Consider the following 57,671-nt stretch of genomic DNA (forward strand, 5'->3'; position numbering starts at 1 on the left):
TTCGGTATTAGCTCGCCTTTCAGCGAGTTATCCCCAACTCTATGGCAAATTACCCACGTGTTACGCACCCTTGCGCCACTCCAACCAAACTGTATTGCTACAATTTGATTAGCGTTCGACTTGCATGTCTTATCCACGCCGCCAGCGTTCGTTCTGAGCCAGAATCAAACTCTCCGTTAAAAACGTTAGTTTGTTCCGTCAGGCTGATTAAGCCTGACTATTATTTACAATTTTAAAACTCTCGAAAACATCCAAACTAACTTGAATGCCTTCAAGGGGCTCTAACTTATCGCACAATTCAATTTTCAATGAGCAGCGGGTGTTTGCACACCCAAAATCTTCGTTCTTTTCCCCATCCAGGGGACAAAAAACCCTCAGCGCCGATCATCCATACTGCATCTCGGCATCTGAGATACGTTTTTTATCGTTGAACCAGCCTAACCAGTCCATCCGTCAGCGTCAACAGCTTTTTATCACTTTTCTTTCGCCGTCGCATCACCGCTATTTGCTATCCAAAGAACACTGCCAATCTAATCAACTCCACTCTCCCCTGCAATAGTTTTTTTACAGTTTTTTCACTGTGCTGTCATTTTAGCCCTATTTCCCTTTGTTTAAAGGCATTTGATGATCATCAAATTCATCTCGTTTTGCCCTCAGCTTGCCCAATTCAACTTATCCCATAATGCACTTTCACGCCATTTTTTGGATCTGATATTTAGCATATTGCCCAGGCTTTTCCTGTTCTTCACTACTCGAAAGCCGCAATGGCCAATGCATTTCGTTCAACATCGACGGCAGTTTTAAGGCGTTGGAATGGAGGAACTTGCTCGATGGTGTGCATGTGTTCGAAATTCTCATACTAAAACCCTGAATCAACAGGCATTTTTGGAGCTTTTGAGTTTTGCCCGTGCCCAATTTCACTTTCGCAAATGAGTTTGACTCCGGTTTTCAGACTCCTCAACTAAGGAAACAATGTGTATTTCCTGATTCTTTGGCCATCTACGGGGTTGAGTTTGGTTTTAACCTCATTTATCTCTCTTGCTTGATTCCGAGCATGAGATTTCTGACTTTCCTTTTCAGCACTGGATTTGGCTTGCTCATTATGACAGCGGGCTGCCGAAGCCCGATCAATGCTAAAACATGGACTCGATATCACAACGCGGGTATCCGCGCGGAGGAACGGGAAGATTTTTTACCAGCCAAACAGGAATATTACCGTGCGTATTGGATCGCGCAGTCCGGCAATCTGGGTCCCGCAGCAGAAGCGAAGGCGCTCTATGATTGGGCTCGTGTTACAGGGTATCTAGGGAATTATGAGGAGGCTGAGCTCGGCTTCACAAATACCTTGGGAGTGATCCAAAGAGGAAGAGGAGAAGCCGATAAGTTGCTCTCCCCCACCCTCTGCGAATTAGCTCGTTTATTCCACGACACGCAGCAATTCACGAAAGCCGTGCCCATTTTCAAGCAGGCGCAAAACGTATTGGAGCAGGCTGGCGCACCGGAGATGGATCCCATGGGATTTGCAATCTTTCTCGATGACTATGCGGAATCCCTCAGAGCTGCAGGGCTAAGCTCAGAGGCAACCGCGATTACCGAAAGGTCCAAAGCCATCAGAGAAGCGCATCAAGGAGAAACTCCAAAACGGAAGCCAAGGCGTTATGCTCAATCGCTAGTAAACAGGGAACCGACACGTGCAAATCCTCCTTCCAGCGCGGGGATAAAATTGCTTCCAATAAATACAAAAACAAAGCGGCAGACGCTAGTGGGTGGTTCGAAGACCCGTAACGCCTGCCGCCATCTCAAGAGTCTAACACAGACAAGCGCACATAAGCACTTTTCCTGCCAGAGCAACTTGACTAACTCGAATCATCGATTTTCCCTGAAAAATGAGGGAAATGTTTTTAAGCATACGTAAAACGGATGATACGAATGCGTAGGAATTTCACGCATAACGTACCATTCTCACACATTTCACATAGGAATAGTTATGCACAGCAGATCGTGTAATTCACCAGAAACGTAACTCGGACGCGCGGGAAGTAACTGGTGCTTCAGATGGAAAGCAGATCAGGACTCGACTGGAATGCCCGGAGTTGGGAGAACGAGTTGGTAGAAATCGACGTCGAGCCAGCGATTGAATTTGAACCCAGCCTGGCGAATGGTGCCGGCGTGGGTGAAGCCGAACTTTTTGTGCAGGGCGATGCTGGCAGAATTTGCGGAATCGACGACACCGATTAGAACATGATAATCCTGTGCCTGCGCGGCGGAAATGATCTCCTGCAGCAACCGTTTGCCCAAGCCTTGGCCGCGGAACTTGGCGTCAACATAGATGGAATGTTCAACTGTGTATTTATAGCCAGCAAATCCTCGAAAGGTGCCATAAGTACCGAAGCCCATCAGTTCACCGGCATCGGTGACCAATCCAATGACGGGAAAGTTTCCCTTGGTTTTTAAATCAAACCAGGTCGCCATGTTCTCAAGGGTGCGCGGCTTATAATCGTAGAGCGCAGTGGAGTTGAGAATAGCATCGTTGAAGATGTTAAGGATTGGCTCTGAAAATGAGGCATCGCAGCGAATTACCTGCATAGGCAGGTAGACTAGTTGAAGGCTCGAAGCATGGGAACATTCAAATTGCGGTAACAGTTGCTCAATTAGAGTAGAAGAGTGTATTTATCCAGCAATTCATGAAGTCACAAGTTCAGCGTCTATTTCACCCGAATGGAGTTTTGCGGGCCGAAATTCCCATGCAAAATGGCCGTCCACATGGGTTGAAAAGGCATTGGCATCCAAATGGAGTTCTTGCCGCTGAAATTCCTTTTGAGAATGGACTTCAACACGGTGTAACTCGGGCATGGGCTACGGATGGTAGGCTGCTTGGAGAATACTCCATGGAGCACGGTGTAGGAGTACACAGAGATTGGTACGATAACGGAATCCTTTCCCAAGAACTAGACGCTTACAAGGGATTACCGAATGGCCGACAGAAGTGTTGGGACGAAAACGGTGAGTTCCCTTTAGAGACTTATTATATAATGGGCAAAAAAGTATCCCGAAAGAAGTATCTTGAAGCATGCAAAACGGACCCCAAACTTCCTCAATATCCCGAAGAGAAATCCGCATAATCGGACTTAAACAGGGCTTGTAAAGTTTGCAAACAATTCCCGGTTCCATCATCGAAGTTTGAAGAATTGGAAACCAATGTTGAAAGGCACGGGACATTGTTCCGATGCAGACAATGCGGGGCACTCTTTGAACTCATTGCAGAAGAACGGGGTGTTTGCTTCTCCTCAATCGAAGAACTGAGGAGATATTACGAAAAAGCTCGTGGACCCGAATGACTGCTTTTCGCTTCCAGCCTACATCACAAAACTAGGCGTTGCTTTGACTCGCAGCCCACAAGGTTCAGATGCCTTGGCAAAGGAGATGATGCCTTTTTCGGCGGTGGTGCCTTGGAATGGATCGTTCGTGATAAGCAGGTTAGTATCGATGTCGAGATGATCAGCCAGTTCGGCGAGGTGGGCACCGGCACCAATCAGGACGCTGGATTCAACCATGCAGCCAATCATGCGTTTCAGGCCGGCCTTTTTGGCGGCTTGCAAGGCTTCATAGGCACCGCTGATGCCAGCGGTTTTGACCAGTTTCACATTCACACCATGGAAGCAATCGACACAGAGGGAAACATCGGCGACCGCAAAAAAAGACTCGTCCGCATACAGGGGCAAGGGTGAACGTTCCTTCAGCCAGGCCAGGTCCTTCGGGTTGCTATCGGCCGGCATGGGCTGCTCGACAAACTCGATGTTCTTGTCCTGCGCAAACCACTCTATGTTTTTCAAAGCCTCCTCTTTTGTTTTCCAGCCTTCATTGCCATCGATACGGACGGTTTTGGCAGGGGCGATTGAGCGCAGGATGGCCATTGTTTCCCGATCGTTTTTGTCGCCCACCTTGAGCTTAAGGACGGGATATTGTTCCGCTTCCAAAACCTTTTGCCGGATGATTTCGGGAGCATCAATGCCGATGGTGTAGGAGGTAATGTGTTTATTCTCGGTAAAGCCAAGTCCCAGCAAGTCGTAAATCGGTTTGCGCGCCTTTTTTCCTGCGCCGTCCCACAGCGCAATGTTGACGGCTGCTTTCGCAGCAAAATCGCCCGATGAAAGTTTATCAAGGTAAGCCATGCTGCCAGGCACGTCATCGAAGGAGAGCTGTTTGGGATCAATCTTGGCGAGAAAGGCGGTGACGGTTTCGAGAGTTTCGCCATAGCGACTGGAAGGGGCAGATTCACCAAAACCGAAGGCGCCATCGGAAGAGGTGAGTTTAACAAAAGTAACGATCCGGCTTTTTTTTGCCGAGCTGGCAGCGGTGGCCCACGCGTGGGCAAGGTTCAAGCCGAATTGCGACACTTTGATTTGCATATGAGGACGGATACTAACGAGCTTTACAGCGAAATAAATTCTTTTTCACAGTTTTTTGAAGCGACCTGCATTTGTACCAATCCTCACCCATGGCGAGGGAATCAGAGCGGCAGGGAAACGCTTCAAGAACCTTGGAATCTGATGGATAGAATACCCATCGCGTGTATGCATCCAGCTTATGAAGAAGGCCGGGCCGAGCCTCGAATATTAGAAAAATAACGTCTGAAATAGAGCACCGGCATAAGATTATTTCGAGTGATACTTTTGCTTTTCTTATGTTTCCAATTGACAGGTTCGGCGGTGTTTAAGAGAATCACAATCAAAGTTTGGCCCGGTTTTATTGGATGCAGCCGAAACAAAGTTTTCAAGATCAAGGAGACAGAAAATGACAAAGAACGCAGCACCATTTCTTCCATTCGGACGGGACGCGTTACTGCATGGCATTTGGTCGCAGGTGAGCGACGGGGCGTTGCGACATTCAGAAACAGGAACGTGCAGAGCTGGTGGCATCAGGAAATTACGGAGAAGTGGCAACCAGCGGCAGCTACCGGCAGATAACGGCACTTCACAAAAAATTTTCCTGCATGAAAAATGTTCAACAACAAGGTTACTTGGACAGAATCGCGGCGCTACGCTACAATCTAGCATGATGAAAGGCCCTATGAAAATGGCCTTGGCACGGCTAAATGGTCCGGCAGCTTTATAACGAACACGATTATGCCGCAAGCAATAATGGATCCCGAAGAGGTCCGGCGTTTTGCCGAAGAGTTGAAGCGATTCAATGCCGACCTCCAGACTAAAATGGGTTCGCTGCACGCAAGGTTTGCGTCGCTGGGCGATACCTGGCAGGACCAGGAGCACAACAAATTCTCTGAGGAATTCAAGCAGACGATGAAGGCTTTGAAGAAGTTCATCGATATTTCCAACCAGCACACCCCCTACTTGATGCGGAAAGCGGAACGCATTGAAGAGTATTTAAAGCAACGCTAAATCATGGCAGAGAAGGCCAACATTACCTCGCTGGATGCGATCAAGTCGTTTCGCGAAGCATTGATCATCTACCTGAGCAAGGCGCGTCCAACGGTGGAGGAAGTGAGTTCGGATGTGAAGCGCACGAGGAACTGGATAGAATCGGAGCAACGGATGCTGTGGGAGGGCCAAAGAAAGCGTGTCGCCAAGGAAGTGGAAGAGGCGCAGGCAGCTTTGTTTAGCTCCAAAATGTCAAACTTGCGGGAGCCGAGTGTGGCGGAGCAAATGGCGGTGGTGCATGCAAAGCGGGCCTTGGTGCATGCTGAAGGAAAGTTAAAGCAGATCAAGTATTGGGACCGGGAGTTTCCCAATCAAGCCGAACCACTCGAGAAACAGGTGGATAAACTGCATAGCGTCTTTGCCACGGACATGGCCCAGGCGGTCGTTTACCTGACGCAAATGATCATAACGTTGGAAGAATATGCGGCAATTGCCCCGCCATCCGGGGCGATGGCCGAACCTGGCGCGGACGTGGAGGTGACCGGTGAAAATGCAGAAGCCTCTGCCGGAGCGGCCGGGGTTCCAGCTTCAGAGCCGGAGAGTAAAAGCGCTGCGGAGGGAAAGGATTTATGAGTTTGAGCGGAAACGGAGTCCGATTGGCAACCTTGACCACGCAACTGCGGGTGAAGTGGGATGACACCAAGGAATCCTGGAGGGATGCCAAAAGCATAGAGTTCGAGAAGAAATATTTGGATGAACTGCAGCAGAGTGTGGAGCGGGCGGTGATGATCATCGAAAAATTAGATAAACTTGTAACGAAAGTCAGACGCGACTGTGAGTAGCAAATTTGAAGTAAAAAACATGGTCGAACTGCTCGAAGAATTGAAGAGCACAGTTCGCGATTTCGGCACCCGGGAAGAGCGGGTCAACCACGATCTGACGGTCAAACTGGCCAAGGAGCGCCGGTGGAACGAGGAGGCGCTCCAAGCGCAGGCTTCACAGTTAGCCGAAGATTTGGCGAGTGAGGATGCCAAGTACCGGGCCGCGAAGGAGGCCAGTGAAACCCGCTACGAGCAGCGCAAAGGACGCATTTCCCGGGCGCATCGCTCCAGCAAGGATCATGCGATGTCGGCCACGGAAAATGAGACCGGGTCCAGAAAATATGTGCTTCAAAAAAAGTTGATGCAATTGGAGCGCGATCACGATGACGGCCTGGATCAGACCAAAAAGAATTTTGAAGAATTTAGCAACAACCTCGCGCAAGAGTTGGCCAGCCTGGACGAGTTGGAGAAAACTGCCCGGAATTCCTTTAGCGGTTATCGGGGATTTGTGCGCCTTCTCCTGCGCGCGCAGAAAAACATCAAGGTTGATCAGAACCGGGATGAGCATCAGTTGCTTGATGAAATGCGGACGTTACTTGGCAAAGCGAATACCGACCTCAAGCGGTTCGGCGGATTCATCCTGCCATTGCTGTTCCGTTTTCTACCCGTCTGGCTGCTACTGATAGCTTCTTTGGCACCAGCGTTGTTGCAGCATTTCGGAGTAATCCATATCTCTCAAACGGAAGGAATTGGTTATACAGCAGGAGCGATAGTGCTGGTGTTGGTGCTTTATTTCATGGGGAAGCAAAGGGCCAAACCACTGGCTGCCACAATTGCCAATGCGCTTGGCAGGGCCAGAACGCTGCACAGTGTGTGCCTGGAAAAATCTGAAAACACTTATTCGCAGGAAATGTCCCGCGTCGAGACGGAATTCAAGGAAGGAAGAGGCGCGGTGGACAAGGAGTATAAAAGTGCGATCAGGGAAGACGAGCGACTGCGAGTCTCTCGTGCCCAGGAGGTGGACCAGCGAAAACTGGAGGCTTCTGCGCGGAACATGGCCTTGCGCCGGATGAATCTCGAGCGACTTGAGCGCGCACATCAAGCAACCGGCGAACGATTAAACAACGAGGCAGAAGCTGCAAAGAAAAAATTGGCTGCTTCACTGGTCGAAAAAGAAACCAGACACAATGCCGAGCATTGTGCTCACTGGGAGAATTTGGAATCGGAATGGAAGACGAAGGTTCAGCCCATCTATGATGCGATTGGTGCCGCGAACAAATTGGCCGAAAAGGTTTCTCCGCCATGGAGCCCTAAGGTCGTGGAAACCTGGACACCTCCAATTGAATTTTCACAAGCCGCGGAATTTGCACACTTTGAGGTAGAGGTGGAAAAACTTGCGGAAGTTACCCCCAAAGACACCCGTTTGGCCCTACCTGGACCGGCACGTTTTTCCGCCCCCCTCTTTCTCACTTACCCAAATCACGGCTCAATTCTCTTCGAGACAAGTGAGTCGGGACGCGATGACATTATTGGAGCACTCAACAACATTACCTTACGCCTGTTGTCGAATGCTCCAGCAGGAAAGGCGAATTTCACCATCATTGACCCGGTTGGTTTGGGCAAAAACTTTTCCGGCCTGATGCATTTGGCGGATTACGAGGATCGCATCATCAATAACCGCATCTGGACTCAGCCAGCTCAAATTGAGGAAAAGCTGGCCGAGCTGAATGAGCACATGGAAAAGATCATTCAGATGTATTTACGCAATGAGTATGAAACTATTGCGGAATACAATGCTCAGGCTGGCAACATGGCGGAGAAATACCATTTCCTCGTGATCGCGGATTTTCCGGTAAATTTTGGTGAGATTGCGATCAAACGATTGCTCAGCATTGCTGCCAGCGGGGCTCGTTGCGGAGTGTACACGTTGATCCATTGGGATCAACGGCAACCCGCGCCACACAATTTTGTCGCGGACGAACTACGAAAGCACAGCACCTGCATCACTCGCCGCGCCAATGATTGTGTTCTGCAGAACAGGAGCATTCCGGGAGCAAAGCTGGTTCTCGATGCGCCGCCAGCGACTGAGCTCGCCACTGATTTGATTCATAAAATCGGCAAGAGCAGCAAGGATTCCAGCCGTATTGAAGTGCCGTTTTCCCAAGTTGCTCCTTCAGAAACTGAGATCTGGAGCGAAGATACCACCTCTGAATTACAAGTGCCCATCGGCCGGACCGGAGCTACCAAGCTGCAATACCTCGCCATCGGTAAAGGCACACGTCAACATGCGCTGGTTGCCGGCAAAACCGGATCAGGCAAGTCCACGCTGTTCCATGTCATCATCACCAACCTTGCCTTGTGGTGCAGTCCCGACCAGGTGGAGTTTTATCTCATCGACTTTAAAAAGGGTGTTGAGTTCAAATGCTATGCGGCAAACCGATTGCCACACGCACGAGTGGTCGCGATTGAGAGTGATCGGGAATTTGGATTGAGCGTGCTGCAGCGGGTTGATGATGAGTTGCGGCGACGTGGCGATCTTTTCCGAAAACTCGGAGCACAGGATATTGCGGGTTATAAAAAAGCCGGCGGCACTGAGCCGATGCCTCGCTCGCTCTTGATGATTGACGAGTTCCAGGAACTTTTCGTGGAGGAAGACAGGGTTTCACAATCGGCATCCGTTCTGCTTGATCGCATTGTTCGCCAGGGCCGTGCTTTTGGCATTCATGTGATACTTGGATCGCAAACGCTGGGTGGCGCCTATACTGTGGCGCGCACAACGTTGGGGCAGATGGTCATTCGCATCGCGCTGCAATGTAACGAAGCCGATGCTTATCTCATCATGGATGACAGTAATCCAGCACCGCGCCTGCTTTCCCGCCCGGGCGAAGGCATTTACAACGACGCGGCTGGAGCCCTGGAAGGCAACAGCCCCTTCCAGGCGGTTTGGATATCCGATGATGACCGGGATCATCATTTGGAAAGGGTGCGGGAACGGGCTGATCGCAGCAACAAGCGTTATCCAGACCCAATTGTCTTTGAGGGCAACACTCCAGGCAGTGTGCGCGAGAACCCGTTATTACGAGACCTGCTCGAAGCCGAAAACATCACCCGCACCCGCACCGCCCGCATCTGGTTGGGTTCACCGAATGCCATCAAAGGGCCCACCGAAGTGGTATTCGAAAAACAGAGTGGAAATAATCTGCTCATTGTAGGGCAGCGCGAGGAAGCAACCTTGTCGATTCTTTCAGTCGGCTTGGTGGCGCTGGCGGCACAGTATCCGGCTGGAGCGGTGCGAATCTTTGTGTTTAGTGGCAATCCACCTGAGTCGCCAGAACGTGAGTTTCTGGAACGTATCATTCAGGCCATCCCGCACAAAATCACTCTGGTCAAAAATACCGAGGTTGCACAAATCATGAACGAGCTCGCGACCGATATGAAGAAACGGGCGGAGGATGAGCAGTCGGCACACGGACCGGACACTTTCCTGATTTTTCACGACTTGCAGAAATTCACCAAGCTCCGTTATGAAGAGGATTTCAGTTTTTCCGCGAGCGAGGAAACTACTGCAAATCCAAGCATGCAATTGAACAACATTGTTTCTGAAGGCAGCAGCCTTGGATTCCATGTAATCGCCTCTTGTGACTCTTACAACAATGTGAATCGCTTCTTCAGTCGCAAGGCTTTGACCGGATTCGAAATGCGTGTGCTTTTCCAAATGAGCGCAAACGACTCCGCCAGCCTGATAGACTCACCCAAGGCGAGCACGCTGGGATTGCATCGCGCCCTTTACTACAACGAGCAGCAAGGCTACATGGAAGTATTTCGTCCTTACGCACTTCCCGACAACGGCTGGATTGAAGATGCAGGAACTAAACTGGGAAAAATTCTCAAACTCAAATAGTCTGGGCGCTTCACAACCTGCTAACTTTCCCTGGAACGAACTGCCAAACCCGGCAGCGCGCACGGCGCCATGTTCGCTGTTGAGAATCCGAATCGCCTAATCATTCAAGCTGTTTGAGCGGGCTCGAAAGCCCGCTCAAAAGACAGAAGAAATGTCGGCTATGCTAATTTTACCTTTAGCTTTTGATTCTTAATGCGACTGCGGTTGAGTTTGGAAATGATACTGTTGGCGTGTTCTGAAGCAACGTCCACAAATAGATGCCGCTCGCGAACGTCGACGGTGCCAACTACTTTGGCAGGCAACCCGGTTTCTCCAAGAATGGCTCCGACCACATCCCCTGCCCCAACCCCCATTTCCCCACCTACGCTCATATAAAGGCGGGTAAAATCATCCGGGGTTCGACGGCTATGTTTGGGTGCTGGAGCAGCTTTTTGAAATACCTTCTCCCGACGCTCGGCAAAAGGAAACTGCTGTGCCGGCTTTGGACGAGACGGTTCACTCGGTGGCACAGGAGCGGGTTTTGCTTCTGTTGCAGCGGGTGCAGATGCAGGTGCCTGCTCCTTACGATGCTCGGGCTTGGCGATAATCGGCTTACGTTCCACCTTTGGCAGTGGGGCGCTATGCCGCACCGGCTCCGGCCTGGCTTCCCTTGAAAAATCCGGCCTTCGAGGACGTTCTTCCCGACGCTCAGAAAAACGAGAAGGACGGTCCGCTCGCCCATCATGTCGGTCATCTCTTCTTTCACGAAAGGTTGGGCGTTCCGGTCGTTCGCGCTCTTCTTCGCGTTGAGTCTTCGCAGGCGCCGCCTCTCCAGCCTGCAACTGGTGAATCAGTGCGGAAGCGATATCGGTCGAATTGAAGCCTTCCTCCAGCAGAATGGAAACCAAATGATCCTGTTTCTTGTATTCCCCGCCCTGCAACAACCCTCGGAGCTTGTCCAGGAATACATTTGCGCGCGCCGTTTCCACCTCATCGGCAGTCGGTATTTTCGCGCGTTGAATTTTCATTTTCGTAAATCGCTCAATATGCTGAATCTGAAACAACTCACGCCCGGCAACAAACGAGATGGCCCGCCCACTCCGCCCTGCTCTGCCTGTGCGGCCGATGCGATGCACATAATCCTCAGCATCGTACGGCAGATCGTAGTTGAACACCACCTGCACATCGTCGACATCAATGCCGCGTGCCGCCACGTCGGTGGCAACCAGAAATTCCAAACCGGATTTGCGAAATTTATTCATTACCCGATCGCGCATGGCCTGGCTCATATCGCCATGCAGCCTGTCTGCGGAGTAACCCTGCGCATTCAAATGATCCACCAGATCGTCCACCATGCGTTTGGTGTTGCAGAAAACAATTCCCAACTTCAGATCGTGGATATCAATCAAACGTGTAAGCAACTCAACCTTGAACCGGCGATCCACCTCATAAAAGAACTGCTCCACCGTAGGCACCGTCATGGCCTTTTGCTCGATGCGCACGGATTGCGGATCACGGGCATATTTTTGAATCAATTCCTGGATGGGCCGCGGCATGGTGGCGGAAAAAAACACCGTTTGCCGTTCGGTTGGCACCGCCTGGAGAATAAACTCAATATCTTCCCGAAAACCCATGTCCAACATAACGTCGGCTTCATCCAGAATTACCATTTTAACCTGGTCCAGCCTTAACGTGCCCCGACGCATATGGTCCATGACCCTGCCTGGCGTGCCGATGACGATCTGGGCGCCCTGCCTCAAGCCCATGAACTGGCGCTCATAAGATTGGCCACCATAAATTGGTAATGCATGAATGCCCCGCTTGAAAATGGAAAGCTTATGGACTTCCTCGGAAACCTGGACCGCCAACTCGCGTGTTGGGCATAAAATCAATATCTGAACCGACCGATTCTGCGGGTCGACCTTTTCGATGGCGGGCACGGCGAACGCCGCAGTCTTGCCCGATCCGGTCTGTGACTGACCAACCACATCGCGCCCCTGCAACAGCACAGGAATTGCCTCAGCTTGAATCGGTGAAGCCTGCTCAAATCCCATCTTATCAATCGCTTTCTGCAATTCAGCAGAAAGCCCCAGTTCAGAAAATAATTTCGTCGTCATTCGTTGTCGCCAGTAGCGACAATCATAACATACTCGAGAGAATCCCTTTAAGGGAGAGATTTATTTATGGCCCGGCCCGGCCGGAAGCCGCCATCAGTTTCCGGGTGACTGCTGCGTGCCACTCCCCGGTAAACATGCCCGTAACAAAGTGCACCCACTTATAGCTGGAGAACCGCCCAGGAGATCAATCCCCTACCTTAACGCCGTCGCGTGCTGAACCATCCACTTTATGTCGCGACTGTTGGGTGCCGGATACGAGTTAACTGTAACCTTTTTCACCGGCACACAGGTGGTGCCTTCCAACCATCGATGCACATCAGCATGACCATCGGCGAAGCTAAAGCCGCATGCCGCATTATGATAACTGGCAGGGAGATCAACCCAGTTATTCGGATCTGTGGGATTGGTTATCAACCAGCCGTCGTTGATGCTGTCAGGGTGCTCGTCAACAAACACAAACAAATCCGCCGGATTCGGATTGGTGATATCTGCCATTTTATTATAAGCCCTGTAGGTAGGATACCAGACCGAACTGTCTCTAGGTCCTGTTTTGACTGAATCATAGGCTCCACCTTCCAGAAAACCATTCATTGAATTGCTGCGAACACGAGGCAACTGGGTGGTGCCAATTTTACAGGTATAAACGTCGGCCGGACATTTATAAATTCCTGTTGATTTATTGCAGTATGGTCCAAGTTTCGATTCCCTGAGCAGGATCACGTTGGTGTTATCAAGGTTGTTCACTGTAAAATCCTGCCAACCATCGACCCACCCTTTCGCCGTTAGGCCATTGGGGTTGGGAGGCAGATTGCCATTAAAATCATCAGTGTACATGATCCAGGCAAGCGTCATTTGCTTCATGTTGGCAAGGCATCGGATGCCCTGGCCTTTCTCCTTGGCCTTGGCCAATGCAGGCAGGAGCAGCCCGGCTAGAATCGCAATGATCGCTATCACCACGAGCAATTCTATGAGCGTAAACCCCTTTCTACCAAGCCTGCTTGACTCCTTTTCCATACTCCGGATTCGACACCGAACAACATTTTCTCGCACCTGCTTATTCTTGATTATGTGCATAACGACATGGTTAGAGGTTAATTTCTCCGAATTAAGGCTGAGACTGCCAGGCTGTGCGCCAAAGTTGCATCTGTAGGCTTGGATTTATTGCGTTGGTCAGATTCGTAGACGAGCCTGCCATGGTATTTGTGGATATGGTATTCCACGTGGTCAAATCGGTTGAATACTGTAGAGAGTAGCGGACACCTGCCTGTCCTTGCAATTGAAAAACAAACGAGCCCGATTGAGCGGGTTGCGGAAGGACGATCAGCTTGGGCGCTGTCGGGGCCAGCGTGAAAAGTGTCAGCGAGTAAGGCGGGAATGTGAAATTAAAATTGGTTCCGGCAGATGAGAAATTGGTTCGTGCCAAATCCTGCGAGACAGTGCCGGACTGTGCAGCGTTATCCTGAGGAATCCCATACGAGGTTATGGTTGCAGCCGAAGAAGGATTAAACCCGTTGACCATAATTTGAGCCGGAAAGGAACCGACCGGATCTTTGTTAATTACCAGCAGGGTTAACGCACCACTCGCCCGGCGAACCGCATAGGCGGCAAGCAACGAATAATCACTCGCTGCATTCAGCACAGTATCTCCTGGGCGGGCAAAATATTGCATCGTTTTTGCAGCGTAAAACGGAGGATATCTATTGGTGAGATTACCAATCATCCCGAGATCCCCATATAATCTCCAACCGTAGAGCACAGGATCCATGCTGCCTTTGGTATCGTTGCCGTTGCGCAAATCCCACCAGACCAACGAGTTTAACTCGGTTTTCATCAGCTGACCAAGGCTGTCAGCATAATAAAGTGCGTTAACCAAACTCACCGATTGTTTGCCTTGGTCGCCGGAATTGCTGTTGTTTTCCGTGCAAACCAATTCAATGTTCGTGCCGGAAGTCCCAAAGTAATCATTGATTTGCTGCCGCAAGTCCGCGGCATCAGCCGCCCACCCCACAGAGTCTTGTAACAAGGTTGGATCACTCTCCTGACCGGTATATTCCGGATACCTATGATGAACTACGAAATCAGGAGTCACATTCAAACTCTTCAAGGTTGCGAGTAAAACCGGTGTCCAACCATAATTCGTCTGGCCTGTCCGGGGATTGTACGCGGAGTGGGTGGCGTTGCCATTAACGTAACTCGCTTCGCCGGGAGCGGCCACCACACCGACCTTTATTGTCGGATCAACCGCCTTCATTTGCTGGATATAACTCTTGGCCCGCGTCGCATACGTAAAAGCATCGTTAGGACTTGAATTGCTATCAGTCTCCCAGGTTCCGTATACTTCGTTGCCAACTTCCCAGTACTTAAACCCGTAATGATTCGTGACATTGGCGCTACGCACCCAATTCGCTGCCTCGGTGGGCGTGCCAGTCCCGTAGTTCACCGTGATAAAAACATTGGCCCCAAGATTGGTGGCGATGTGAACAAAGTTGATAAACGAAGTTGCCCAGGACCAGGTATTCGTCAGAGATTTTCCAGTGGCCCAATGATATTCGTCTGAAAGTGAACCACCGGGAAAACGCAGGGTCAGGCAACCCATCTCCCTCAACAAAGATAGGGTTTCCGGCGTATCGAAATTGCCATCCCAAATGGCCGTGTTCAGTCCAAACAACCGTGGATCCACACTGCGCACGGCTTGATTGGCGTTGACGCTGATGTGGGTCAGCACTGGTGCTGCCTTGGCGACAAATTGAATATCATCTACAAAGAAATCATTCGTGTTGCTTCCCCCTTTATGCTGAATCCAGAATCCGGTGCAGTTGGGTTTGTTGGCAATTCCCAAGGCTGTAAGCGGGATGCTTAGCTGTTGCCATGAGTTGGTCGGCAAGGTGGGAAGGTTGGTTGGACTCTGTGCAGTATCACCGAGAATTCCTGATATTTGCAGGGGTTGCCCCCCGCTCGCACCTCCATTAATCCAAAAAGAGAGATTGGTATAAAGCGCAGTATTGAAATCCCCATGGTGGATATAGAGCGCCTGCCCACCCATGGCGCTTACCCGGATGGAATTATTGCCAGAGTGAACGGGTGCGGTATTTGTCAGGTTTCTTGCAGCCCAACTCCAGTCCTGAAAACCATTAACCAGATGATCGGTATAAACGGGCAAATTTGCCTGAGAGCGTGCTGGTTGTGAGGACGTCACGCCCAGCAGAACCATCCAGGTTAATCGGTTGAACCATTTTGATAACTGCATCCAGCTCATCAGTAAAAGCACTATCTTTCAGACGCCAAAAAAAGGGGTACCGCAATATATCGGCACCCCTTGAATCGCCCATTAGCCGCCTTCTTATTGGGGAGGCTTCAACAAGCGGAAGAATCCGTTTGTTCCAGGCAGGCTTGAAGTTGTTGAAGTTGGGATCAAAACGTTCTTTCTTCCGCTAAATGCAGACGCCGTCAATCCCGGGTCAGACCATGAATTTGAATCGGCAGGATCGCCACTAATCTGTAAACCGAATCCGCCATCCGGCAGTGTCCAGCTTACCCAGTAAGCAGAATCGAGTGGCACTACCGTCACGCCCGCACTATTGCCAGCACTCAACCCCCATATCGAAGTATCCAACGGAGCAGTTGTGAAGCTGTCATCTGCCGGTGTTGCTACGCCGCTGATGCTCACGTTTGAAAAGACAACCGGTTGGCCGATGTTGGCAGTTACGTTTGGCTGCATGCCGAAGACGGCATACAGAGGGTCGGCAAAGTACGCGGCCGAAGCTGCCGGCATGACGAAGTTCGTGCTACCTCCCCCAGGCACCGTGATGGTGACGTTGGTGTCGTTATTGAACGTCACACTCCATTTGCCCAGAATGGTTGGAGCACTTATGACCGCCAAGGTGTTGCTGCCGAAGATCTGACCCTGCCAACGGTCGGCATTATTCGGCCCACCATCCACATTCGTCTTGTACATGAAGGTGGCGCCCGCTGTCCCGTCACCATGATTTTGGATTTGAACGAAAATCACATTCGTTGCGTTCCAATCGATTGAGGAATCGCCGGGGCCATTAGGAATTGCATTCCCTGGTGCGAGGAAGATGTGGGTTTGCAAATTGGGATATGAACTGCTCGGATAATTGGTAATTGTAATGGAATAGGATACTGGATTGGGCGCACCAATCCACGAAACAGGATTAACTGCGTGAATACCCTGCCGGATAGTGTTACCGTCTGAGGCAGAGCTGACCAGTTGAAGTCCCGTCGTTGTCACCTTGGTCAATTTCAGACTGGGAGGCGGTGGCGGCGGTCCCTGCTTCGCCTCCAACTTGAGATTGTCTATCCAAAACGTGAATGTGTTGGGAAGATGACCATCCACCCATTGTTTGAAATCAATTCCGACAGTCTTGGAAATATCCCCGATGCTGGAGTCGATGGGTTGAACAATATGCGCCCACCCGTTGGTGGCACTTGAAGGAATGGTAACTGAGCCCAAAGTAATTGTCCCCCAGCCTTGTTGCATCAAGATCACATCAAAACTGCCATAATTTGCGCCACCCGAACCCGCCCAGGTTCCGGAACTGGGATCGACATGAATATCGAAAGTCACGTTGGTATACTGAGCACCGTCGACTACCACCCCTCCATCCCAAGCCCGGCTGTTTTGGAGGGTGCCAAAGGTCATCATCTGTTCTTGAAGCGCCCCGGTGTAAGGGATCGAATACTTCATCGATCCAGAAGTCGCACTATTGGAACGGTCCACGGTCCCGTCCCACGTCGGAGTAAAGTCATTGCCCCACCATCTTATCCAGGAGGCGGTACTCGTGCTGTCGTCGAATGAGTTGAGGTAATCCGTCGCCGTCTGGGCCATACTGGCCGTGCTCGCCAAAAGCAAGCCGGCAATGCCCAGTAGGGCTGAGTGTAGGTATCTTTTATTTTTCATAGTAAGCTCTCTTTCGGCCTGATCCGGGCCTTTGCTAACCGGCTGTTACACTCGCAAGGATGGCACGAGCCACTTTTCTCCGAGGGACTAAACCGGGGTATTGCTAGTAGGCTATACGGAACCTTTGAATTGTCATGTCACCAGTTTTCATGACAAACGTCACTGTTCTCCAAAATTCAATTTCCACGAGTATTCGGCGCTTTTCATTCCTCCTGCTTGATAAAAGTAATCCCCTTCAGAGCCTCCCATCCAAACAGGGTTCAACTCTGTGCAAAAACATCGCGCAAACAATTTTTGCATATAAAAAGGTAGTTAATGGGGAGCATATCAGAAGCCAGGTGACGATTGGCAACCTAAAAAGCATCCACCATCAAAAATTTCCCTACCATGCTGGAGACCCGCTAATGCCTTGAATCCTTCCGCAAAATCCTGCACAACATGAGACCAGTTTTAGCCGTTTTATTATGACAAAAGAAAAAGAAGCAACGAAACCGACCAAAGGAACCGAAGCCCAGCTTCTGGATCTCCTCAAGCGTGTCCTTCCCAAAGCCACTCACGATGCCGAACTGGCTGGCAAAATCTATTCCGCCATCGAAAGCGAACTCAAATCCAAAGCCCGCGCCATCGCGTTCGACAAATTCTGCAAAAAAGTCGAACTCCCCGACCTCGACCCCAAGACCGTCAAGGAAGTCACCGAGCAATTCCAGCAATCCTTCGGCGATGGCGACATCACCGTTAAGCCCGACAAAAAGGAAAAAACTCTTGCCGTCGAAGTCTCCATGCCCGATGGCACCCAATTCACCAGCGAAATCAAAGTCGGCCCCGTCGACAAGGACGCCAGCGACGAACAGGAAATCACCCTCAAGTTCATCCCCTTCCCCGTTGCCATGCCGGGCGATCCCGAATTGGTCTGGATGCTCGCCAAGCGGGAAAATATGACCAACGAAGAAGCCGGGATCGCCATCGCCAAGCTCGAAGGAGAGTTTTGGCAGACCAAAACCGGACAGAAGCTCATTAAAGACCGCGTCGAACGCTGCTTCCCGGAATTCATTGCCCGCGTCCCGGGCGGCATGCTCACGGAGCTCGGCCTCAAACGCCACTACAAGACTCCCGAACCCATCAAGGTCCTGCGCAGTTCAGGCAAGCACTAGAAAAAAGGATTTAAAGGTTCAAGCACAGCCGGACTGTAGCCCTGTTGCAGTCCGGCTTTTGCTTGCAAGTTCATCAGCGCACTGGTGGCGGACACCACCCAAACGGTTGAACAGTATGTTATTATTTTTATAAGATGTCGAAAATTAGTGCTGGTCTTTTGATGTACCGTACCCTGGAGGGCAGACTTGAAGTTCTGCTTGTCCATCCAGGCGGCCCCTTTTGGCGCAACAAGGATGCAGGAGCCTGGTCCATTCCCAAAGGTGAAACTGATCCGGGTGAAGATTCCCTTTTGGCAGCAAAACGCGAATTTCAGGAAGAAACAGGAACAAAACCTCAAGGAACGTTTATCTCTTTGGGGAACACCACTCTAAAATCCGGCAAGATTGTGCATGCCTGGACTTTTGAAGGAAACTGCGACCCCGCCGCCATCAAGAGTAACACAGTAAAAATAGAGTGGCCTCCAAAGTCTGGAAAGCTTCAAGAGTTTCCTGAGGTAGACAAGGCCGCCTTCTGGTCAGTCGCCGAGGCAAGGGTTAAAATCAATCCAGCCCAAATAAAATTCCTGGAAAGACTCGAAGTGATCGCCAACAAGGCCTCATGGAAAACGTCTGTTTGAGTGCGGAGGGAAATTTTTCAGCTGACACGAGGGATTTCGGTCGCGGGCAGGAAGGAAACGGTCAAAAATTGCATCAAATGCCAAAATAAAATAACCATGTTCCGAAGTCGGAGTAAGTGAGTTCTACCTGAGGTAACCACACTGGCAGTCTATCAAGTAAGCCGAGCCATATCAGCGAGTTCCGCACTCAGGTTCGATTTACAAACGGGTCCACCAAGTTTCGCAAGTATCATGCGATTTATTTGACTGGGGAATTCCCTCCCCAGTTCACTGAGGGCAATACCCACTGGAAGGATCTTTGTAGCAGTCGTAGCGTTCCGGCCAAGGAATGTCTCACCAAGAAAACAATTCCGGAAATGCGTACGCGCTTGCTCCGATGCAGCAAGGAATGCTGTTCAATAGCCTGCTCTCAGAACACTCGGGGGTGGATATTGAGCAAATCGTGTTTGAACTGCACGAAGTTCTCGAGATTCTACCATTTGTAGATGCCTGGAGAGAGGTCATCCGACGCCATGAGGCGCTCCGCACCAGTTTCCATTGGGAAGAGCTCAAAACGCCTTTGCAGGTGGTGCATGAGGAAGTCCCTTTTCCTTTCGAACACAAAGATTGGCAGAACATACCGAAGGAGGAGCAAACTTTCCGGCTTGAAGCCTTAATTAGTTCCGAACGATGCCGTGGTTTTGATCCAGGGAGGCCGCCGTTGATGCGGCTGGTGTTGTGCCGATCAGGCCGGAGTCTGTTTCATCTGATATGGACATTCAGCCATGCCTTGCTCGATGGACGGTCTTTTACGCTGGTGATCAAGGAGGTTTTTGCGATTTATGAAATGCTGCGGCAAGGTCGGGAGCCGACATTGGCTTCAGTGCGGCCCTATCGCGAATACATTGAATGGTTGGAACAACAAGAGCTTTCAAAGAGCGAAGACTACTGGCGGTCACAACTCCAAGGCTTTACAGCGACGACTCCACTGGTGATAGACCAGATGAACAGTGGCATTGGTGCAAGCGGGACGGACTACAAAGAACACTGGCTGCGGATTTCCGAGCCGTTGACAACCGAGCTGCTCCAATTCGCTGCACAACAGAATGTAACGCTGAACACTTTGGTTCAAGGAGCTTGGGCATTGCTGCTCGGCCGGTACAGCGGCGAAACAGATATTATGTTCGGAGTCACGCGCGCAGGCAGGAAGTCCACTATCGAGGGAGCCGACTCCATGATCGGGCTGTTTATAAATACAGTGCCTGTCCGGGTGCGACTGGCACCGGAAACCAACTTGAGTTCATGGCTTCAGGAATTGCGAGGGCAACAAATCAGGATTCGGGAACATGAACGCACCCCGTTGATTCAAATTCAGCAGTGGAGTGAACTGCCGGGCAATGCTCCCCTCTTTGAAAGCCTCGTTGTGTTCGAGCGCGCGACTTTGGATTCCGTGTTGCGCGCTCAGGATGGTGCCTGGTTGAACCGGCATTTCCGTGTGATCGATCAAACCAGTTTTCCACTCACGCTCTTTGCCTACGGAGAACCAGAGCTGTTGTTCAAAATTTCCTATAACCAACGACGCCTCGAGCCTAAGGCAGTGGCACGAATGGGAACTCATCTGGAAACCCTGCTGGGGAGCATGGCGGCTGATCCCCGCCAAAAGCTTGGCACCGTGCGCTTACTATCAAAAGGTGAACGCCAGCAGGTGCTGGTGGAATGGAATCGCACCGAGCAGGATTATCCCACCAACTGCTGTCTGCACGAAGCCATTGAAGCCCAGGCTCAGGCGACTCCGGACGCGATAGCCATGGTATGTGGAGACGAGCAATTGACTTACCGTGAGCTGGATATGCGCGCCAACCAATTGGCACAATGCCTGCAAAGCTTCAAGGTTGGCCCGGAGGTGCTCGTCGGGGTTTGCATGGAGGTGTCCTTGGACATGGTGACGGCTTTGCTGGGCGTGCTCAAGGCAGGAGGGGCCTACGTGCCGCTCGACCCGGATTACCCGAAGGATCGCCTGACATTCATGCTGGAGGATGCACGATCACCGGTTCTCCTTACGCAGCAGAAATTCGCAGATATGTTTCCAGGCACCCAGGCTAGTGTCGTGTACTTGGACAATGGCAGGGTTGAGCCTGCAGTTGGCAATTCACACTGCACCGAAGCCCCAAGCAACAAAGTGATGTCCGATAATCTGGCCTACGTCCTCTACACGTCAGGTTCCACGGGGCAGCCCAAGGGTGTCATGGTCACCCATCGTAATATTCTGAATTTCTTTGCCGGGATGGACCAGCATTTAAAGAAGGAGTCCGGCGTGTGGCTGGCTGTGACGAGCATCTCATTTGATATCTCAGTGCTCGAACTATTTTGGACACTCGCGCGTGGTTTCAAAGTTGTTCTGCAAAAACGCGATGAAAACCTGGTGACAGCGATAGCCCGGCAGATCGCCCGGCACAACGTCACCCACTTCCAGTGTACTCCTTCCATGGCAGAGATGCTGGCGAGGGATCCAGACGCAAGGCAGGCGCTTCGTTCTCTGCGGCACTTGCTGTTGGGCGGGGAGGCCCTTTCGTCGGAACTCGTGAAGCAGCTACACATCTCCGGAGAAATTTCGAACATGTATGGTCCGACCGAGACGACGGTTTGGTCCACCACCCACAAGGTGAACAGGGAGGAAAGCCGCATTCCGATAGGGCGCCCACTTGCCAACACGGAAATCTACATTCTGGATCAGCAATTGCAACCGGTGCCAATCGGGGTTCCGGGAGAACTATTCATCGGCGGCGCAGGCGTGGTGCGGGGGTATTTCGAGCGGAATGAACTGAGCGCAGAAAAGTTTATTCCAAATCCATTCAAGCCCGAATCAGCCGCACGCCTTTTCAAAACCGGAGATCGGGCCCGTTATCTGGCTGACGGCACCATCGAATTTCTGGGGCGACTGGATCATCAAGTGAAGCTGCGAGGCTTCCGCATCGAACCGGGTGAAGTTGAATCGACACTGCGCCAGCATCCAGGAGTCCGGGAATGTGTTGTCGTGGTTCGTGAATTCGCTCCGCGCGATAACCGTTTGGTGGCCTACGTCGTGCCGGTGGCAGAGTCAGCCCTTACGACCCGCAGCCTGCGGGAGCTGTTAAAACAAAGGCTGCCCGATTACATGATTCCCTCCGCCTTCGTGCTGTTGGATGCTTTTCCACTGACACCAAACGGGAAAATAAATCGTCGGGCCCTGCCAACTCCGGAACATGAGTTGCAACCAGAGGCTATCGTTGTACCACCGCGTTCCGCCACCGAAAAAAAGCTGGTGGACATCTGGAGTGACGTGCTCGGTCGGAAGGAAATCGGCATCCATGACAATTTCTTTGAACAAGGCGGGCACTCGCTGCTGGCCATGCAGGTCGTGTCACAAGTGCGCGCCGCGTTGGATAAACATTTTTCCATCGTGCAGTTGTACCAACATCCCACCATCCACGCGCTGGCCAAATGTTTGATCAGTCAGCCGGCGACACGTGCAGTCCGGAAAATTGGCACTGACCCGATCAGGTCACAGAAACAAGTTCGATGGCTCCGCAGGGGCATGCAGCTCCGGTCGCCAGCCCAACAAGCGGAACATGCTCAATCTCGCAGAGGCAACGAAGACCTAAATGCCCTCTCAGACCGCCCCGTCCCGAAGGCGAGGCAAGCGTCGCCGCCTCCGAGTCGGCCCGATTGAAGAGCTAATGCAACCAGATTATAAAATGAATACAAACTTTCCCGACATGGAGAGTAGTCTCCACAATTCGGATCAAGTCCCCACCAATTATAAGATCGCGGTTATCGGCATGGCCGGGCGTTTCCCCGGGGCTAAGAATGTGGACACGTTTTGGCACAACCTGCGGAATGGTGTTGAGTCGATTAAATTTTTTACAGATGAGGAACTAACGCGGGCCGGGGTACCGTCGGCCTTGCTAAAGAATCCCGATTTTGTGAAAGCCTACCCGGCTTTGGATGAGATGGAGTCTTTCGATGCAGGATTTTTCGGGCTCAGCCCGCGAGATGCCTCCATCATGGATCCACAGCATCGTCAGTTCCTGGAATGCGCCTGGGAGGCGTTGGAACATGCCGGCTGCGATCCGGAAACCTATCCCGGGACCATCGGTGTGTTCGCCGGCAGCGGCCGGGTTTCGTATCTCACCTATCATTTGCTGCCCAATAGCGCATTGATGGAATCTGTGGGAGAATTTCTCCTGCGGCACACTGGCAACGACAAGGATTTCCTGGCCACTCGGGTATCGTATGAATTCAACCTTAAAGGGCCCAGCCTCAACGTGCAAACGGCTTGTTCCACATCGCTGGTGGCGATTCATTTGGCCTGTCAAAGCCTGCTCATGGGGGAATGCGACACAGCGCTTGCGGGTGGTGTGACCATTCTTTTGCCGCAGGACCAAGGTTATGTCTATCGGGAAGGGGAAGTTCTTTCACCAGATGGGCATTGCCGCGCATTTTCCGCGGATGCAAAAGGCACCGTGTTCGGCAACGGGGCCGGAGTGGTGGTCTTGAAGCGACTGGAAGACGCAATGCGCGATGGTGATTCCATCATGGCCATCATTCGCGGATCGGCGATAAATAACGATGGCTCCATGAAGGGTGGATATCTTGCACCTAGTGTGAGTGGACAGGCTGAGGTAGTCGCTGCGGCCATGGCTGTGGCTGGCGTGGATGCAGAAAGCATCTCGTACGTTGAAATGCATGGGACCGGCACACCTGTTGGGGATCCGATTGAAGTGACGGCGCTCACGCAAGCCTTTCGCAAATCCACCGACAAGACACAATTTTGTGGCATCGGCTCGGTGAAAACCAACATTGGTCATGTGGATACAGCCGCCGGGACGGCCAGCTTCATCAAGACAGTGTTGGCGCTGCGAAACCGGCAAATACCAGCCAACCTGCATTTCGAGGCACCTAATACGGAGATCGACTTCGTCAACAGTCCCTTCTTCGTGAATAGCAAACTAACCGATTGGAAAGCGGGTGAAACGCCCCGCCGGGCAGGGGTCAATTCACTCGGCATCGGCGGCACGAATGCCCACCTGATTCTCGAGGAGGCACCGGAAGCATTGCCATCGGGATCATCCCGGCCGCAGCAACTGTTGGTGCTCTCAGCCAAAACCGACACGGCTCTGGAGAACGCCACGAAAAATCTCATCGGATATTTGAAAGAAAACCCGCAACTGAAGCTGGCCGACGTGGCCTTCACCCTGCAAACCGGCCGGAAACGATTCAACCATCGGCGACTGGTGGTCAGCGAAAACGTCGAAGATGCCATCAAAGCTTTGGAAGAGGCTGACCCGAAACGCGTCTTCACCAGCACAACAGAACACAAAGGGCGCCCTGTGGCCTTTATGTTCACCGGACAAGGGGCGCAGTATGTGAACATGGGGCGGGAACTCTACGAACTTGAACCCGCCTTCCGGGAGACTGTGGATCGTTGTTCGAAATTACTTCAGGCACACCTCGGCCAGGATTTACGGACGATTCTCTTTCCCAGCCCCGAACTGGCCGACTGGGCATCCACTCAAATTCACCAGACCGCCATAACCCAACCCGCCTTGTTTGTCATCGAATATGCGTTGGCGATGCTCTGGATGCAGTGGGGCCTGCAGCCTCAGGCGATGATTGGGCATAGCATTGGTGAGTATGTCGCAGCCTGTCTCGCAAAAGTGTTTTCCCTGGAGGATGCATTGACGCTGGTGGCCGCTCGTGGCCGACTCATGCAGGAGCAACCTGGCGGAGCCATGATAGCAGTGCCACTCTCGGAAGCCCGGTTACTCCCTTACCTTAATGAAAGGATTTCGCTGGCTGCGATAAATGGTCCGGAGCTCTGCGTCCTTTCGGGTCCCTTCGAAGCGATTAAATCAGTTGAAAAGCAACTGGAGGAAAAAGATATCGCTGTCCACCGGTTGCACACCTCGCACGCATTTCACTCGGCCATGATGGAACCGATGCTGAAACCATTCGCAGAGAAAATCCGCAAAATTCGATTGCAGCTGCCACAGATCCCGTTTCTGTCCAACGTGACTGGCACCTGGATTACCGAAGAGGAAGCCACAGATCCCGGATATTGGCTGAGACATGCCCGAGAGGCCGTACGCTTTTCTGAAGGCCTCCAGACACTTTTGCAAGAATCGGACCAAGTCCTGGTGGAAGTTGGACCGGGGCGCACATTGAGCCGTTTGACGATGCGGCATCCGGCCAAAAACATAGATCAAATAGTCCTTACTTCGTTGCGCCATCCGGAGGATCAGCATTCAGACCTCACTTTTCTGTTGCAATCTCTGGGGCGCGCATGGGCGGCGGGAGTGAATGTGGACTGGACCGGCTTTTACGCCCGGGAACGCCGGAGCCGCGTTTGCCTGCCAACCTACCCGTTCGAACATCAACGCTACTGGATTGAGCGCGGTGAACTGTCATTCGCGTCAGAGGCAGGCCGAAATGGGTTGTCCAAAAAAACCGATCTGACGGATTGGTTCTATCAGCCATCATGGAAACGATCTCCATTGCCGCTTCCAACCGGAGCGGCAGCCACCAAAAAATGCTGCTGGCTCATTTTTGAAGATCAATCCGGACTTGGAACACGATTCCGCCAGCAGCTGGAAGCATCAGCCAAGGAGTCCATGGCCGAGCAGGTCAAAGCTTCGGAGGTAGTCTCAGTCCGCATAGGCGGACGATTCTGGAAAATGAGCGATAACTTGTTCATTATTGATCCGCACAAACCAGCGGACTATTGGCGATTGCTCAAGGAACTTACTGAGGCGGGTCGTGTTCCAGAAAGGATTGTGCACCTCTGGAATGCAAGCCCGGATGAGGACAATTCAGCACAACCTGTGCTGAACCAGCGAACCAGTAATTACAGCTTTCACAGTCTATTGTTCCTGGCACAGGCCATCGGACAGGTCGGCTGGACTCACCCAATGCAACTCGCAATTATTTCACAGGGCATGCAAGCATTGGCTGGTGAGTCAGTTCGCCAACCCGCCAAGGCACTCTTGTTGGGACCATGCAAAGTGATTCCGCGCGAATTTCCCAACCTCCTATGTCGCAGCATTGATGTCATGCTCCCTGAGCCAGGCTCGCAGGAGGAACAGAGGCTGCTGCGCCAGATTGAGCTTGAGTTCGATGCCGTCCCTGAAGATCGAGTCGTGGCTTATCGCGGGTCCGGACGCTGGGTGCAGACCTATGAGGCAGTGCGGCTCGAAGGTGTAACTGAGAAAACCAGCACAAGTCAGGCTGCTCCATCAGCAGAACAGGTGGTGCGCCCAATTTCCATTCCTGCGATCAGATCCGGCGGCGTTTACCTCATTACTGGAGGGCTCGGTGGATTGGGGCTGGAAATGGCTGGCCACCTGGCCAAAAAAGCTCCGGTCAAGTTGGTCTTGGTTGGGCGGACTGGATTACCGCGGCGCGAAGATTGGGAAAGCACTCTTACCTCCACAGATCCTGGTTCCAAAGTCCACCGCACTATCAAACAATTGCAAGCACTCGAGGCAAGTGGTGCCGAAGTGATGGTCGCTGCCGCAGATGTTTCCAAACGGGAAGAGATGCAGCCAGTGCTCGAAAAAGTCTGGCAAAGATTCGGTGCCATTCACGGAGTGATTCATGCCGCTGGCGTTCTGAACGATTGCCTTATCCAAATGAAGACACCGGACGGAGCTGAACGCGTTTTCGCTCCGAAAGTCACCGCAACCCTGTTGTTGGAAGAATTGCTGGCGAATACGAAGCTCGATTTCCTGTTGCTCTGTTCTTCTGTGAGCGCGCTGGCTGGCGTGCCTGGGCAAGTGGATTACTGTGCAGCCAATGCGTTCCTCGATGCGTTCGCCCAATGGAAAACAGCGAAGGACGGCACCTGGACCGTGGCGATTAATTGGGGCGCGTGGCAGGAGGTCGGCATGGCGGCGGAACTGGCCGCCCGGGCAAACTCGGACCAATCGCTTCCCGATGGGCTGTCGCGGCATCCCTTGCTCGCCGGCCATGTCACATCGAACCCGGAGCAACCTGAAGAAAAGGTGTTCTCAAATGAGTTGTCAATCCAGCGTTACTGGGTTTTGAGCGAACACAAATTCCAGGGAGGCGAAGCCGTAATACCCGGCACCACTTATCTTGAAATGGCCCGGGCAGCATTCCAAAAATATAATGAAGGCGGACCGGTTGAGCTGCGTGATGTGCTCTTTATTGCTCCGCTCGAGATCAGACCTTCCGAGACAAAACCCGTGCGGCTGCGGCTAAAGCAAGGCAACGATGCTTCTGAATTCGTGATCGAAAGCCGCCGCGGAATGGATTGGCAGGAACATGCCCGCGGTGCCGTCGCCCAGTTCGATCCGGGAAAGCCTCACCGAGTTTCATTGCCGGACATTTTGAGCCAGTGCAACCGGGAGGAGAAAATTTTTACAGGTCCCAGACCAGAAACCCGCGAGGACCGTTACTTCTTTTTAGGCCAGCGTTGGAACAGTCTCAAACGAATCCATTTCGGCACCGATCAGGCCGTGGCGTACATGGAATTGCCTGAGCAATTCCTGGCCGATCTGAACGTATTCAAAATGCATCCCGCCATGCTGGATTGGGCCACCTCCTTCGCGCTACATCTGGTTGAAGGTTACGAACAGAGCGAGCTGATGTACATTCCATTCTCGTACAAACGGCTGCGCCTGCATGCGCCGCTGCCCGGGCGCATTTACAGTCACGCCCGTTGTCTTGAGCCTTCAAACAGTGCCATGCCCACATTCCATCTTACGATCACGGACCCGGATGGTGTGGTGATCGTGGAAGTCGAGGAATTCTCGATGAAAGGAATCCAACCAATGGACCATGACAAAAGGAGAGCCAACCTTGAGCGATCCGCTGGTGCTCCAGCGCTCCAGTTCGATCTGTCAGAAGCCATCTCGCCCGCAGAAGGTCTGGCTGCACTGGATCGGATTCTCTATCAACCAGGTCTTCCGCAAGTAATAGTTTCGCCGCAAGACCTGACTGCATGGTTGAAACAGTTCAACCAGAGTTCTGAGCCGTCCGGTTCGTCTGAGAAACCGGACACAGCGGTATCTGCAACTGCCAATCGCCAGGCCCGCCCTAATCTTGCAACTGCTTATCTTGCGCCACGCGACGGACTGGAACAAGCACTCGTCAAGGTTTGGGAAGAAGCTTTGGGCCTGGAAGGCATTGGCATTGAGGACAACTTCTTTGAACTGGGCGGCCATTCGCTGCTGCTCACACAGACAATCACGCGCATGCGCAAGCTCCTGCCAGTGGAGATTTCGGTGCGCAAACTCTTCGCCCGGCCATCGATTGCGGCAATCGTGGACGAAATCGCCAAAGCTCCAACGCTTGCACCATCAGATCAAGCACCCAGCTTGGTCGCTGTGCCGCGCGAAACTCTTCGGGCGCGTTCGACTCAAAAGCAGGCAAAACCACTGGAATCATTATGACAATATCGACACTCGACAGTACCAGTCCGGAAGACGTTACGCCCCACCCTGAGACCGGAGGCGAGGTGTATGTTGCTCCCCCTTCATTTTCGCAGCAGCGCCTATGGATGATGCACCAACTGGATCCGGCCAGTCCGGTCTATGTCCTCCCGGCAGCATTTCGTATCACCGGAAAAATCGACGTCAACGCACTCGAAGGAGCTTTGAATGAAATCCTCCGCCGACATGAAGTTCTGCGCACCACCTTCTCCTTCGAGAATGGCGAACTGATGCAAATCATTGCGCCCTCAATGGAATTGCACCTGAAGAAGATGGACTTGCAGCAGATTCCAGAAACAGAATTGGAAGGAGAGATTGTCCGTTTGATTCATGTCGAAATGCGTCGTCCATTCAACCTGGCGGAAGGCCCTTTGGTGCGCGCAGCTTTGATGAAGTTATCCGCCGAACAGCATGTGCTCGTGCTCAACTTAAATCACATGGTCGCTGACGGAATGTCCTGCGGCCTGATGGGCCGGGAACTGGAGAAACTCTATGCCGCATTTACAAAGGGCCAATTGTCACCACTGCCGCCGTTGCCGTTGCAATACGCCGACTACACGATCTGGGAACGACGATGCATGCAAGGAGAATTGCTGAAATCGCAACTTGCCTATTGGAAAGAACAACTCGGAGGCGCGCCGCCGGTCTTGGAAATCCCAGCCGACCGACCGCGTCCCGCCCGACAAACTTTTAACGGTGCCTTGTTGCCAATCGAGCTTTCTCTGTCCGCTACCAATGCACTGAAAGCTTTGAGCCGACGAGAACAAGCTTCGTTATTCATGACGCTCCTTGCAGCTTACAAGGTCTTGCTATTTCGCTACACCGGGCAGGCGGATATGCTCGTTGGCGCACCCGTCGCCAATCGTGGCCAGGAAGAACTGGAGCCTATGATTGGATTCTTTGTGAACCTGCTGATCTTCAGAACTTCGTTGTCTCCCAATCAGAGTTTTCGCAACTGCTTGCAACAAGTGCGCGATGTCACCTCCGCCGCCTACGTACACAAAGACCTGCCATTCGAAAAACTCGTCGAAGAACTGCGCCCTGAGCGAGACCCAAGTTACCATCCCTTGTTCCAGGTGATGTTTGCTTTGCATGCCGCCCCCATCGATCTCGATCTGATCGATCTGAAATGCGAAACCATCCCGGTCGACAACGGCGCCGCCAAGTTCGATCTCTATTTTGAACTTTGGGAAGCCGACGGCTGTGTCCGTGGCCGCATTGAATACAACACCGATTTGTTCGATCAATCCAGAATCGTGAGGATGGCAGGACATTTCAAAGCATTGCTGGAAGGCATCGTCGCCAACCCGGACCAACTCATTTCGGAACTTCCACTTTTGACCGAACCCGAGCGTCGTCAGGTCCTGTTGGAATGGAACAACACCGGGCGCGCATTTTCCCAAGATCAATGTGTTCATGAATTGTTCGAAGCTCAAGTGGCGCGGACCCCACAGACAGTCGCGCTGACTTGCGGCCAGCAAAGTTTGAGTTATGCTGAATTGAACTCCCGTGCCGATCGACTCGCAGAGCAACTGCTCACCTGGGGCGTGCGACCTGAAACCCTCGTCGGCGTTTGTCTTGAGCGTTCGCCGGTTCTGCTGACCGCCCTGCTTGCCATTCTGAAAGCTGGCGGTGCCTATGTTCCTTTGGATCCCGACTACCCGAAGGACCGCCTCCAGTTCGTGCTGCAGGATGCACACGCTCCACTGCTCCTGACCCAAAAAGAATTTGCCGATCACTTTGCTCTGCCCGACATGCAGGTGGTTTGTCTGGATAAAGAAAGCAGTGAAGTGCTCCAAGGACCAGAGCCGGAGATTCAATCCAATGACCCCAATTCCCAAACCCGTCCCTCTCTGAACCAGCTCGCCTATGTGCTTTACACCTCCGGTTCCACCGGCCGGCCCAAGGGCGTGCTCATCGAACACCGGAGTGTGGTGAACCTCCTTGGCTGGGCCCACGAGCTCTACACCCGCGAGGAACTGGCGGGAGTGCTGGCATCCACCTCCGTTTGCTTTGACCTGTCGGTCTTTGAATTCTTTGTCCCCTTGAGCTGCGGCGGCAGGGTGATCCTGGCGGAGAACGCGCTGGAACTGCCCCAACTCCCGGCCTCAGGCGAGGTGACCCTCCTCAACACCGTCCCCTCGGCCATGGCTGAACTCTTGCGCACGCGCGGTCTGCCCGCTTCCGTGCGGGTCGTCAACCTGGCCGGGGAACCCCTCTCCCCACAGCTGGTGGATGAGCTTTACCGCACCCAGCCCTGCGTCCGGAAGGTGTATGACCTTTATGGCCCGACCGAGGACACGGTCTATACGACCTGTGCCCTGCGCCGGCCCGGCGCCCCCGCCACCATCGGGCGGCCCCTGGCCAATAAACAGGTTTATATTCTCAATGAGCAACAAGAGCCCGTCCCGGTCGGAGTGCCGGGCGAGCTCTTCATCGGGGGCTCGGGTCTGGCCCGGGGCTATCTCCACCAGGCGCAACTCACGAGTGAAAAATTTATTCCCCATCCCTTCAGTGCCGATCCGTCGGCCCGGCTCTACCGCACCGGTGACCTGGCCGCCTATCTGCCTGATGGAAATATTGAGTTCATCGGTCGGACAGATCATCAAGTGAAGCTGCGCGGATTCCGCATTGAATTTGGTGAAATCGAAGCCGTGCTGACGCAGCATTCCGCCATCAGGGAAGCCGTCATCACGCTTCAGGGCGAGTCTTCGAATAACAAACAACTGGTCGCGTACCTCGCCATTGACCCGGGACGTACCATCACAGAAAACGAATTGCATCTGTTTACCAGGGAGCGATTGCCTGACTACATGGTACCTTCGACATTCCTGACGTTGGATGCCTTGCCTCGAACTCCTAACGGGAAAATAGATCGCAAAGCGTTGACGACGTCGGGCGCCGGCCGTCTTGATCCCGGTCAGGAATTTGTGTCGCCCCTCACCACAGTTCAAAAGCAACTGGCTGAAATTTGGGAGAATGTCCTTGAGATTCCACAGGTTGGTATTCATGACAACTTTTTCCATTTAGGTGGTCACTCCGTGCTCGCCATGCGGGTGAGTTCCCGAATGTGTGAAGCGTTTAATCTTGAGATTTCCATGGTCGCCCTTTTCGAGGCGCCAACCATTGCAGAGCTGGCCGAAATGATCGAAGACGAGATGTTGAGCGGAAAAGCAGCCTGATGGGCGATCACAAACATCGTTCCGTTGCTGACCAGGTTATGGCCTTGCAGCACAGTGCAAATCCAAGGCCATGCTGTTGTCCTCCGCCAGGTGCGCGTGTGTGCCCGACCAGGCACCCTCCTGATTGAACAAATCGCAAAGCCATTTCGCCTCCTCTTCCGATGCACGATTCAACCGCAACTGCCGCACCCGCATGGGAACCAATCGGACACCCAACAACTGTCCTTTCTGGGCATCCACTTCGACCATGTACATCAAAGTCAAATCCGGGCGGAACATTTCATAGCCCCTAATTCCCTCGTAGTCGGTGAGAAAATCACCGCATCCATGAAGGATCAAATGCTCCTGGTAAACCTCGGTCGCCTTTACGTGATGAGACGAATGTCCATGCACAATGCCAATCCCTTCCTCGATCAACCGATGCGCAAACGCGATTTGATTTGGAGGAATATCATAACCCCAATTCGCACCCCAATGAATCGAAGCAACAATCACGTCGCCCGGTTGTTCGAACCGCCGCATCCGGACCGCCACCCGCCCGGCAGTTGCTTCCGAAAGATCGCTCAACAGATTCACACCCGGTCGCTTGTTCGTCGCACCCCATTCCTCCGGCACACCGCTGGTCACTGAGCCAAACGAGAAGAGCAGCACCCGCCCTTTCTCCTTCACCTCCAGCACTGCTGGAGCTTCCGCTTCCGCTGCATTCTCCCCGGCCCCGGCATGCGGGGTGCCCGCCTTGTCCAAGGTCCGAATCGTCTCCGTCAAACCTAGATATCCCCAGTCCAACACGTGATTGTTGGCCAGGCTGCAGGCGTCAACATGAGCCGCAGTAAGGCAGCCAACATTTTCGGGATTCATCCGATAACAAACCGCCTTGTTCGGCCAAACATCGTCACTCCGCGTGATGCTTGTCTCCAGATTGATAATCCTCAGATCAACCTTCGCCTGCTCCAACTCCCTTAGCACATCACCCCAAATGTATTTAAAGCCTACAGGCTGCTGTATCTTGCCATTCGCCTCCTCCGCCAGTTGCACATAGTCACGCGCATCGTGGATATACGATTCATACAACCTCGGATTCCCCGGATGCGGCAACACCTGATCAATCCCCCGCCCCGTCATCACATCGCCGCAGAGAAAGACGTTTAAAGATTTGGTTGTTTTTGCATCCATAACCCGTTCTCATTCATCTTTTAGAACTCTCCACTCAATCCTTCCATAATTTACCTCTGTTCTATGGATGTTTCATCTTTGGCCAGTTCTGGATTCTGACTTTCGTCCTAATAATTTTTTTATCTCAGTTTAAGTCAGTTTAGCTCAAGTCAACCTCCAACCGCTCCAGTAAACCATTCCTCCAAACTCTGAATTCCAAATCCATTTCCAAAAAACATTTTAACCGTCATCCACCGTCTATTACCGACATCCGGCGACATCCACCGTCCAGAAGACTTTCGCGGTTTAATCCTTTTCATATTCGTGCTTATTAGTGTCCATTCGTGGTTCAGCTTTCCATTCGAATCTCGAAATTCGCCATTCGCAATCCCCATGGCCTTCCCGGCTTCCACATCTGTGCCACCTCCAACCATGGTTCTCATAAAAATTTTTAACCGTTATCTGGCGTTATCTACCGTTATCTGGCGTTATCTACCGTTATAAGGCGTTATCTACCGTTATAAGGCGTTATCTACCGTTATAAGGCGTTATCTACCGTTAGAACCCAGTACGCGTAACATTTGAAAATCGGGAATAATCTGCAACCAGGGCGCTTGAGACGGGACTCCGGACCGCTGACATCCCTTCACTCTCAATCACTCCTTTCAAATTCATTAACGACTCCTTTGTCATACAACCCAACTGTATGGTTCCACTCTAAATGAGTCAACAATTTCTCACCATACACATGAAGGTATAAGCCCACCTTGTTTGCACCAGCCTCAACTCCTCCTCTCAAGCCTTCCTAATACATCCGCCCCTGGATTCCATTCGACCACCGGATGACCGCTGCCTAGACGACGACTCACATCTTGGCGGGCTGGAAGCGAAAACGGTCATCACGAGGGAGGCCTGAACCAAGCAGGTAAGTCGCCAAAGTGCAGAAGGTCAGACTCCGGTATGGATCTGGAAACAACTTCCGTTCCGCTTCAACGAACAAGAGTTTATTTTCCAGATCCAGGCTTGCGCCCGCCTGCGGGAACGCCTCAAATAAATGGCGCACATGTTGTTTGGGATCTGGGTGCCAGTGGATTACGTGAACTTCGCAGTCTTTTACCTGTCGCACCACATGGCTCGTCTCGGTTTGGAGAGGGCCAAAGAGCATATTCAAGGGGTCAACGTCTGGCAGGGGAGAATCAACCCCCACCAATACGAGATTCCAGTGGGGATCCAACGCTGTTCCCCGGGTTCGAATCTGATTGCTCTTCATCACAGCCAGGCGGGGTTCCCACAATTCCTTGTGAACCTCTCGGCTCAGCACCTGACTCTGTTCCTGTCGCCGCTCGGTTACTGCTTTCCATTCTCTCTGTTCTTCCTCCATCTGGAGTTCAGTTTTTCTGCCCGCACACACCTCACACAAATGTCGCTCGGTTCGCGTCTGATGTCCCGGCGGACCCATTATGCGGGTTTCATGAACATGTGCGGAACGCTTCTGGCAGATCTGGCAAAGCATGGCGAAATGTACACCATCCGCATCGGTCGGCAAACCGTTTCAGGAGGAACGGGAACTGGTCGCGCGTGCCGGGCAATGCTCCAGGAATCGGCACTCTCAGTTGTTGCGATGCCATTTATGCGACGACCTGCCCCCCTCAATCTCCGCTCCATTTGTAATCGTAACTGGCGGGCGGATCATAAAAACAGGTTGCCAATAAATAATCACTGTTCCAATAAATCTTGATGTAGCTGACGTGACCATCTGCGAAACTGACATTGTTCCTGGCATTGTTAACTCCCGTCCCAACTGGTCCCGCAGGTATTCGCTTCGGTTCATGCCAGGAAAATGGATAGAAAGCTGAGTTTTCAACGACCAAAGCCGTTTTGACCGGATCCTTTATCTCAGCGAGTTTTCGACCAAAAAGGCCGGGTAAGGACGTCTGGTCGGGCAACGTCGGCGCTGCGGGGGTTGTCCCACCGAGACCATTATATCCATAACTCGAAAAGTCAGCATAGGACTGGTTGTGCCAGGCATCCGCCACGGGCGTCCAGTTTTTATAAAAAAACGTGTCCGCCGGGCAGGCAAAGAGCTTGTCCTGCGGCGACGATGCGCCCTGAAGGCCGGCATAACTCTTCACGAGGTCCTTGTAAACAATTTCGAAGGAATTGGTTTCAAATCCATCGGCAATCGTGTTCGGAACGGATGGAAGCATGTCGTGGTTATCCCCTGCATAGAGTTGAACCGCAAAATTGATCTGTTTCAGATTGTTCAAACAGGTGGTTCGCTTTGCTCTTGCCTTTGCGTTGCTCAAAGCCGGCAACAATAGCGCCGCAAGAATCGCGATGATGGCAATGACCACCAGCAACTCGACAAGAGTAAATGCGTTTCTGCGTGAAGGCACCGTGGTGTTCATACACAATCAATCGCCGCTCCATTTGTAATCGTAGCCGGCAGGCGGGTTGTAGTAACCTGTATAAGTATCAAAATTACTATCCCAATAAATCTTGATGTAGCTGGCGTGGCCATCCGCGAAACTGACCATATTCAGCGCATTGTTAAATCCAAATCCTCGCGAAGGCACTTGCGGTTTATGCCAGGAAAAGGGCCAAAAAGCTGGCGCTTCGGTAACCAAAACGGTTTTGACCGGGTCTCTAATCGCACCCAGTTTCCAGCCAAAAAGGCCGGGAGAATTAGTCTGATCAGGTAACGTGGGTAGCGTGTCGGTTGTCCCGCCGAGGCCATTGAATCCATAACTCGAATAGACGTTGCTGGTGCTTTGGAAAATACTCTCAGCCATGTATACAGTGCCGGAATACCAGAATATATCCGCCGGACAGTTAAAGACCTTGTCCAGCGGTGACGGTGCGCCCTGGAGGCCGACATATTTCATCACGAGAGGCTTGTAAAAAAGGGCGAAGGAATTGGATGTGAGTCCGCCGCTTACAGTGTTCGGCATGGCCGGCAATGTATCCTGGTGATCCCCGGCATACAGTTGGACGGCAAAATTGATTTGTTTCAAATTGCTCGAACAGGTCGTTCGTGTCGCCCTTGCCTTCGCGCTGCTCAAGGCTGGCAACAACAAGCCCGCTAGAATCGCGATAATGGCAATAACTACTAGCAACTCGACCAGCGTAAAGGCATTTTCGCGTGAGGGCGTTCTTTTCATCCGCAATCAATCCCCCCGCCATTGATATTCATAGCCCGCAGGCGGGTTGTAATTACACGCGTTCACAAAAAACCCGCTGTCCCAGTAAATCTTGATGTAGCTCACATGCCCATCCACAAAACTGACCAGGTTTTTGGCATCCTTAAACTGGCACAGTCCGGCCGGCATTGGCTTCGGTTCATGCCAGGACCACGGAAAAAAGGTTGAAGCTTCAGCAACCAATACAGTTTTGGCGGGATTCTTTATTGAAGCGAGTTTCAGTCCAAAGACGCCTCCGTAAGCATCCTCTTCAAAGATGCCGGGTGGCGGGTTCGTGCTCGCGTTCATGCCGCTAAACCCGTAACTCGAATAATAGGTAATGGATTGCCCGCAAAAACTCTCGCCCTTGTATGTGGTGGTTGGCCATTCATAATAAAATGTGTCCGCCGGGCAGGCGAAGAGCTTGTCCTGCAGTGAAGGCGCGCCTTGAAGGCCGGCATATTTCATCACCATGGGTTTATAAAAAATCGCCCAATGATTGGTTCCCACGAAACCTAAAGCCGGTGTCGTCATGGCTGGCAATGTATCGCTGTTATCCCCGGCATATAGATGGAGGGCGAGATTGATTTGTTTCAAATTGCTTGAACAGGTTGTCCGTTGTGCCCGTGCCTTCGCGCTGCTCAAAGCCGGCAACAGTAGCGCCGCAAGAATAGCGATGATCGCAATGACCACCAGCAATTCAATGAGCGTGAAACCAAGTCGCAGGCTGGTCCTTTTCATCAGGGTTGACTCCTTTCAAAAATCATTGGAATTGAGGCGCCGCCTTGAATCCATTTGCCGGTGAGTTTACCGTCCGTCAGCTTCCCGTCAAATACAGCGCCCAACGATTTCCATTCCAGGCGGACGTTCTGCAGTTGATATTTGAAATCGGTGGCGGACAACGGATCGCCCATTCCTTCGAGTGCACACCAGGGCATTGCTAATGTGGATAAAAATGTGCCGTCGGACAGCTTCGCGATGTCCAAATCCAAAGGCTGTTTCATCACCGGCCCCACTTTTACAGCACAAACCGTCTTCCAATGCCCTTGCAAGTCTGTCTTGGAACTGAATGCATAGGCGCTTTCCGGCAACGGCGATTCAGGCACATACTCGGCTCGCTTGAGAGTCATCGGCCTCAAAGCGCCCCTTTCATACCAAGTGCCAACGATCTCCGTCCCGTCACCGTTGATCTTGCCTAGAAACAGGCCTGCACCGCTCATCGGCTTGAGTGTTACCTTGGAATCTTTGTAAGAGACAAAGACGGGCCAGTGGTTTGCACCCAGATACAACGTGGGCCGGTCCATTTCCCCGCGATAGGTCCCGTCGGTTTGTCCGGCAATTTTCCAATTCACCGGCGCCCCGTCCGGTCTTCCGCCGATTTTCCCCTTCCAATAGCCTTGCAAGTCAGCACCGTTGTGCGGCGAGAAATCACTTTCCGCCAACCGCTCCGGCACCGTGTCGGGCGCGTTGGTCCGTGCATAAACGACGAGCTTGTCCCCGACCTGGAACTTCATTTCCGTCCCCTCTCCATTCACCTTGGCCTTAAAGCTGCCCCAGCCCTCGATGTCGATGCGCACGGTGGGGAAATCATACATAATCTTGGAAATCCGTATGTTCTTTATTCCCAAATCAATTACGTCTCCGGTGACGCCGTAAACACCGTTCGTTTTATCAATCGCAAATACGATGCGGGTCTGAGCTTTCTCTCCCAGCCTGACGCCTCCGATATCGAGGCCTGGTGCATCGAGAGTTGTGACTCCCTCCCATGCACCTTGAATGTCCGGCCCTCGCGTTGCGCCCCTCACGTGATCGGATTCCACCCCCACCGTCATCATCGTCACTCCGGTGCTTAACAAAACAATGCCACCTGCAACGACGGCAATTTTCGCCTTGGCCCAGGTGATCCATTTCAAACCGGCTTTCACCAGGCCCAAAGTTGGGACGGAAGCCGTTGCCCCCTTCGCAACAGCCACGGCGGTCACAGATTTTGCCAATGCCACCGGCGCGGCTTGAATGGAATTGGCAGCGACCGCTCCCGTTATCGCCGCCACCGACAAAGTGACTCCGCGCTTGCTGAAAAATCGGCGCATTTTTTCCACCGCCCGGCTGACTCGTGTCTTGGCTGCGTTTTCGTTGACCCCCAACGCGGCTCCGACCTGTTTCAAATCTTTCCCTTCAAAAAATCGCAGCACAATGGCGCTATGATCTTTCTCGCCCAACCCCGCCATTGCGACGTCCAGCAGAGGGGCAATATCGGGCCAGCGTGAGATTTCAGGTTCGGGTTGGTTCAACAAGGATTGCATGTATGTCTCCTGTTCGCGACATTGACGGCGACGTTGCGTTCTTACAGCCCTGGCAGCGACGTATTGAGCCGTGCGGCAAAGCCATGCGGAGACAATCGTCTTCGGGCCAAGCGATCCCGCCTTGCGCGCCAGAATGATGAAAGCCGCTTGGGTAACTTCTTCCGCCAGATGAGGATCACCAAGCTGCCGCAGTGCCACCGAATAGACCAGGTTGAGATGCCGCGAGACCAGCGCAGCAAACGCCTCCTCGGATTGGCGCGCAGCATATTCCCGCACCAACTCCATATCCTCGGTCATCATCATGCGAGTATATGCCCGCCGACCGGAAAAGGTTACAACCTTTTTGGCTCACTCCTGGTAATCGATAATTGTCCCCGCCGGTTGTCCAACTTTAATCAACAGCAACCTGGTTCAATTCAACCTGAGCCGATCGTGCGCATCCCATTGCGACATGTCGGACAAAATAATCTGGTCGCCCAATTGCAGGCCACCAATGATTTCGATTGTGCTGACCGAACTGCGCCCCAGCTTGACTGGTACACGCACCGCTGCTCTGCCTTTATCTACAACCTTGAAAAGCCCGATCTGGACATCCGATTGCCCCTGCACAGGCCGGCCGACATACATCACGTTGTCCAACCGTTCGAGTTGGATGGTGCCGTCGACGCTCTGGTCTGGCCGCGCACTCCTGGGTAGAGGCGCATCAAAAGCCACGTCCACCGCCACCGTTCCATTTTCCACCGCCGGATCAACCCGAACCACGTGACCTGTGATGACACCGTTGCGGGTATCTATTTCGGCAGGTTGATCCAGTTGAATATCCCTGGCCTGCGATTCCGCAATTCTTATTGCTGCCTTCAATTTCGTCATGTTTGCGACGCGAGCGACCGCCGCTCCGGCGGCAAGTTGCTGGCCGAGTTGAAGCGGGTTGGCGGGGTCACCCAACCTTTGGAGAACTCCATCCATGCCCGCACGGATCTTGAGCGCGGTCTGCTGCCGACGTTTTAAGTCAAGTTGTGCGCGAAGCTGTGCAATCTTTGCATCCTGCACCTGGAGGCTGGCTTTGGAGGAATCGGCGAAGGCGCTCAACCGTTCCCGCTCAATCTCCATCAGCCTGGCCAACTCTTCGGCTTTGGTTCTCGCCTTCTTCAGGGTCACCGCAGCCGCCAACCCGGCTTTGGCCAGTTCATTTTCAACTTCAAATTCCAGTTTCGCACCGCTGTAATCGGCTTCGGCTGACGCCACCGCCTTCATCTCGGTCAACTTGTCTGTATTCAACTGGACATGCAACTTTGCAAGCTCGGCTTCAGCCCCCTTGAGCTGCCACTCGACGTCAAATACCGCCTGATCCACTTCAGGATTGCTCAAGACAACCAGAATGCTATCGGCCGTCACTCGCGTGCCGGGCAAAATCAGAATCTGCTCAACACGTCCCGCGTTGATGGTAGGAATCCAGCGGATGTCTTCAGGCACCAGTGTGCCGTTACCGCGCGCCTGACGGAGCATTGTGCCGCGTTTCACGGTGTCCATCCAGATGGAGGACTTCTCGACAACCGGCGCGGCGGGCCGCAGCCAGGACCATTCGAGCAGGGCCAGAGCGAAGCCCACAATCGCGGCACCGACTGACAACCAACGTCGTCGTTTTCGTCTCAGGCGAATTTCCGGTGACACCGGCACATCCATTCCCAATTGGTGGTTTGTTCGTTCGGAAATCACAGACATACGAATCAAAGCGCTGTGGTCAATCGTTCAGTTACAATCTGGCCGTCGAACAGGTGGATGCTGCGTTGCGCGTCGCGAGCATAGCGTTCGTCGTGCGTGACCAGACAAATCGTCGCGCCTTCCGTGTGCAGTTCCCGAAGCAGGTCCATCACCGCCTGGCCGTTTTTCGAATCGAGGTTGCCCGTCGGTTCGTCGGCCAGCAGAATGGAGGGGCGGCCTCCAAGAGCGCGAGCGACCGCCACGCGTTGTTGTTGTCCGCCGGACAATTGCGCTGGATAATGCTTTGACCGCCCGGTCATGCCGACTTTGGACAAAGCTTCATCCACACGCTCCCGCCGCTCGGCGGCGGTCAGCCCGCGATAGGTCAGCGGCAATTCCACATTTTCCCAAACGGTGAGATCCCCGATCAGATTGAAGCTTTGGAAGATGAAACCTATCTCGCGATTCCGCAACCGCGCGCGCTGTTCGTAATCGAGTTGTTCCACCGGTTCGCCACGCAGTTCATATCGGCCGCTCGTGGGCGAATCCAGCAATCCAAGAATCGCGAGCAGCGTGGACTTGCCGCCGCCCGACGGTCCCGAGATGGACACATAATCGCCATGGTGAATTTCCAGTTCGACGCCCGAGAGTGCGTGCGTTTCGACTTCATCGGTGAAGAATCTCTTTTCGATCTTATCCAGTCGGATCAGAGGAGTTGTCGTTTGCATGGCATGTAACTTTTCATTCATAACGAAGTGCAACCATTGGATCGGTTTTGGTTGCCCTTCGCGCAGGGATATAACTCGCTGTGAGTGCTACGAGAGCCAACAATGCTGACGCCCCGGCAAACGTCAACGGATCCGCCGAGGAAATGCCGAAAAGCGATGCTGAGAGCGCCCGCGTTAATACCAGCGCGCCCGCAACACCAATCGCCGTCCCGAGCAGTACGAGCTGCATGGCCCGGCCTATCACGAGTCTCAAAATGCTGCTTGGTTGCGCTCCCAAAGCCATCCGGATACCGAGTTCCCGCGTGCGTTGGTCAACTGAAAGCGAGATGACCCCATACAGTCCTACGGCCGCCAACAACAGCGCGAGCACTGCAAACAAAGCAACAAGATACATAAGCTGCCGTTTTGGCATCAGGGATCGATCCAGCAGGTCGGTCATCGTTTTCACGCCTGAGAGGGGCAGGTTTTTATTCAGCGACCAAACCTGGTTCTGCACGGCACTTGTTAAACTTTTGGGATCCGTCGTGGTCCGAATGATGAACGAAATATTCCGGACAGGAATTTGGGGATGGGGAAAGTAATATTGCCCCTTTGCTTCGGCTGCCAATCCATACATCTTCACATGGCCAACTACTCCGACAATTTCCCGCCACACAGGCTGGCCATTCTTCCGGTCAGAATTGATGTGGATGCGTTTGCCGAGTGGGCTTTCATGGGGCCAGAAATAACGGGCGAGTTTTTCATCCACAATCGCGACTGGCGCACCTGAGGCATCGTCGTGCCCCGTGAAGAATCGGCCTTGTATCAGCGGAATGCGCAACGTTTCAAAATAGCCGGCATCCACCGCAATCGGCATTCCATGCGGCAGGCTGGGGTCGCCAGTGAAGCCCTCGATGTCAAAGCTGGCCGTATCGAACCCGCTGCCGAATGGAACAACACTGCCCAGCCCGACCGATGTCGCGCCCGGCAAAACCATCAATTTCTCCACGAGTTCCGAACCGAAGGACGCCACCCGGCTGGATTGCTCATATTCATGCTCTGGCAGGAAAAGCCTGAAGGTCAGGAGATGGGCCGGTTTGAAGCCAGGAGGCACCTTTTGCACCTGAGTGAAACTCTTGAGCAGTAATCCGGCGCCGACGAGCAGCATGATTGCAACTGCCAGCTCGGATACGATGAGCAAACTTCGCAGGCGCTGACGCTGCCTGCCATCGGAGGCGCCACGGCCGGATTCCTTGAGCGTCTCGTTCACGTTCACCCACGTTCCCTGCCATGCCGGCGCGAGGCCGAAAATGGTTCCAGTCACCAGAGAGACCGCGAGCGTGAAACCCACCACGCGCAAATCAATTTCGACATGTTGCCAGCCCTGGATGTATTGCGCAACTTCAACAGGCACGGCAGCCCGCATGATGCCAAGCGCAAAAAATGCAAGCAACAATCCACCACCACCACCAAGGAGCGACAGCAGAAGGCTTTCGGTCAACATCTGCCGCACCAGCCGAAGTCGGCCAGCTCCCAGCGCCGAGCGCACTGCGATTTCCTTCTGCCGCGCAGCCGCGCGTGCCAGGAGCAGGTTGGCTACATTGAGGCAGGCGATCAAAAGGACCATGGCCACTACGCCGGATAATGTCACGAGCGCCGGGCGAATCTCCCCGACTATCATTTCGCGCAAACCCGTCAGTTCGATTCGAGCCGTGCGAATACCGCCAAACACTTCCTGGCGGAAGGCATCCGCCAGGGCATTCATTTCCGTCCTCGCTTGCGTGAGCGTGACGCCCGGTTTCAGCCGGCCAAGGACGAGCAGCGATTCGTCTCGCGACGACGGGTCAGTTACGCCGGGAACTGTCCAGACGTCGGTGTCTCCGCGCAACTTGAATCCGGAAGGCAGAACGCCAAGAATGGCATAGCCGATACCGTCCAGGGTGAGTCGCTTGCCCAATACGTCCGGGTCCCCCTGGAAATCTCGTTTCCAGAAATCGTAACTGATGACGGCCACACGGTTCGCACCGGGTTTGTCCTCCTCAGCAAGAAACAAGCGGCCCTTGATCGCTTTGACGCCGAGTGTTGGAAAAAAGCTGGCGGTGACCTTCATGCCTGACAGACGTTCCGGTTGATCGTGACCTGTGAGAATGGGCGACCATCCTTCGGCCGCGCCCATGTTTGCAAACGATATTGCGTGCTCGCGATAGTGCAGATACCCGGACGGAGAAGCCGGAGCGCCGTATAGGTTTAATTCTGGATAGACATGACAAATCGAGACCAGGCGTTCCGGGTCCTGACACGGCAACGGACGCAACAAGATCGCGTTGACGAAGCTAAAGATGGCGCTGTTCGCCCCGATACCCAAAGCGAGCGTCAGCACCACGACCGCGGTAAAGCCGCGATTCTTGCGCAACATCCGGGCACCAAAGCGAACGTCCTGTAGAACTGTCTCGCCTAAACTGACGCCGCGGAGCGCGCGACATTCTTCGCGCACGCTTTGCACATTGCCGAAGCGCCGGCGCGCCGCGCGGGCTGCTTCCTCCGCCGACATGCCGGCCGCGATGTTCTCCTCCACGCGCTGTGCAAGGTGGAACTGCAGTTCCTCGTCAATCTCCTGCTTCAGGGTGCGCCTCCGCCCAAATGCGCGCAGTCTTGACCAGATTGTTCGTATAGCCTTCATTCCTTACCGAGGTTCAGTCATCGCCCACCTTTCATTGTTCCCTCGCCGGTCATGCGCCTTATGCCGTCCGCAGAACGAGCATGATTGCGCGATGCACCCGTTCCCAGATCGCCGTCTCCTCCTCCAGTTGCTTGCGTCCAGCTCGCGTCAATGAATAGAATTTTGCACGGCGGTTGTTCTCCGATTTCCCCCATTGGGCAGTGATCCAGCCTTTTTCTTCCATGCGGTAGAGGCACGGATAGAGTGATCCTTCCTCCACCACCAGCACCTCATCCGAGCGCTGCTGGATGCTTTGGGCGATGGCATAACCATGCATCGCCCCGGCAGTCAGGGTTTTGAGTATGAGCAGGTCAAGGGTTCCCTGAAGCAGTTCAGCCTTGGAGTTGGTAGCCATAATATTCTTTTCCTAGATATTCTAGGGGAGTATATTGAGCTTCACCTAGATTGTCAAGGGGAGACGATTTTTAAAGAGGCCGGGTTGGAGTCATGCTGAATGGGCGGGGCAACGGGCCAGGTCAGAATATCCGCATTCACGGAATAAAGAGGAAGGAGAAACTCGAGCCGGAACCGCCCGCTGTGCATGGATTGGTGGGATCAAACGTGCTCGCTTCAATGGCTGCAGACGCGCCAATCCTGCCCCGACCAATTTAACGAAAAATCCCGCAACTGCAACCACCCCGAAACTCACGCGCCTTTGGTGGCGGCATGGCAGCCCCCCGTTTCCGTTACCATCATCGTCGTCGCAGCAGCCGCTTCCGTCCCCCTCTCATTCACTTCGATGAAAGCCTGATGCACTGCCTCGCTGAGATAAAGCCAATGCGGATTACCGTCCATGCCGGAAAAGTCAACTGGCGCGGAATCAGAAGCGTCCCGCATTCCCGAACCAGCGTCTTGCTGTGCGCACAATGGAAAGCCTTACCATGCTTAACGGTGGATCTTTTCCCCCAAGCGCCAGGTTCAGAAAGCCGCTTTGACCAGCAGATTTATTATTTCTCGAATGGGCATGACCAGCAGGAACAACGGGAGAACGGGCAAGGCAGTCGCGAGTGCCAGTCCAATCATCGTCCGGTTACCGAATGGTGCGATCCTCATCTCGCTGATGAACCGGAAGGTGTTGCCCAAATCAGCCATGGATTGAATGTCGGGGCTGCCCAATAATGGCTCGTTCTTCGGTCCCGGGCTTTCAATCCACTTTCTTTGAAAGTCGCGTTTGTAGCGGACCTCCAGCGTGCTGTAGGTCATCAGGGCGGCCCGCCTGGCCCTCACCATGACCGGGCTGAACATCAGCAAAGGCCCGAGAAAAAGGATCTCCATGACCACCAGCAGGCCGACCAACGGGACTTGGAACTTTTCAAGACTCGCACCCTCATAAACGATTTGAAAGGCAATCCCCGCGCAGATCACACTGCTCACCCCGAAGACAAGGATGCCGAAGGACTGGTGAGCAACCCCTAGAAAGCCCAGTCCCCCCGCCCGGTCGGCGTGCGCGGGCTCCAGTTCGAGGTTCATCCGCGCGACGTCTCGCAGGAAGAACGTCCAGATGAGAATCCGCCACAGCCAGCGGTACAACAGCAGCAAAACCACCGGCAGGGCCACAAGATGATTCCACAGTCCGGCCAGCGAAAAGCGAAATCCGTATCCCTCCGGTCGAATGACGGACTGCCAACCTGCCAGATTAACCCCAGTGGCAGCTTCGGCGGTGAATTTCCACGCCCCGACAACAGCCAGGGCCACGAGAACAAGCGCCGCCCAGATGGACTCGCGTCGGCGCGCCAGGCGGGCAATCGCCTGCTCGAACGCGGGATAATCCTCCTCTCGAACCAGACCGTCGTGCACAAACTTCAGACCCGCCCGTGTCAAACGCTGACCGATAAGCGCCTCGGCGATGAACAAAAGCGGAAGGCCCACGAAAAAGCGCACATAAGTGGCAAAATCCAGTAGAAAGGATCCTCTGGGCGTCGGCCCAAGTGCGTGCCCTTGCAGGAACGCGAACAGGCACATGGGAAACCAGGTGATCAAGAGCGAAATGATGATGCGCCGCCGGACTGTTGGCTGCCACTTCCGGGCACCGCCAAATCGCTGCATCCACCGGAACAAGGGACCAGCCCCCGTTAGATACAGTTCGCTTTCGTTGGAGACGACTGGGTTGCCGCGTTCTGCCATCATGGTCCTTCTAAATCAAATTGGGAGAGCTTGCCCGCCCAACCGTCATTCTTGCCCAGGTTTATTCAACTCACCTGGGAACATCCCGACGACCTTCTCCTCCGGGTTCGGAGTCCCGCTCTTCAGGCGGTGCCTTTGTAACGACTCGAATCTCTGAAACAACCTCCTCCCACATGGCCCCAGACCATCAACCCTTTTCCAAGCCTCAACGGCCCTTCTCATCGATTACGCCGTGGGTTCCGATGGACACGTTTGGTTGCAGGACGCACGTCACTCACCCAGCTTCCAACGATGCTGGTTAGGGTCAAAAGCTCCATTCTTGACATTACAATGCTCAGCGAACTGCGTCAATTTCCTCCCGGCTCCATCACCCGCCCCATAAACAAAATGCACCCGGTCGACGACTCCCGAATCAAAAAGAGAAACGGATGATCCGCACGAAACTCGCGCGGCTTTGGTGGTGGCTCCATAGCCATACCCATCATGGGCACCATCATCCCCGTCGCAGCAGCCGCTTCCGTGCCCTTCTCATTGACTTCGATGAAGGCCTTGTGCACTGCATCGCTGAGATAAAGATAATGTGGATTCCCATCCATGCCCGAGAAGTCAGCCCGTCCTGGATCAAACGCATCCCGCATTCCCAGAGCTTGCAACGTTTGCGTCAGTCCAAGCCCGGTGGACATTTTGAATTTGGGCACGGTCACAATAACGTCCTGTCCCTCAGTCACTGATGTCCAAGCCGTAAGATTCGTCACATTCAGAGTGCTCTCCAACTGCGCAATGCCATCCTGTTTCTGGGGCAAAACCAGCACCATTTCAAACTGATGCTCGCGATAAGGAATGACCAACACCTTCGCCTGGGCGTTCTCTCCATATTTGAAGGAACCCTCACGGTTCATGAACGGCACCGTGAGCATTCGCTGTGCATTCACATGAAACTTGTCCTGCCGCGTCGCAGATTCCTGGAACGGCGTATTCCAAAGTCCTTTAAAATAAATCGCATTCACCAACACCATTCGCGTGGACGCATTGAGATCACCCGGCCCCACGATCTCAGGAATCTTATGCCGCGTATTCTCATCCACCCACTGATTGATTGTCCTGATCGCTTTCTCCGGTTCGCGCCCATAATCAAGCGGGGTAATCGTCGCTCGGTAATTCACTTTCAAAAGCTCAAGGAACTCCGGTCGGAACCGGTATTGCTTCTGCGGCCACAACGAATTGGCAATATTAAGCTGAGCGCCGCCAACCGACTGCGCCGTTTGCAACGTTCGGTCAAACTGCGCAAACAACGCCGGCAAATTGGTTTCGTTCTGCGGAAAGTGAAGCGCCTGCTGAATCTGGATGGCCGTTTCCCCGCGTGCTCCCGCATAAGTCATCCCCACCGCCGCCGAGATGCTGTAAGGCGAAAAAGCCAGATTACCCTCGCCCGACCGCACCTTCGCATAAAGCTCCAAAGCAAACGCCGTATTGCCCTTCACCAACGGCTTCAAATCCGCATACGGCACCGGCGCTCGATATACTGTTGGAGCATTGGTTGACAATGGATCCGTCTCTGGAATAAGAAGGAGACCCACCTTCGCATTTCCTGAAGGCAACGGTGTAATGGTAACCGGCCCGGGACTGTTGCATCCACACAGAGCCAACACCAGCCAGAACAGACTCATTCCCCCTCTTCGCATAATTTTCGCACTGCTTTAATGATTTAACTCCAGAACGCGATCCGACGTCCCCGGCTTTTTAGGTCGCCCCCGTTCCTCGCGCCGAGAGTGTTCTATGACCGCCACAATGTCAATCCTGACTGGACCAATTCAACTAAAGTTCATTCCAACTGCAACAACCCCGAATCTGCAATGCCCTGTCAGGCCAATGTGACTATCATTCGTGGAAAACAGTATTTTCTCGGAAAGGCCAACGAACATTAATATTCCGGTTCCTCAAGCAGATGGACCCAGGAGTATTTACATGTCGGAACCGTGTTCTCATCATTCAAATTATAACTCGTGGCCGTAAGCTGGTTAACATCTAGGGGACAGAAAGGACCATCTCTAAAGTAGGGAGCTAAATCGCTGACCGTAGGGTTAAAGTAGTACGGGGTCTTGTTCACGAGTGAGAATAATTCCTTGGCGAATCGCATTTTCCTCAAGTTATTAATGCACATTTCATTGGATGGAACATAGGCTGTCGTCCGATAAAACTTCCGTTGCGAAGTCTTTGGCACGGAAAATCCGTTTGCCCCACTGAAAACCAACCCGTTTTTCGCTCTGTCTGTACCATAGTAAATGAATTCTTTGGGGAAGCTATTTTCTTCGGTCCAATTGCTCAGGTTTGTGGAGGATTCAATGCGATAAATCCGGCCCACGTCTCCCAGGATTTTGAACTCAAACCCTGTATCCGAACTGCCAGCTGCCATCAGTTGCGGAGGATTCGCCGTCTCGGTCACCTTCAAAACAGCGACGTCGCTGATGGTTCCGCCGATTTGATTGGAAACCACGACAGAGTAGCCGCCGGATTGATTGGTCGTCAGATTATCCAGACTCAGAATTGGAAAGGTCTCTCCGGGCAGATCAACTCCGTTAAAGCGCCATTGATAGGAAAAAGGAGGCGAATAGGGCGGCGCACCTGCCGCCACGACTCCAAAATAAGTGCTCCCGTTTGTAGTCACTGTCCGACTTGCAGGCTGAACCACAATAAGCGGTGTGTTCGTTTCTGTTATCCTGAGAGTGAAGTCACCATAATTGGTTCCTACGACACGCAAATGATAAGTGTTTCCAGCAGTTGCAGAAAATGTAAAGAAGGGATGCCGCCCAATATCAAGGTTTACACCTCCCACAATTACAAAATCTGTCGCGAAGTCTGTGCCCGTCCAGACATCCATGCCCCCCAACTTGAAAGCGCTGGTTGAAGAATTTAAAACCTCCAATGTTGCTGGCCCGGTAGCCGTGGCGGTCCATGACCACCAAGCGGACGCATCCGCATTGCGGTAACCATAAGCCCAGGGCGCAAAGGTGCCCCAATTCCAGGGTCCCATGGGTTCCCCCGCTTGAATTGTTGCATTGGCTAAAGTCCCGGTAAACGTAACAGGATTCCCCGAAAGAATGATTCTGTTCTCGAAGTTGTCGTTGATCAGCGGGCTCTGCGCAAAAGCACTGGCTCCCAGAAAAAGGATGCCCCCAAACAAAGCATGAAATATAAACCGCTTCATATCAGAACTTTAACTGGAAGAACTACATCTGAAAACATAAATCTTCGACTCAATGAAAGGCATAATCTTGAAAGAAACGCCTGAGGTAACGACCCCACCGTACAAGAGAAAGGGCCGCCACGTCGCCGTGGCGGCCCCCAACCTCAGGAGCTGGTTCGATTAAGGACTGACCACGCGGAAGAACTGACTCCCGCTTCCAGCCGGCAGGACATGAGGATTCGCGGTCCCCAAGCTTGTCCACGTCGGAGTGCCGGATAGTGAACTCGTGGATTGCAGGATGAATCCGGGGCCATTGCTCCAGGACACGGAGACGTTGCTACCAGTGTGAGTGATGCTCAGCACCGGTGGAACCGTACCCGCTGGTGCCAATGGAGTTTGGAAGTCCACCCAGGCGAAGTTGAAGTCCGCATCGCGCAGGGAGGCGATATCTTCACCGCTCGGGCCTGCTCCAGGATTGAGGTAGCGCGATTCGATGATGAAAGAGTTGGCGGGTGTGTTAGTCCCGCCGTATTCATACGAGAGCAAAGCGGTATCCACCACTGTGGGCTGGCTCGCGAAGTAACCAGAGTTGATTAGCATCAGCATGCCGTTCGTTCCAGTCTTGCCAGGGATGGTCAAGGCATAGCGCCCAGTCGAGAGACGAGTAAGGGAAAAACTTCCCGCGCCATGCAGGACGGCGCCGTCCGTGCCACGGACATGCGCGCCGATCAGATTGTCCGCATTCCACGGAACAAACAGGAAGGAGAAACTTGATCCGGCATCAGCTGCTGAGGCGTAGGTGTTGGGATCGTACTTGCTCTCTTCAATACCGCGCACCGCTACTTGCCAACCGGACCCGTCGGCCAGTGCTGCGTTGTTGGCGGAAGGTCCACGAAGGCTGTTGTTTTCGTCGTTGCCCACCGTGAACAGCATGCCATCGGTCAGTGAGTTGACGCCGGGCAATACCAGTTTCGCCAGACCTGAGCTCGTTGGACCACTGCCAGTATCCTGCCAGGTGAGCAGGTCCATGGCCGGCAGAAGCTGGTCCGTAATCCCCGTGGCGGCTGTTCCGCTGAATGAACCCCAGCCGTTACCCCACTTGAACTGCGGCGAATTCGGGATCGACAACGTATTGTCCACGGTGTCGGAGGACTGGAAATAACCAGCCTTCCATCCCTGATCGTATGGGAACCAGGCCACGGAAATAGGAATCGCGCAACGCTGCAAGCCATTCAAATCGCTGGCTCCGTTGTTGATCACGCCCGTCGCGATTTTCGTTGTACGGGTGTAGAAATGCGCGTTCCGGAAGTTGCCACCGGTCATGTCGAAGCCCATGGCCGAGCCGACCCCGTCGAGCTGGACGTAAGTCGCCGCATAGAAGGAAGGCGCCTGGTCGTTCCATCCCTGGCCATTCTTCCGCACGGTGCTCATCACAAAGCCATAACCGGGGGATGGGAAATACGCCTGGCTGGCAGGCACCGTCGGGTCACCGCTGCCAATTCGCTCGCGATTGGGATTCGAATATGGCCCCAAATTTTGCTGCGCCAACACTGGGTCGCGAGGGCTGAGCAGAAAATCCAGGGCGCCAGCCTGATAACGTGCGACGGAGAAACCAGCCGGCGACTCACTGTTGATGGAGAGCAGCACATCTCGCGACACACTGGTGAAACCACCGGTGTTCCAAATGATTGGGCTCGCGGCACCCTGGCTCGATTGGACAGTGTCACTACCGTAACCGAGTCCGTTTGCAGGCAGACTGATGTCCCAGTTGATTCCCATGACAGATTTGTTGGGGAACTGTCCCGGAGCCTGATTGGCAGCCACCGGCGCGCCATTCCAGTTCGGGATGCTCGGTGTGCTCGGCGTGTTTCCGTAACTGGAATAGGTAACGGCCACCGCATTAGTGGTGTCAGTGGGGTCGCTGTTATGCGCAACGGTGCTCAGTCCGACTAACATCGTTTTCGGGAAGTCAGGTCCAGCGGGGACTACCGCGACCAACTGCCAGCCGTTCGTGCCGATGAGATAGCCACCGTTAGAATCGTTTGGGTTGACACCCGTCGAAGGCTTGGTATTCGCAAAATACGTCATGAACTTATTGCCCTGCCGTTGAATACGGAGCCAAACGTCCGGATAGGTGCAGGCACCGTTTGGAACAGTATCAGTCACGTTATAGAGAGTGGCTGAGGTCGGCTGTGTGCCGTTGATATCAGTGGTATCAGCCGGGCTGTGCGTAATGTCTTGCAATCGGGCAATACTTTCGATTTGGCCCTGACGTCCGGACGGAGCCAGGGGGAGCGCGCTGATCTGGATGTTGGCGCTTCCCGCACTCAGATTGGCTCGCGCCATGAGGGAGCCTTTTGGAGAGTCCTGTCCGAGAGGATCAGTCGCAGTAACATTATTCACTCGGACTTTGATATCAAAGTCCCCGGTCACCTGCTGATAAGCATAGGTGAAAGAGTCCGGATTCCCGTAGGTATCACCACCCCCGGCTGTAATCGTGAGCGAACCATCGCTGTTGGTCCCAACACGTGGGGTGATAGGATTGCTGATATTGGTAATTGTCAGTCCCCACTGCATCGATTGTCCCAGGGCCACAGAGCTCGAAGCCTGGCCGCTAAGGGCAAACACCGCCGCCGCGCCGCTGCCGGTATTCCCGGGATTCCAGTTCAGATCAACGCTTGTGACTGGGCTGCTCCCGTGCGCCACCGGAATATCCACGGAATAGAGCCGCGGATTATTATTATTCACGTTATTGAAAGCAGCACTGCGAACATCCACACGCCCGTTTGCGTTCAGGGAGACAGGTGTATTGCCAAACCAGTCCGGCGCATTGAACGAGCCGCTTTCGGTACTGCTGTCCGCATGATGCACGACAAAATCCACGACTACAGGCCCGTGCCCCGCAGATACAAGCAGGGAGAGCGCGGAGAGGGTTGTGGGTGTCACGAGAATCAGCGATCCGTTGTGCGAAGCGTCTATGAACGCTGTATTATTCGCCGCATAGCTGGGAGCCATCCGGTAGCTGTGGGTGGTCGAGGCAGCACTCACGAATGTGGAACCAGCCGTCGGTAAGCCTGTGGTGAGAGCAGTCGTGTTATAACCCTGTTCATACCAACTGTTGCCATCATTGTTCACTCCATCGTCCATGGATGCCGTTGTATAGCCTCCATTCAGCGGTCCTGTCGCTTCGACGATCATGTCCTTATTGTACCCCGTGACGGCGATCGGATTGAATCCAGTCCCAGTCGAACCGCTGACGGCAAAAATACCGGCATGACCACTGCCGGAGCTGTAAGTAAGCGTGATGTTCGTCACGGCACTCGTAGTGTGTGTCAGCGCGATGTCAGCGCTGTACAGCCTCGGGTTGCCACTGTTCACATTACCAAAGCCGGGACTTGGAACCGTTACACGGCCATTGGCTGTCCAAGCCTGGTTAGCTCCGCCAAACCAATCCGGCGAGACGAACGTTCCCGTGTCGCTGCTTCCATCAGCATGGCGCACCGTATAGCCAATGGTGACGGAACCACCGCCGGAACTGACAAGGAACGACAAGGCCGAATAGGCCGCTGCTGTCGTGGTCAGCGTGGCGCTGGTGACCGTGGAGTCAAGCAACACCGAGTTATTGGCAGTGTAAGTGGGGGCCATTTGATACGCATGATCGCTTTGCGACTCACTGGTGAAAATCGAATTGGCCGTGGGCACCCCCGTGGTTGGATCGGGTTGATTGTACCCCTGTTCGTACCAGGTGTAACCGGTATTGCCCGTGCCCGCGTCCATGGAAGCGGTGGTCAGCGTGGCGGGCGCGTGTGGCGCGGTCTGTTCGACGACCATATCCTGGCTGTAACTGCCCGGAGTCAGGTTGATCGGCACAAAGTCCGCGTTTGCGATGCCGGCACATGCCAGCACCAATCCTACAGGTAGAATGCTTCGTTTCATAGATGGGTAAGGATGATTCCGGCACTGCGAATCACACCCGTTTGATATTTGTCGCTGTTGTTTCTGCTCGCCACTGGTAATAATTTCCCCAAGCCACCAGCCGGGCCATTCCGCAGGTGATTCGCTGAGTATGGTCGGGAGTCGAGATGGCCGGTATCATCCAAATGGATGATTTTGGCATGGGTCAGTGAAGAAATTTAACGACGGCTTCGGTCCGTGAACGGACATGAAGCTTCTCATAAATATGCTGCAGGTGAGTCCGAACCGTGTTCACGCTGACAGAAAGACGTTCTGCGATCTCTTTTGTTGTATAACCCTTTGAGAGTTGCTGGAGAATCTCCTCCTCCCGTTGGGAGAGCTTTTCGTTTTTGACCGGCTCGCGCGGCACTTCACGAAAAGATTGTACAACCCGCCTCGCAATCTGGCTGCTCATCGGGGCGCCACCCTGCTTCACATCCTGGATGGCACTCAGGATGTCCGCCGGGTCTGCGCGCTTCAGCAGATAGCCGCCCGCACCCGCCTTGAGCGCGCCAAAAATGCGCTCGTTATCCTCATAAACTGTCAGGATCAGAATTTGGATCGACGGACATATTTCCTTCAGCCGGCGCGTGCAATCAAGACCGGACATCTGCGGGAGATGGATGTCCATGAGAACGACGTCCGGCATCAATCGAGGTAATTTTTGCAGGGCCTCCTCGGACGTGCCGCACTCGCAAATACACCGATGTCCCGGGGCTTCGTCCACATAGCGGGCGAGCGTGGCACGGAAATCACGGTTGTCTTCAACAATGGCAACAGTCGTCAGCATAATTCACTGGCATTGGCGCTTGGGCATAGATGCGATTTTGGTATAACAGATCTGGGTTGCGGGAGTATCCCCCAAATGGATGATTTCATGGTCTTATCTCCGCTGATTTTAAAGGCAATTCGAAGCGACAAACGGTGCCTCCCTCGACCCGGGCTTCACATTCAAACCGGCCACCAATCGATTCAAGGCGCCGGCGCATGTTCGCCAATCCCTCGCCTGTAGCTACAGTGGACGGCACAAGGAGTCCCACCCCGTTATCCTCCACTAATATCCGCAGACGTTGCGAATCCCCCTGAATACGGAGCCAGACTTCGCTTGCCTGCGAATGTTTGGCGATGTTGTTCAGCGCCTCGCGCACGCCGAGATAAAGATTGTGACGCACCTCGGAGGTCAACGGCACGGACGGCAGGAAATCATCCACATCCAAACGACATCGAATTGGCGTGGCGCGGAAAAATTCCTCCGCAAATTGGCACAAATAGGTGGCGAGGCTCGGAAGCGAATCATTGGCGGGGTTTACCGCCCAAACGATTTCGTCCAGTGAGGTCACCAGTTCATGAGACTTCTCCGAAACTCTGGCCATGCGGCCGCGTGTCGTTTCCGGCACGGTGCCGTCGCGACTCTCCAACGCGCTCAAAAATCGGATCTGGGTGAGCGCAGCTCCCAGATCGTCATGTAAATCGCGCGCAATCCGGGCTCGCTCCTGCTCCAACTCACGCTGCCGTTCAGTGTGTTCATGGCGGCGCATTTCGGTCGTGAGCTGTTGGGAGCGTTCCTCGACCTGTCGGCGGAGCAGTGTGATCCACACCAAGGCCACGCAGATCATGGCTGCCATCGCGCCGACGACCACCATGGTGCGCTGAAGCGTCCACCAGGAAGGACGTTCGAGCACTCGCACATCAGATGGGGAGTTCAGGAGCAATTCGAAAGAATCAGTATCCTGCCCGGAGCCCCTGTCCCCCTGACCCGCATAAACTCCGGTCAGTTCAATCCGGGTTCCAGGCTGCAAATCCTGCAATCGCCCCAGCCTGGTCTGTAGCCGGGCAACAAAGCCCTTTGCCCCAGATTGCAGGACGAGCACCTGATCAGCCCGCTCGATGCTGATGCTCGCCAGTCGCGACTCGATCTTCACAAGCGTCGAATCATATTGTCCGCGAATCGGAGCGTTCGGGGGCAATATAATAGGACCCGGCAGCGGAGAGTGGCCGGTCACCCGGACTAAAGGCTCTCGCAAAACGGGCGTAGGACCGCCCAATTCCGGAAATCCAACCACCTCCACCCGGTCGCCCACGGCGACCCTGGTTTGAACCTTGGGAATAAATGTTGCCCTGAAGCCATTGGTTCCATCGGCCAGGAATAATTCCTCACCACGTTGGTGAAGAATTTGCCCGGATAACTTCACCCGTTGAAGAGCGCCAGCTCGTGGATCAAATAAAAACAAATCTCTCGCAGACTTCAGAGGAATGGAAAAGGGGTCGGCAGGCGCTGGCTCATCAACGGTAATCGCAACGTTGCAAAGATCCATCCGCCCTACTTCTATTTGCTGCGTGGTAATGTCACGAGCCGGTATCACGCAACCTCTCACCCTGATTAATGCATTCTCATATTGCTTAATCGACTGAAGTCCGGCTTCGGGAAGTCGAATCTGAATTTTTCCCGCGCGAGTGAGCAGGACCATGCCGTCGGTTTCAACCGCCGTGGCGATCCCCTGCACTTCCATGTACTGGGTATCGAGACTGCCATTGATCAGTTGGTCCCAGGAGGGACGTACCGGCTCCGGCAGAGTGCCCGGCCCCAGACGGACGGCTCGACGCGCCTGGATGTTGGGCGCAAACTCATTATACGTGGTTCCTTCGATTTCCCAATAATCACCGGTCCGCGGTCTCTCGCCTCCCACGAGGTCAAACATCCGAACATAAATCGACCAGGTGGAATCCTGCACAAAGATGCCTTCGCGTCGCAGTGCCGTAACAACCCCGCGGATTTTTACGGGATAACCACGCTGCGCTTCCTCACGGCTCAAGTGTTTGATCTCTTCGATCGTCGCAAGCAAAGGCAGGGGCGCCGAGTTTGGGCGTAGCTGGCCATGGTTCTCCGCAACTGCGTCCAACACTTCAATTTGTTTCAACCCCGGCGTCAACAACTTGCCAGCCACTCTCTGGCCATCAGTGGTATAGGTGTTCCGTGCGATACCGGTTGCGCGTATCCGGCGGTTTAGAAAAGTTGCGGCCGGAGTGCCCGAACTCTCGGCAACTTCAACCCGGAGCCGGCCGGAACCGGAACTCAGTTCCAGTTCCAGAGTGCCACTTTGTTCACTGGCGAAAATGACCGTCCCTTCCACGGTTGACCATTGGTTCTGTTGCGCTGGCGGGAGATGTTGACGGGCGGAAATTTTCGAAGGCTCGGGCCATTGGCCAGTGCCAATCACCTCGGTTCTCGGCGATGCGTCATCAATGGTCAATAGACTGCCATCATCGGAGCGGAGATAAAAGGTGTAAACACCCTCGTGCGGCACCTCAAGATACCCGGTGAAATCGAGACCGGCATTGGTGTTGCGCGTCGCCAGAGAGCAATCAAAGTTGGTGGCCACTCCCTTCGCAACAACTTCCGACTGGCTCCAATCCGGCACCGCAGACCATTCACCTTCGTACGCGCGGTAATTCAGTCCGGAAGTCCATCGAATCGAGCCTTCTGCCGTGGTTACCGGCAGCAATAAGGCGGAGTCCGGAATTTTTTGGCGAGTCATGCCCGGCCCTTGATAAGACACCTCCAACCCACAAGGCGGCATGTGATTGTACCATGGCACATGGATCGAATGTTTGCCGGCTTTCAGAAAAATCGCTCCGGAGAGTTCAATCATGCCATGAATGCCCTCGTTGTTCACCAACGGCCGACGCCGCAAGCTTAATCGCTCCCCTTCCACGGTGCAGATCCCTTCCACGATAATGTTCATCTGCGGTCGAACAGATTCTCCCGGCACCTCCATCTCAATCACAGCCACGCCTGAATTGTCCTTCAATCCGAGCATGTCACGCTTCGGGCTTACCCACAAAACTATCCCTTCCAGATGAATCGGGCAGTCGATCCTCCGCTCGTCGTTGTTCAGTTGGAGAAGCTCGGCTATCTCCGTGACTTTGGGGGCAAGACTCGCGGCGAAATTTGTTGCTGCAGAGTATTGAGAGTCGGCTTTGGCTTCATGCACTGCGCCTGCGCACAACCCCAGGAAAAGCAGAGAAAACAGCAAGGAACAAAGCCGCTCGAACAAACGTTCGCTGGCGAACTCCCGGGCAGAAAACAAGGAAATTAAGTGCGACAATAATCCATCTTCTGCCTGAGAATAGAACGCATTTCAAACAATTTCCGCTGGATTTGTTTTGCCGGGGCCGAGGCTGACATCCCTTTAGAGCCGGAAAGGAAAATCGTGTCGTTCAGCCAGGGCAGTTTACCAACGCGGGTGATTTCAACTCCTGCAAACGAAAGTGGTTGGTACAAAAAAATGGAGCGAGCGAAGGGATTCGAACCCTCGACGTTCACCTTGGCAAGGTGATGCTCTACCAGACTGAGCTACGCTCGCTTCCTAACAGGCTCGAAAACACTACGAGAATTCATCCAAATTGCAAGCCCTCTTTTATTTATTCTACTTCATCAAATATTTAAGCCGGCCAGCGAGACTCAGCCTCGGGAATCCTGCAAGCACCTGCCATTTAAACACCTAAATGCCAAACGACTACACTATTTCAACTCGGTTCTGATTCGTGTTCGTTTGGGTCCATCTCGTGGTTACTTCCCGAATCGCCTTACGCAAACAGATCCATAACCGGCTTCCCCTTCCCATCCTTGGTGACATAGAATGGCCGCTTTTCAATGTCATAGCTGAGTTTCGGCGAAATACCCACCGCCCGGTAAATCGATGCATGCAGATCCTCGATCACCACTCGCTTTTCAACCGTCGTGCAAGGACGTTCATCCGCCGTCTTGCCATGCAGATACCCTTTCTTCATTCCGCCGCCAAACATCAACACACTGCCGGCATCCGTAAAGTGCCGGTGCATGCCGTAGTACTTCATATCGTTGATGACATCGGGCACCACGACCTGGTTTTTCACCAGATTTTCAGGTTTTCCTTCCATCATCATGTCGCGGCTAAACTCGCTTGCGAGCACGATCAGCGTCCGATCCAAAAGCCCCCGCTTCTCCAGGTCCAGTACCAGTTGGGCAATCGGCGCATCAATCGACTTCTTCAAATCCACCAACCGGGTATGCCCATTTTCGTGCGTATCCCAGTTCACGAACGGAATATACTCGGTGGTGACTTCAATAA

The 57,671-nt window shown here is 53.4% G+C and carries 36 protein-coding genes, 1 tRNA gene and 1 rRNA gene (1 of these 38 running past the window's edge); 11 read left to right on the forward strand and 27 right to left on the reverse strand.

Features of this window, described 5'->3' with window-relative positions; translation table 11 throughout:
• Nucleotides 1-180, reverse strand: a 16S ribosomal RNA gene (locus tag CFLAV_RS15110); the annotation flags it as partial.
• Between the two features lie 874 nt (nucleotides 181-1,054).
• Here CFLAV_RS15110 and CFLAV_RS15120 point away from each other — a divergent pair.
• A complete protein-coding gene (locus tag CFLAV_RS15120; RefSeq protein ID WP_150107440.1) occupies nucleotides 1,055-1,915 on the forward strand; it encodes a tetratricopeptide repeat protein in 861 nt (286 codons plus the stop codon).
• 152 nt (nucleotides 1,916-2,067) lie between these two features.
• Here the strand turns inward: CFLAV_RS15120 and CFLAV_RS15125 are convergent, their stop codons facing one another.
• Entirely contained in the window at nucleotides 2,068-2,586 is a 519-nt protein-coding gene (locus CFLAV_RS15125; RefSeq protein WP_007415635.1) for a GNAT family N-acetyltransferase, read from the reverse strand.
• 98 nt (nucleotides 2,587-2,684) lie between these two features.
• Here CFLAV_RS15125 and CFLAV_RS34950 point away from each other — a divergent pair, with 98 nt between their 5' ends.
• Complete coding sequence (locus CFLAV_RS34950) at nucleotides 2,685-3,122, forward strand: toxin-antitoxin system YwqK family antitoxin (RefSeq protein WP_150107445.1); 438 nt, start codon at nucleotides 2,685-2,687, stop codon at nucleotides 3,120-3,122.
• Between the two features lie 234 nt (nucleotides 3,123-3,356).
• On the opposite strand, the gene CFLAV_RS15135 is transcribed toward CFLAV_RS34950, so the two are convergent.
• Nucleotides 3,357-4,409, reverse strand: coding sequence for a dipeptide epimerase (locus tag CFLAV_RS15135; RefSeq protein WP_007415637.1), 1,053 nt, complete (start codon nucleotides 4,407-4,409; stop codon nucleotides 3,357-3,359).
• Between the two features lie 717 nt (nucleotides 4,410-5,126).
• Here CFLAV_RS15135 and CFLAV_RS15145 point away from each other — a divergent pair.
• Genes CFLAV_RS15145 through CFLAV_RS15160 form a run of 4 tightly spaced genes read left to right on the forward strand, consistent with a single transcriptional unit; the run spans nucleotide 5,127 to nucleotide 10,100 of the window.
• Nucleotides 5,127-5,399 (forward strand): WXG100 family type VII secretion target, encoded by a 273-nt coding sequence (locus CFLAV_RS15145; RefSeq protein WP_040548952.1) that lies wholly within the window; start codon nucleotides 5,127-5,129, stop codon nucleotides 5,397-5,399.
• A gap of 3 nt (nucleotides 5,400-5,402) precedes the next feature.
• Complete coding sequence (locus CFLAV_RS15150; RefSeq protein WP_007415640.1) at nucleotides 5,403-6,011, forward strand: hypothetical protein; 609 nt, start codon at nucleotides 5,403-5,405, stop codon at nucleotides 6,009-6,011.
• Nucleotides 6,008-6,220 (forward strand): hypothetical protein, encoded by a 213-nt coding sequence (locus CFLAV_RS15155; protein ID WP_007415641.1) that lies wholly within the window; start codon nucleotides 6,008-6,010, stop codon nucleotides 6,218-6,220. Before CFLAV_RS15150 ends, CFLAV_RS15155 begins: the two co-directional genes overlap by 4 nt.
• The gene (locus CFLAV_RS15160) at nucleotides 6,213-10,100 is read left to right on the forward strand and encodes an FtsK/SpoIIIE domain-containing protein (protein ID WP_040548953.1); all 3,888 of its coding nucleotides are present in this window, start codon (nucleotides 6,213-6,215) and stop codon (nucleotides 10,098-10,100) included. The genes CFLAV_RS15155 and CFLAV_RS15160 overlap by 8 nt, the downstream gene beginning before the upstream one ends.
• A gap of 158 nt (nucleotides 10,101-10,258) precedes the next feature.
• On the opposite strand, the gene CFLAV_RS15165 is transcribed toward CFLAV_RS15160, so the two are convergent.
• From CFLAV_RS15165 to CFLAV_RS15180, 4 genes are all read right to left on the reverse strand, one after another.
• Nucleotides 10,259-12,196, reverse strand: coding sequence for a DEAD/DEAH box helicase (locus CFLAV_RS15165; RefSeq protein WP_007415643.1), 1,938 nt, complete (start codon nucleotides 12,194-12,196; stop codon nucleotides 10,259-10,261).
• Nucleotides 12,197-12,388: 192 nt separating this feature from the next.
• The gene (locus CFLAV_RS15170; RefSeq protein WP_007415644.1) at nucleotides 12,389-13,210 is read right to left on the reverse strand and encodes a type II secretion system protein; all 822 of its coding nucleotides are present in this window, start codon (nucleotides 13,208-13,210) and stop codon (nucleotides 12,389-12,391) included.
• A gap of 91 nt (nucleotides 13,211-13,301) precedes the next feature.
• A complete protein-coding gene (locus CFLAV_RS15175) occupies nucleotides 13,302-15,452 on the reverse strand; it encodes a hypothetical protein (protein WP_050785785.1) in 2,151 nt (716 codons plus the stop codon).
• An 84-nt stretch (nucleotides 15,453-15,536) separates the two neighbouring features.
• Entirely contained in the window at nucleotides 15,537-17,117 is a 1,581-nt protein-coding gene (locus CFLAV_RS15180) for a hypothetical protein (protein ID WP_007415646.1), read from the reverse strand.
• 464 nt (nucleotides 17,118-17,581) lie between these two features.
• Here CFLAV_RS15180 and CFLAV_RS15190 point away from each other — a divergent pair, with 464 nt between their 5' ends.
• The 5 genes from CFLAV_RS15190 (at nucleotide 17,582) to CFLAV_RS15210 (ending at nucleotide 31,537) form a co-directional block, all read left to right on the forward strand.
• Entirely contained in the window at nucleotides 17,582-18,268 is a 687-nt protein-coding gene (locus tag CFLAV_RS15190; RefSeq protein ID WP_007415648.1) for a hypothetical protein, read from the forward strand.
• 134 nt (nucleotides 18,269-18,402) lie between these two features.
• Complete coding sequence (locus tag CFLAV_RS15195) at nucleotides 18,403-18,885, forward strand: NUDIX hydrolase (protein ID WP_007415649.1); 483 nt, start codon at nucleotides 18,403-18,405, stop codon at nucleotides 18,883-18,885.
• A 328-nt stretch (nucleotides 18,886-19,213) separates the two neighbouring features.
• Nucleotides 19,214-22,573, forward strand: coding sequence for a non-ribosomal peptide synthetase (locus tag CFLAV_RS15200; protein ID WP_007415650.1), 3,360 nt, complete (start codon nucleotides 19,214-19,216; stop codon nucleotides 22,571-22,573).
• 25 nt (nucleotides 22,574-22,598) lie between these two features.
• Nucleotides 22,599-28,316 (forward strand): type I polyketide synthase, encoded by a 5,718-nt coding sequence (locus CFLAV_RS15205; RefSeq protein ID WP_160164589.1) that lies wholly within the window; start codon nucleotides 22,599-22,601, stop codon nucleotides 28,314-28,316.
• The gene (locus tag CFLAV_RS15210; protein WP_007415652.1) at nucleotides 28,313-31,537 is read left to right on the forward strand and encodes a non-ribosomal peptide synthetase; all 3,225 of its coding nucleotides are present in this window, start codon (nucleotides 28,313-28,315) and stop codon (nucleotides 31,535-31,537) included. Before CFLAV_RS15205 ends, CFLAV_RS15210 begins: the two co-directional genes overlap by 4 nt.
• Nucleotides 31,538-31,573: 36 nt before the next feature.
• Here the strand turns inward: CFLAV_RS15210 and CFLAV_RS15215 are convergent, their stop codons facing one another.
• The 20 genes from CFLAV_RS15215 to CFLAV_RS15315 form a co-directional block, all read right to left on the reverse strand.
• Complete coding sequence (locus CFLAV_RS15215) at nucleotides 31,574-32,710, reverse strand: CapA family protein (RefSeq protein WP_007415653.1); 1,137 nt, start codon at nucleotides 32,708-32,710, stop codon at nucleotides 31,574-31,576.
• 149 nt (nucleotides 32,711-32,859) lie between these two features.
• A complete protein-coding gene (locus CFLAV_RS15220) occupies nucleotides 32,860-33,132 on the reverse strand; it encodes a hypothetical protein (protein WP_007415654.1) in 273 nt (90 codons plus the stop codon).
• 422 nt (nucleotides 33,133-33,554) lie between these two features.
• Nucleotides 33,555-34,070, reverse strand: coding sequence for a hypothetical protein (locus tag CFLAV_RS15225; protein ID WP_150107441.1), 516 nt, complete (start codon nucleotides 34,068-34,070; stop codon nucleotides 33,555-33,557).
• A gap of 268 nt (nucleotides 34,071-34,338) precedes the next feature.
• A complete protein-coding gene (locus CFLAV_RS15230) occupies nucleotides 34,339-35,097 on the reverse strand; it encodes a prepilin-type N-terminal cleavage/methylation domain-containing protein (RefSeq protein WP_007415656.1) in 759 nt (252 codons plus the stop codon).
• 6 nt (nucleotides 35,098-35,103) lie between these two features.
• Entirely contained in the window at nucleotides 35,104-35,850 is a 747-nt protein-coding gene (locus tag CFLAV_RS32375; RefSeq protein WP_007415657.1) for a type II secretion system protein, read from the reverse strand.
• Between the two features lie 6 nt (nucleotides 35,851-35,856).
• The gene (locus CFLAV_RS15240) at nucleotides 35,857-36,609 is read right to left on the reverse strand and encodes a DUF1559 family PulG-like putative transporter (RefSeq protein ID WP_007415658.1); all 753 of its coding nucleotides are present in this window, start codon (nucleotides 36,607-36,609) and stop codon (nucleotides 35,857-35,859) included.
• The gene (locus CFLAV_RS15245) at nucleotides 36,609-38,474 is read right to left on the reverse strand and encodes an RNA polymerase sigma factor (RefSeq protein ID WP_007415659.1); all 1,866 of its coding nucleotides are present in this window, start codon (nucleotides 38,472-38,474) and stop codon (nucleotides 36,609-36,611) included. Before CFLAV_RS15245 ends, CFLAV_RS15240 begins: the two co-directional genes overlap by 1 nt.
• Nucleotides 38,475-38,582: 108 nt before the next feature.
• Nucleotides 38,583-39,893, reverse strand: a complete 1,311-nt coding sequence (locus CFLAV_RS15250) for an efflux RND transporter periplasmic adaptor subunit (protein WP_007415660.1) — start codon at nucleotides 39,891-39,893, stop codon at nucleotides 38,583-38,585.
• A 5-nt stretch (nucleotides 39,894-39,898) separates the two neighbouring features.
• Nucleotides 39,899-40,600, reverse strand: coding sequence for an ABC transporter ATP-binding protein (locus CFLAV_RS15255; RefSeq protein WP_040548983.1), 702 nt, complete (start codon nucleotides 40,598-40,600; stop codon nucleotides 39,899-39,901).
• Between the two features lie 13 nt (nucleotides 40,601-40,613).
• On the reverse strand, nucleotides 40,614-43,259 hold the full coding sequence (locus tag CFLAV_RS15260; protein ID WP_007415662.1) for an ABC transporter permease: 2,646 nt from the start codon (nucleotides 43,257-43,259) through the stop codon (nucleotides 40,614-40,616).
• A gap of 58 nt (nucleotides 43,260-43,317) precedes the next feature.
• The gene (locus CFLAV_RS15265; RefSeq protein ID WP_007415663.1) at nucleotides 43,318-43,653 is read right to left on the reverse strand and encodes a PadR family transcriptional regulator; all 336 of its coding nucleotides are present in this window, start codon (nucleotides 43,651-43,653) and stop codon (nucleotides 43,318-43,320) included.
• A gap of 290 nt (nucleotides 43,654-43,943) precedes the next feature.
• A complete protein-coding gene (locus CFLAV_RS15270) occupies nucleotides 43,944-44,135 on the reverse strand; it encodes a serpin family protein (RefSeq protein WP_007415665.1) in 192 nt (63 codons plus the stop codon).
• A gap of 81 nt (nucleotides 44,136-44,216) precedes the next feature.
• Nucleotides 44,217-45,425 (reverse strand): hypothetical protein, encoded by a 1,209-nt coding sequence (locus CFLAV_RS15275; RefSeq protein WP_040548961.1) that lies wholly within the window; start codon nucleotides 45,423-45,425, stop codon nucleotides 44,217-44,219.
• Nucleotides 45,426-45,769: 344 nt separating this feature from the next.
• Entirely contained in the window at nucleotides 45,770-47,089 is a 1,320-nt protein-coding gene (locus CFLAV_RS15280; protein ID WP_050785791.1) for a serpin family protein, read from the reverse strand.
• Between the two features lie 254 nt (nucleotides 47,090-47,343).
• Complete coding sequence (locus tag CFLAV_RS15285) at nucleotides 47,344-48,627, reverse strand: immunoglobulin domain-containing protein (protein ID WP_007415668.1); 1,284 nt, start codon at nucleotides 48,625-48,627, stop codon at nucleotides 47,344-47,346.
• A 159-nt stretch (nucleotides 48,628-48,786) separates the two neighbouring features.
• On the reverse strand, nucleotides 48,787-52,542 hold the full coding sequence (locus CFLAV_RS15290) for a hypothetical protein (protein ID WP_007415669.1): 3,756 nt from the start codon (nucleotides 52,540-52,542) through the stop codon (nucleotides 48,787-48,789).
• Between the two features lie 184 nt (nucleotides 52,543-52,726).
• On the reverse strand, nucleotides 52,727-53,350 hold the full coding sequence (locus CFLAV_RS15295) for a response regulator (protein ID WP_007415670.1): 624 nt from the start codon (nucleotides 53,348-53,350) through the stop codon (nucleotides 52,727-52,729).
• Nucleotides 53,351-53,435: 85 nt separating this feature from the next.
• Nucleotides 53,436-56,666 carry an ATP-binding protein gene (locus tag CFLAV_RS15300; RefSeq protein WP_007415671.1) on the reverse strand — a complete coding sequence of 1,077 codons (3,231 nt, stop codon included), beginning with the start codon at nucleotides 56,664-56,666 and terminating at the stop codon, nucleotides 53,436-53,438.
• Nucleotides 56,667-56,847: 181 nt separating this feature from the next.
• Nucleotides 56,848-56,924: transfer RNA gene (locus CFLAV_RS15310), tRNA-Gly, on the reverse strand.
• A gap of 223 nt (nucleotides 56,925-57,147) precedes the next feature.
• Nucleotides 57,148-57,671, reverse strand: the final stretch of a protein-coding gene (locus CFLAV_RS15315) for a DUF1501 domain-containing protein (RefSeq protein WP_007415672.1). The gene runs 895 nt beyond the window's last position; the window shows 524 of its 1,419 coding nt (coding positions 896-1,419); its start codon lies beyond the right edge, outside the window; the stop codon is at nucleotides 57,148-57,150.

The sequence above is a fragment of the Pedosphaera parvula Ellin514 genome (assembly GCF_000172555.1).
Lineage (GTDB): Bacteria > Verrucomicrobiota > Verrucomicrobiia > Limisphaerales > Pedosphaeraceae > Pedosphaera.

Bases quoted from the DNA above. Each gene is read 5' to 3' on its own strand.
- CFLAV_RS15150 (WP_007415640.1), top strand. From the start codon at position 5,403: ATGGCAGAGAAGGCCAACATTACCTCGCTGGATGCGATCAAGTCGTTT.
- CFLAV_RS15120 (WP_150107440.1), top strand. From the start codon at position 1,055: ATGAGATTTCTGACTTTCCTTTTCAGCACTGGATTTGGCTTGCTCATT.
- CFLAV_RS15135 (WP_007415637.1), bottom strand. From the start codon at position 4,409: ATGCAAATCAAAGTGTCGCAATTCGGCTTGAACCTTGCCCACGCGTGG.
- CFLAV_RS15195 (WP_007415649.1), top strand. From the start codon at position 18,403: ATGTCGAAAATTAGTGCTGGTCTTTTGATGTACCGTACCCTGGAGGGC.
- CFLAV_RS32375 (WP_007415657.1), bottom strand. From the start codon at position 35,850: ATGAAAAGAACGCCCTCACGCGAAAATGCCTTTACGCTGGTCGAGTTG.
- CFLAV_RS15275 (WP_040548961.1), bottom strand. From the start codon at position 45,425: ATGATGGCAGAACGCGGCAACCCAGTCGTCTCCAACGAAAGCGAACTG.
- CFLAV_RS15165 (WP_007415643.1), bottom strand. From the start codon at position 12,196: ATGACGACGAAATTATTTTCTGAACTGGGGCTTTCTGCTGAATTGCAG.
- CFLAV_RS15220 (WP_007415654.1), bottom strand. From the start codon at position 33,132: ATGAGAACCATGGTTGGAGGTGGCACAGATGTGGAAGCCGGGAAGGCC.
- CFLAV_RS15255 (WP_040548983.1), bottom strand. From the start codon at position 40,600: ATGCAAACGACAACTCCTCTGATCCGACTGGATAAGATCGAAAAGAGA.
- CFLAV_RS15230 (WP_007415656.1), bottom strand. From the start codon at position 35,097: ATGAACACCACGGTGCCTTCACGCAGAAACGCATTTACTCTTGTCGAG.
- CFLAV_RS15240 (WP_007415658.1), bottom strand. From the start codon at position 36,609: ATGAAAAGGACCAGCCTGCGACTTGGTTTCACGCTCATTGAATTGCTG.
- CFLAV_RS15155 (WP_007415641.1), top strand. From the start codon at position 6,008: ATGAGTTTGAGCGGAAACGGAGTCCGATTGGCAACCTTGACCACGCAA.
- CFLAV_RS34950 (WP_150107445.1), top strand. From the start codon at position 2,685: ATGAAGTCACAAGTTCAGCGTCTATTTCACCCGAATGGAGTTTTGCGG.
- CFLAV_RS15180 (WP_007415646.1), bottom strand. From the start codon at position 17,117: ATGAAAAATAAAAGATACCTACACTCAGCCCTACTGGGCATTGCCGGC.
- CFLAV_RS15145 (WP_040548952.1), top strand. From the start codon at position 5,127: ATGCCGCAAGCAATAATGGATCCCGAAGAGGTCCGGCGTTTTGCCGAA.
- CFLAV_RS15170 (WP_007415644.1), bottom strand. From the start codon at position 13,210: ATGGAAAAGGAGTCAAGCAGGCTTGGTAGAAAGGGGTTTACGCTCATA.
- CFLAV_RS15215 (WP_007415653.1), bottom strand. From the start codon at position 32,710: ATGGATGCAAAAACAACCAAATCTTTAAACGTCTTTCTCTGCGGCGAT.
- CFLAV_RS15295 (WP_007415670.1), bottom strand. From the start codon at position 53,350: ATGCTGACGACTGTTGCCATTGTTGAAGACAACCGTGATTTCCGTGCC.
- CFLAV_RS15225 (WP_150107441.1), bottom strand. From the start codon at position 34,070: ATGGAGGAAGAACAGAGAGAATGGAAAGCAGTAACCGAGCGGCGACAG.
- CFLAV_RS15190 (WP_007415648.1), top strand. From the start codon at position 17,582: ATGACAAAAGAAAAAGAAGCAACGAAACCGACCAAAGGAACCGAAGCC.
- CFLAV_RS15290 (WP_007415669.1), bottom strand. From the start codon at position 52,542: ATGAAACGAAGCATTCTACCTGTAGGATTGGTGCTGGCATGTGCCGGC.
- CFLAV_RS15125 (WP_007415635.1), bottom strand. From the start codon at position 2,586: ATGCAGGTAATTCGCTGCGATGCCTCATTTTCAGAGCCAATCCTTAAC.
- CFLAV_RS15175 (WP_050785785.1), bottom strand. From the start codon at position 15,452: ATGAGCTGGATGCAGTTATCAAAATGGTTCAACCGATTAACCTGGATG.
- CFLAV_RS15265 (WP_007415663.1), bottom strand. From the start codon at position 43,653: ATGGCTACCAACTCCAAGGCTGAACTGCTTCAGGGAACCCTTGACCTG.
- CFLAV_RS15270 (WP_007415665.1), bottom strand. From the start codon at position 44,135: ATGCGGGACGCTTCTGATTCCGCGCCAGTTGACTTTTCCGGCATGGAC.
- CFLAV_RS15260 (WP_007415662.1), bottom strand. From the start codon at position 43,259: ATGAAGGCTATACGAACAATCTGGTCAAGACTGCGCGCATTTGGGCGG.
- CFLAV_RS15280 (WP_050785791.1), bottom strand. From the start codon at position 47,089: ATGAGTCTGTTCTGGCTGGTGTTGGCTCTGTGTGGATGCAACAGTCCC.
- CFLAV_RS15250 (WP_007415660.1), bottom strand. From the start codon at position 39,893: ATGTCTGTGATTTCCGAACGAACAAACCACCAATTGGGAATGGATGTG.
- CFLAV_RS15245 (WP_007415659.1), bottom strand. From the start codon at position 38,474: ATGATGATGACCGAGGATATGGAGTTGGTGCGGGAATATGCTGCGCGC.
- CFLAV_RS15285 (WP_007415668.1), bottom strand. From the start codon at position 48,627: ATGAAGCGGTTTATATTTCATGCTTTGTTTGGGGGCATCCTTTTTCTG.
- CFLAV_RS15200 (WP_007415650.1), top strand. From the start codon at position 19,214: ATGTCTCACCAAGAAAACAATTCCGGAAATGCGTACGCGCTTGCTCCG.
- CFLAV_RS15210 (WP_007415652.1), top strand. From the start codon at position 28,313: ATGACAATATCGACACTCGACAGTACCAGTCCGGAAGACGTTACGCCC.
- CFLAV_RS15205 (WP_160164589.1), top strand. From the start codon at position 22,599: ATGAATACAAACTTTCCCGACATGGAGAGTAGTCTCCACAATTCGGAT.